Source organism: Bacillus salacetis (genome assembly GCF_003581585.1).
Lineage (GTDB): Bacteria > Bacillota > Bacilli > Bacillales > Bacillaceae_B > Rossellomorea > Rossellomorea salacetis.
On record NZ_QXIR01000011.1, the window covers coordinates 57,672 to 115,342 of the forward strand.

At 41.5% G+C, this 57,671-nt stretch carries 49 protein-coding genes and 2 pseudogenes (1 of these 51 only partly in view); 12 read left to right on the plus strand and 39 right to left on the minus strand.

Annotated elements, in window-relative coordinates:
• From D3H55_RS09815 to D3H55_RS09825, 3 genes are all read right to left on the minus strand, one after another.
• Positions 1-4: the beginning of an alpha-amylase family glycosyl hydrolase gene (locus tag D3H55_RS09815; RefSeq protein ID WP_240628540.1), read on the minus strand. It extends 1,688 nt beyond the left edge of the window; the window shows 4 of its 1,692 coding nt (coding positions 1-4); the start codon lies at positions 2-4; its stop codon lies off the left edge, out of view.
• Between the two features lie 12 nt (positions 5-16).
• Positions 17-2,650 carry a glycoside hydrolase family 38 N-terminal domain-containing protein gene (locus D3H55_RS09820; protein WP_240628541.1) on the minus strand — a complete coding sequence of 878 codons (2,634 nt, stop codon included), beginning with the start codon at positions 2,648-2,650 and terminating at the stop codon, positions 17-19.
• Positions 2,651-2,716: 66 nt separating this feature from the next.
• Positions 2,717-4,678, minus strand: a complete 1,962-nt coding sequence (locus tag D3H55_RS09825; RefSeq protein ID WP_119546736.1) for a fructose-specific PTS transporter subunit EIIC — start codon at positions 4,676-4,678, stop codon at positions 2,717-2,719.
• Between the two features lie 562 nt (positions 4,679-5,240).
• Here D3H55_RS09825 and D3H55_RS09830 point away from each other — a divergent pair.
• From D3H55_RS09830 to D3H55_RS09855, 5 genes are all read left to right on the plus strand, one after another.
• Positions 5,241-5,984, plus strand: a complete 744-nt coding sequence (locus D3H55_RS09830; protein ID WP_119546737.1) for a MurR/RpiR family transcriptional regulator — start codon at positions 5,241-5,243, stop codon at positions 5,982-5,984.
• A 127-nt stretch (positions 5,985-6,111) separates the two neighbouring features.
• Entirely contained in the window at positions 6,112-6,906 is a 795-nt protein-coding gene (locus D3H55_RS09835; protein WP_168413027.1) for a sporulation protein, read from the plus strand.
• Positions 6,907-7,309: 403 nt separating this feature from the next.
• A complete protein-coding gene (locus tag D3H55_RS09840) occupies positions 7,310-8,941 on the plus strand; it encodes a M4 family metallopeptidase (protein ID WP_119546739.1) in 1,632 nt (543 codons plus the stop codon).
• 443 nt (positions 8,942-9,384) lie between these two features.
• Entirely contained in the window at positions 9,385-9,603 is a 219-nt protein-coding gene (locus D3H55_RS09850; RefSeq protein ID WP_119546741.1) for a DUF1659 domain-containing protein, read from the plus strand.
• A 39-nt stretch (positions 9,604-9,642) separates the two neighbouring features.
• On the plus strand, positions 9,643-9,858 hold the full coding sequence (locus D3H55_RS09855) for a DUF2922 domain-containing protein (protein WP_119546742.1): 216 nt from the start codon (positions 9,643-9,645) through the stop codon (positions 9,856-9,858).
• A 371-nt stretch (positions 9,859-10,229) separates the two neighbouring features.
• Here D3H55_RS09855 and D3H55_RS09860 read toward each other — a convergent pair whose 3' ends face one another.
• The 6 genes from D3H55_RS09860 to D3H55_RS09885 form a co-directional block, all read right to left on the minus strand.
• Complete coding sequence (locus D3H55_RS09860; protein ID WP_119546743.1) at positions 10,230-11,513, minus strand: SLC13 family permease; 1,284 nt, start codon at positions 11,511-11,513, stop codon at positions 10,230-10,232.
• A gap of 84 nt (positions 11,514-11,597) precedes the next feature.
• Positions 11,598-12,896, minus strand: coding sequence for a sialidase family protein (locus D3H55_RS09865; RefSeq protein ID WP_240628542.1), 1,299 nt, complete (start codon positions 12,894-12,896; stop codon positions 11,598-11,600).
• The gene (gene pdxA / locus D3H55_RS09870) at positions 12,893-13,921 is read right to left on the minus strand and encodes a 4-hydroxythreonine-4-phosphate dehydrogenase PdxA (protein ID WP_119546744.1); all 1,029 of its coding nucleotides are present in this window, start codon (positions 13,919-13,921) and stop codon (positions 12,893-12,895) included. The genes D3H55_RS09865 and pdxA overlap by 4 nt, the downstream gene beginning before the upstream one ends.
• 13 nt (positions 13,922-13,934) lie before the next feature.
• Positions 13,935-14,831, minus strand: a complete 897-nt coding sequence (gene dapA / locus D3H55_RS09875) for a 4-hydroxy-tetrahydrodipicolinate synthase (protein ID WP_119546745.1) — start codon at positions 14,829-14,831, stop codon at positions 13,935-13,937.
• Positions 14,832-14,842: 11 nt separating this feature from the next.
• Complete coding sequence (locus D3H55_RS09880) at positions 14,843-16,000, minus strand: iron-containing alcohol dehydrogenase (RefSeq protein WP_119546746.1); 1,158 nt, start codon at positions 15,998-16,000, stop codon at positions 14,843-14,845.
• On the minus strand, positions 15,984-17,231 hold the full coding sequence (locus D3H55_RS09885; protein WP_119546747.1) for a four-carbon acid sugar kinase family protein: 1,248 nt from the start codon (positions 17,229-17,231) through the stop codon (positions 15,984-15,986). The genes D3H55_RS09880 and D3H55_RS09885 overlap by 17 nt, the downstream gene beginning before the upstream one ends.
• Positions 17,232-17,402: 171 nt before the next feature.
• Here D3H55_RS09885 and D3H55_RS09890 point away from each other — a divergent pair, with 171 nt between their 5' ends.
• Complete coding sequence (locus tag D3H55_RS09890; RefSeq protein ID WP_119546748.1) at positions 17,403-19,190, plus strand: sigma-54-dependent transcriptional regulator; 1,788 nt, start codon at positions 17,403-17,405, stop codon at positions 19,188-19,190.
• A 408-nt stretch (positions 19,191-19,598) separates the two neighbouring features.
• Here D3H55_RS09890 and D3H55_RS09895 read toward each other — a convergent pair whose 3' ends face one another.
• The 9 genes from D3H55_RS09895 to D3H55_RS23830 form a co-directional block, all read right to left on the minus strand.
• Positions 19,599-20,795, minus strand: coding sequence for a M20 family metallopeptidase (locus D3H55_RS09895; RefSeq protein ID WP_119546749.1), 1,197 nt, complete (start codon positions 20,793-20,795; stop codon positions 19,599-19,601).
• A 101-nt stretch (positions 20,796-20,896) separates the two neighbouring features.
• Positions 20,897-22,105: a metal-dependent hydrolase family protein gene (locus D3H55_RS09900; protein WP_119546750.1), complete on the minus strand. Its 1,209-nt coding sequence runs from the start codon at positions 22,103-22,105 to the stop codon at positions 20,897-20,899.
• 91 nt (positions 22,106-22,196) lie between these two features.
• Positions 22,197-23,402, minus strand: a complete 1,206-nt coding sequence (locus D3H55_RS09905) for a hypothetical protein (protein WP_119546751.1) — start codon at positions 23,400-23,402, stop codon at positions 22,197-22,199.
• A gap of 823 nt (positions 23,403-24,225) precedes the next feature.
• On the minus strand, positions 24,226-24,819 hold the full coding sequence (locus tag D3H55_RS09910; protein WP_119546752.1) for a hypothetical protein: 594 nt from the start codon (positions 24,817-24,819) through the stop codon (positions 24,226-24,228).
• A gap of 3 nt (positions 24,820-24,822) precedes the next feature.
• On the minus strand, positions 24,823-25,947 hold the full coding sequence (locus D3H55_RS09915; protein ID WP_119546753.1) for an SPFH domain-containing protein: 1,125 nt from the start codon (positions 25,945-25,947) through the stop codon (positions 24,823-24,825).
• Positions 25,948-26,122: 175 nt separating this feature from the next.
• A complete protein-coding gene (locus tag D3H55_RS09920) occupies positions 26,123-26,647 on the minus strand; it encodes a hypothetical protein (RefSeq protein ID WP_119546754.1) in 525 nt (174 codons plus the stop codon).
• The gene (locus D3H55_RS09925) at positions 26,631-27,299 is read right to left on the minus strand and encodes a plasmid pRiA4b ORF-3 family protein (protein WP_240628543.1); all 669 of its coding nucleotides are present in this window, start codon (positions 27,297-27,299) and stop codon (positions 26,631-26,633) included. The genes D3H55_RS09920 and D3H55_RS09925 overlap by 17 nt, the downstream gene beginning before the upstream one ends.
• 380 nt (positions 27,300-27,679) lie before the next feature.
• Positions 27,680-28,318, minus strand: coding sequence for a hypothetical protein (locus D3H55_RS09930; RefSeq protein WP_119546756.1), 639 nt, complete (start codon positions 28,316-28,318; stop codon positions 27,680-27,682).
• 138 nt (positions 28,319-28,456) lie between these two features.
• Positions 28,457-28,984 (minus strand): hypothetical protein, encoded by a 528-nt coding sequence (locus D3H55_RS23830; protein WP_136035677.1) that lies wholly within the window; start codon positions 28,982-28,984, stop codon positions 28,457-28,459.
• Between the two features lie 328 nt (positions 28,985-29,312).
• Between D3H55_RS23830 and D3H55_RS09935 the strand changes: the two genes are divergently transcribed.
• Both D3H55_RS09935 and D3H55_RS09940 read left to right on the plus strand, forming a co-directional pair.
• Complete coding sequence (locus D3H55_RS09935; RefSeq protein WP_119546757.1) at positions 29,313-29,585, plus strand: hypothetical protein; 273 nt, start codon at positions 29,313-29,315, stop codon at positions 29,583-29,585.
• Between the two features lie 534 nt (positions 29,586-30,119).
• Positions 30,120-30,371 (plus strand): hypothetical protein, encoded by a 252-nt coding sequence (locus D3H55_RS09940; protein ID WP_119546758.1) that lies wholly within the window; start codon positions 30,120-30,122, stop codon positions 30,369-30,371.
• A 270-nt stretch (positions 30,372-30,641) separates the two neighbouring features.
• On the opposite strand, the gene D3H55_RS09945 is transcribed toward D3H55_RS09940, so the two are convergent.
• On the minus strand, positions 30,642-31,112 hold the full coding sequence (locus tag D3H55_RS09945) for a hypothetical protein (RefSeq protein WP_119546759.1): 471 nt from the start codon (positions 31,110-31,112) through the stop codon (positions 30,642-30,644).
• Positions 31,113-31,993: 881 nt separating this feature from the next.
• On the opposite strand from D3H55_RS09945, the gene D3H55_RS25235 reads away from it, so the two are divergent.
• Positions 31,994-32,128, plus strand: a complete 135-nt coding sequence (locus tag D3H55_RS25235; protein WP_276310228.1) for a hypothetical protein — start codon at positions 31,994-31,996, stop codon at positions 32,126-32,128.
• Positions 32,129-32,310: 182 nt separating this feature from the next.
• On the opposite strand, the gene D3H55_RS09950 is transcribed toward D3H55_RS25235, so the two are convergent.
• The 3 genes from D3H55_RS09950 to D3H55_RS09955 form a co-directional block, all read right to left on the minus strand.
• Positions 32,311-32,523 carry a hypothetical protein gene (locus tag D3H55_RS09950; RefSeq protein WP_119546760.1) on the minus strand — a complete coding sequence of 71 codons (213 nt, stop codon included), beginning with the start codon at positions 32,521-32,523 and terminating at the stop codon, positions 32,311-32,313.
• A gap of 71 nt (positions 32,524-32,594) precedes the next feature.
• Positions 32,595-32,786 (minus strand): hypothetical protein, encoded by a 192-nt coding sequence (locus D3H55_RS24185; RefSeq protein ID WP_168413028.1) that lies wholly within the window; start codon positions 32,784-32,786, stop codon positions 32,595-32,597.
• A gap of 400 nt (positions 32,787-33,186) precedes the next feature.
• On the minus strand, positions 33,187-34,407 hold the full coding sequence (locus D3H55_RS09955; protein ID WP_119546783.1) for a multidrug effflux MFS transporter: 1,221 nt from the start codon (positions 34,405-34,407) through the stop codon (positions 33,187-33,189).
• Between the two features lie 206 nt (positions 34,408-34,613).
• Between D3H55_RS09955 and D3H55_RS24190 the strand changes: the two genes are divergently transcribed.
• Complete coding sequence (locus D3H55_RS24190) at positions 34,614-34,823, plus strand: hypothetical protein (RefSeq protein WP_168413029.1); 210 nt, start codon at positions 34,614-34,616, stop codon at positions 34,821-34,823.
• A 208-nt stretch (positions 34,824-35,031) separates the two neighbouring features.
• Here D3H55_RS24190 and D3H55_RS09960 read toward each other — a convergent pair whose 3' ends face one another.
• From D3H55_RS09960 to D3H55_RS10025, 12 genes and pseudogenes are all read right to left on the minus strand, one after another.
• Positions 35,032-35,481 carry an SMI1/KNR4 family protein gene (locus D3H55_RS09960; RefSeq protein ID WP_119546761.1) on the minus strand — a complete coding sequence of 150 codons (450 nt, stop codon included), beginning with the start codon at positions 35,479-35,481 and terminating at the stop codon, positions 35,032-35,034.
• Positions 35,482-35,496: 15 nt separating this feature from the next.
• A complete protein-coding gene (locus D3H55_RS24905; protein ID WP_240628544.1) occupies positions 35,497-36,711 on the minus strand; it encodes an HNH/ENDO VII family nuclease in 1,215 nt (404 codons plus the stop codon).
• 230 nt (positions 36,712-36,941) lie between these two features.
• Entirely contained in the window at positions 36,942-37,316 is a 375-nt protein-coding gene (locus D3H55_RS09970) for an immunity 22 family protein (protein WP_119546762.1), read from the minus strand.
• A gap of 12 nt (positions 37,317-37,328) precedes the next feature.
• Positions 37,329-37,565: pseudogene (locus D3H55_RS25370) on the minus strand (T7SS effector LXG polymorphic toxin); the annotation flags it as partial.
• Between the two features lie 506 nt (positions 37,566-38,071).
• Entirely contained in the window at positions 38,072-38,467 is a 396-nt protein-coding gene (locus tag D3H55_RS09980) for an immunity 22 family protein (protein ID WP_119546764.1), read from the minus strand.
• A 19-nt stretch (positions 38,468-38,486) separates the two neighbouring features.
• The gene (locus D3H55_RS09985; protein WP_119546765.1) at positions 38,487-40,481 is read right to left on the minus strand and encodes an LXG domain-containing protein; all 1,995 of its coding nucleotides are present in this window, start codon (positions 40,479-40,481) and stop codon (positions 38,487-38,489) included.
• Between the two features lie 11 nt (positions 40,482-40,492).
• Positions 40,493-40,639: a DUF5344 family protein gene (locus D3H55_RS24195; protein WP_168413030.1), complete on the minus strand. Its 147-nt coding sequence runs from the start codon at positions 40,637-40,639 to the stop codon at positions 40,493-40,495.
• Between the two features lie 1,045 nt (positions 40,640-41,684).
• The gene (locus D3H55_RS24910) at positions 41,685-48,233 is read right to left on the minus strand and encodes a 5'-nucleotidase C-terminal domain-containing protein (protein ID WP_240628545.1); all 6,549 of its coding nucleotides are present in this window, start codon (positions 48,231-48,233) and stop codon (positions 41,685-41,687) included.
• Between the two features lie 1,026 nt (positions 48,234-49,259).
• The gene (locus D3H55_RS10010; protein ID WP_119546767.1) at positions 49,260-49,799 is read right to left on the minus strand and encodes a hypothetical protein; all 540 of its coding nucleotides are present in this window, start codon (positions 49,797-49,799) and stop codon (positions 49,260-49,262) included.
• Positions 49,800-50,413: 614 nt separating this feature from the next.
• On the minus strand, positions 50,414-51,250 hold the full coding sequence (locus tag D3H55_RS10015) for a hypothetical protein (protein WP_136035678.1): 837 nt from the start codon (positions 51,248-51,250) through the stop codon (positions 50,414-50,416).
• A 502-nt stretch (positions 51,251-51,752) separates the two neighbouring features.
• Positions 51,753-52,238, minus strand: a complete 486-nt coding sequence (locus tag D3H55_RS10020; protein WP_119546769.1) for a DUF6985 domain-containing protein — start codon at positions 52,236-52,238, stop codon at positions 51,753-51,755.
• Positions 52,239-52,243: 5 nt separating this feature from the next.
• Entirely contained in the window at positions 52,244-52,588 is a 345-nt protein-coding gene (locus tag D3H55_RS10025; RefSeq protein WP_276310229.1) for an HNH endonuclease, read from the minus strand.
• 277 nt (positions 52,589-52,865) lie between these two features.
• Between D3H55_RS10025 and D3H55_RS10035 the strand changes: the two genes are divergently transcribed.
• Positions 52,866-53,375: a hypothetical protein gene (locus D3H55_RS10035; RefSeq protein ID WP_119546771.1), complete on the plus strand. Its 510-nt coding sequence runs from the start codon at positions 52,866-52,868 to the stop codon at positions 53,373-53,375.
• Between the two features lie 247 nt (positions 53,376-53,622).
• Entirely contained in the window at positions 53,623-53,817 is a 195-nt protein-coding gene (locus D3H55_RS10040; protein ID WP_119546772.1) for a hypothetical protein, read from the plus strand.
• A gap of 197 nt (positions 53,818-54,014) precedes the next feature.
• On the opposite strand, the gene D3H55_RS10045 is transcribed toward D3H55_RS10040, so the two are convergent.
• The 5 genes and pseudogenes from D3H55_RS10045 to D3H55_RS10065 form a co-directional block, all read right to left on the minus strand.
• Positions 54,015-54,482: a DUF6985 domain-containing protein gene (locus D3H55_RS10045; protein ID WP_095322245.1), complete on the minus strand. Its 468-nt coding sequence runs from the start codon at positions 54,480-54,482 to the stop codon at positions 54,015-54,017.
• Between the two features lie 21 nt (positions 54,483-54,503).
• Positions 54,504-54,767 (minus strand): annotated as a pseudogene (locus D3H55_RS24915) (HNH endonuclease); the annotation flags it as partial.
• A gap of 226 nt (positions 54,768-54,993) precedes the next feature.
• On the minus strand, positions 54,994-55,419 hold the full coding sequence (locus D3H55_RS10055) for an SMI1/KNR4 family protein (protein ID WP_119546773.1): 426 nt from the start codon (positions 55,417-55,419) through the stop codon (positions 54,994-54,996).
• Between the two features lie 18 nt (positions 55,420-55,437).
• Positions 55,438-57,285, minus strand: a complete 1,848-nt coding sequence (locus tag D3H55_RS10060) for a T7SS effector LXG polymorphic toxin (RefSeq protein WP_119546774.1) — start codon at positions 57,283-57,285, stop codon at positions 55,438-55,440.
• A gap of 11 nt (positions 57,286-57,296) precedes the next feature.
• A complete protein-coding gene (locus D3H55_RS10065; RefSeq protein WP_119546775.1) occupies positions 57,297-57,578 on the minus strand; it encodes a YwqI/YxiC family protein in 282 nt (93 codons plus the stop codon).
• Between the last annotated feature and the right edge of the window lie 93 nt (positions 57,579-57,671).

Sequence of the window (57,671 nt, forward strand, 5' to 3'; positions counted from 1 at the left end):
TCATGCTGTCACCTTCTTATCCTAGTTTTAATGTGAGATGGCTCTTCGGTCTAATGATCAATTCCTGATTCTCTAAAACTTCTTCCCCAAGATTCGTCACGGTTACTTTTTTATATGGATGAACAAGATTTACCGACTGCTCCTTGTCCGTCGGGTTAAAATAACGAACAATCACAGAGTTATCATCATAAGCACGTTTGCAGCTACTCAAAATCAACGATGGGTTGTCCTGCTCAATTAATGAAGCAGCAGGCTCCAGCTCTTTCACCGGATACGGAATTTCGAACCGCTCCAATCTTTCCTCGAATGTGTTGAGGGATTGCAGCTGATAGGAAGTGAATCGGCCAATGTAGCTGTTGGACATTTGGAATAGCTGTTCCGGTTCCTTCTCTCCAAAGTAAAGAGCATATTCAAATATCATTTCTTGTTTCATTTGAGCATCCGGTGTTCGAACGACCTTATTGTTGATTCCAGAAGCTCGACCCGGACGCCATGCCAAATCGTCTTTTCCAAGCAGCCCGACACTTCTGAACAGTGTCAGGGCAAGCTCGCCGGATTCGCTCAGAACCTCATATTCCTTGATGCCTCTCGTGATTGCGACAAAAGTAACCTCTTCCTGGTTGATTCCGGCAAAGTTTTCAAGCGGATAGATGGAAACCGGGGCTTCCGCAAATCCTTTTTCCTTCCAACCTTGCAGGCGCGGATTCTCAGCACTTCGTTCAATCAAGCCAAATCCTTGATCAGCAAACGTCTTTTCAACATTCCGAACGCCTGTATTCAACAGCACCCTTACACGGTGATCTTCTGCTTCGTTTTGAATTTGGTGGCATACACGGACAACCTGTTCTCCGTTTCGGACCTCCAGAGTGGTGGTGATAACAAGCGGCTCACTCTGATGACCGGCTTTGCGCTCTTCCACCGCTGCAGGAATCAGTCCTTCATGCTTAAGAACCCACCGCTGTGCCAGTTCCCCTTTTTCTACTGATAATAGTTCAGCCTTCTCGATTACAATCGCTTCATCTTTGTCCAAGGGAGAGAAATCGTAAGAGTCTCCTGCATCGCCAACGTTCTCAAAGCGCAGCAGGTTCTCCACTGTTTCTCCTGTGGTCTTATTGGTTAAGGACACATTTTCATTCGTCCATGTCAAAGCCAGCAGTTCATTTTCAATTCGCTCATCAGCTTTGCCTATTCTTTGCTTCAGAGCCTTCTCTGTTTCATCGACGAGATAAGTCTGGTATCCCATCGCCGGAACCTCTTTCAATTCTGCCAGAACGACCGTCCGATAGTAACCGGCTACCTCGACTTCTTTTTCGCCTTCAGCTGTCACGACAATTTTCTTGCCTCCGCTGATGTACTCCTGAGCGGCCTTCTCAATGCTAACCTTTTCTCCGTCCAATGCTGTTAATGAGAAAGCTTTTTCTCTAGTGAATAGAACCAGCTCAGCCATGCCGGAGTATTCGGTTGTATCGGTATTAAAGAAGACAAAGATATTTTCTTTTCCAAGCTTGTTGCTGATCGCCTTGGAGATCTGTTTTTTCAAGATATTGATCAATCCATCAGCAGTCCGCTCGACCTTCTCCAGGCGCTGCATAATGTCACGGTTGGTGTCATCGGAATTACAGCCCCCGATGCTGTCGTGGGCATGGACATCAAATAGCATCTTCCACATCTGATCAAGCCACAACTGAGGATAGCGGAATCCAATGCTTTGGGCAGTGACGGCAAGAGGCTCAAGGATATTTAGAAGCTTATGTTCCACATCATAATTGCCTTTCTTGATATCATAGCGCTGGGAACGGATCGTATTATGGATCCGGGATTTTTGCGACGCAATCAGCTCGCCCTCGATGACATTGGTGAACTTGTTTCCATCTTCCCAGGTCTCCTTCATGAACGTCTCATAATCGGACAGAACAAACTCATATTCCTCACTGTCTTCGTTCAACTTTTTGATCGTCTCCGGAAAATGTTCCCGGACAAGAACCTGATCGCCGCCAGCAGGCAGGAGCAAGTTGTCACTACTCTGATTCATCTCTGCAAGCTTCTCAAGGATCGGATATAGACGCTCTTCCCTATATTCCTCGGAAGCCTCCAAAAACTTACCTGGACCATAGCCAAAATAAATATAGTTGGCGTTGACGCTTTCTCCATCAGGGGACTTCCAATTGAAATTCAAATCACCCTTCATTTCATCTGTATAAAGTCCGCGCTGCAGGACGCTGTTATCAATGCCGAATCCTTTAAAAATAGACGGAAGGTATTGATTCTGGCCAAAAATGTCCGGGAGGTAGCCGGAATTCATGCTGTGGCCGAAGCTCTTGGAAATCTTCGTTCCGTATAACAGATTGCGGATGATCGACTCCTTGTGAACAAGCAGGGAATCGGTCTGTGTATACCAGGGTCCGATGAACAATCTTCTGCTTTCAACCTGAGCCTTCAACCGTTCGCGATTTTCAGGGCGGACTTTGAGGTATTCCTCGACAATGCTCGCCTGGGCATCAAAGACATATCCTGTGTAATCCGGGTCGTTCTCCAGCACATCAAGCAAATGGTCGAGGTTTTCTGCCAGCAGTACGTTTGAATCTTCTATGGTAAAGTACCACTCACGATCCCAATGGGAATGCGGTACAACATACACACGTTTCTTCATAATGATCTCCTCCTGAAAACGGAAAGGGTGCCCCTGTCCATTTCTGCACCGGGCACCACGTTTCAATTATTGTTGTTCATTCTTTTTGATAAGAGCAAAACGGATAAAGATATTGGCGAATGCGATGAACGCCGCACCCACAGCAAGACCAATCAGATAAGCTGCAATGTTTTCAACGAGCGGCCAGCCCCAAACAGCAGGCAGCGGATACCATTGAACCGCACCAAGGAGGACAGCTGTAACTGCACCAAGTATCGCACCGATGATATTGATTGGAATCGTGATCAATGGATTCCGGAGCATGAATGGAATCGCCCCTTCACTGATGGCGATGAAACCAAGTAACAAGGATGTATTTCCGGCAACACGAAGGTTTTCGTCAAAGACTCGGCGTCCTACAACATATTTATCGATGACCGTTGCCAATCCAAGACCGATCGGCGGAATGACAATCGCCAGTACACGCGCCGTAAGCGGGAAGATCTGATCAGCCGCCAGACCGATGGCAATCGCACCGGCTGCCTTATTGATCGGCCCACCAAGGTCGAAGGCAGTCGCTGCCGCGATAATCGTTGATAGTACTACACTTCCGGAATCCTGCGCACCCTCGATCCAGTTGCGCAGAAGTGCATTTAATCCCCCGAATACAGGGTCGATGATATAAAAGTTCAAGAAGAAAATCGTCAGGACGGATATAGCCGGAATGATCAGCATCGGCTTCATCGCCTGAAGATTCTTGCTCAGTTTGATTTTTTCATTTAAAAACTTGGCCACATAACCAGCCGTCAGTCCAAGAATCAACGCACCAAAGAATCCAGATGGAATACCGTCTTCAATTCCCCAGAACGTATAGTGAAGGCCAGCTGCGAACACACCGCCGATAAAACCGGAAACAATCCCAGCCCTGTCAGCAATCGCATAGGCGACAAAAGCACCGAAGATCGGGTACATGAACTTAAAGATCAGTCCGCCGAATTTATCCAAGTGGTGCAGAATGACAAATAACTCATTGGAGTGTGTGGCATACTCAGGATTTTGAATACTGTCAACCAGTCCAAACGGCATTGCCGCAAGCTTGGCAATTCCCATCATCAGCCCTGCTGCGACAATGACCGGGATCATATAAGAAATCCCTGTCATGACCGCTTGTGCAACTTCAGCCAGGAAACCTTGCTTATTGCTGCTTCCCATACCAGCGGAATCTGCATCTGCATGGTCAGCCGTCACCGTCCCATCCGGATTATTCAACGCGCGGTTGATGATCTCTTTTGCACTTTTTAACGGCTCGGCCACACGTGTCTGCACATAAGGCTTGCCTCTGAAGCGGTCCTTATTCTTAGCAGCAACATCTGTTGCGAAGATTACTGCATCAGCTTCTTCAATGATGGAACCTTTATGTTCCCCTTCAATTCCATTGGCACCTTGCTTTTCAGTAAGAACACGGATACCCATTTCACGTCCGGCCTTTTCCAAAGCCTCCGCAGCCATATAGGTGTGGGCAATCCCTGTGGCACAGGCTGTTATCGCCAATACCGTTTTCGTATACTCCTGGCTGCTTTCTTCTTCCTGATCTTGCTGGTCAAGAGCTGTTAGGAATCCCGCAGGAGTGGAGGCACTCATCAACCCGTTGATATAGCTGCTGTCCATTAACCTTGTGCTGAGCTCGGAAAGAATATTGAGATGCGTCGTGCCCGCTTCCTGATCTGGAATCGCCAGCAGGAATACAAGTTGTACTTCATTGTTGGGATCGATGCTTTCCCATGTAGTGATCGGCTTTTGCAGTCTGGCTACCGCGAATGCAGCCTTTTTTACCGCACTGCTTTTCCCATGAGGTATAGCCAAGCCTGCTTCAAGTCCTGTTGGTGACATGTTCTCTCTGTCTAGTACTGCTTGTAAATAGTCTTCTTTTGAAGTTAAGATACCGTTTTCAAAAAGGGCGTCGACAAGTTGTTCGATGACGACCTGTTTAGATGTGGAATCTACATTGAATAAGACCAGGTTTTCGTTGGTCATTTTTCTAAGTTCCATTGAGGTTCACCTCTCTATGATAAGTTTGATAATTTTGTATGAAATCCCTTACAATTCAGTTATAACACAGAAGGTGAGGGTTCAATTGTACAGGCAGTGTACAATTGTACGGAATGTAATCCTTTTCATAAAATTAAGGATATTAATTGGTCCGTTGATTTCCGCTCCAGGATTCACGACTCCGCGGGGCGGACGCTAAGCTTCCTCGGCTTTGCCTGCGGGGTCTCATCTGCCCGCTAGTCCCGCAGGAGGTCGTGCCTTCTTCCGCTCCAATCAACTCTGTGCGTATTACAGTGCCACTACACTTCTCGGATTACACCGATTCATTAACAACGTACCGCTGCACCGTCCTTTTTGTATATAAAAAAGATTACTTTCTAGAACTACACTTAAATGGAAATGATCGATCTTTCATCTTTATGTATAAGCTTTCATCTATTATTAAAGTGCTCTGGTATTAAAAGTATCATCAACCTAATTACTTACCCTCTTTTCTTTTATTATGGTTTCTATTAGTGAATGCTATAATAGAGGAAATCATATGTGTAAAAGGGGCAGCGTTATGGGAAAGGTTTTGGATCGGTTTTCGAAGTTTGTTGGGGAGCTTACTTATTCTGAGAAGCATGTGCTGTATTATGTGGAGGAGCATCTGGAGAAGGCGAAGCAGGAGTCTTTGACGAAGATGGCAGAGAGCAATAATGTCAGCACGACGACGATTATCCGCATGTGCCACAAGCTTGGTCTTGAAGGGTTCTCTGAATTTAAATATCTATTGAAGGATATAGATGAGAATATCCGTCCTGCGGAAAATATGCTGGAGCGGTACAGCCAGGATATGGAGAAGACACTGAGTTCCCTGCGTGTGGAAGAGCTGGAAAAGATCAGCGGGCAGATTCAGCAGGCAGACCGCGTCATGATTGTGGCTGTAGGGTTGACAAAAATGATGGGGGAGTATTTCAGCAAGCTGTTCATGCAAGTTAATAAACCTACCTCCTATGTCTATGAATCTCATATCATTGACCTGCTGCCGAATATGGTTCAGCCTAAGGACTTGGTCGTTTTCATCTCTTCCAGCGGAGAAACCAAAACGATTGTGAATGCTGCCGAGAAAATCCGTTTCAAAAGTGCAGATACTTTAGCGATCACTAACTCAGCAGACAGCACACTTGCAAGGACCACAAGGAATTCAATCAGTGCCGATGTCCAGCGGGTCCAATTCGGCGGTTATGATTTGACAGCCCGGTCAACGATTGTGGTTCTTATTGATTTGATTTTTGAGTTTTATTTGAAGAAAGTGATGAAATAAAAAGGGGGAAACAAGGGGACCGTTCTTCCGGTGCGGAATGCACCAGGAGACAGAACCGTCCTTCTGTATCTTCCCCACCCCCAATCTATGCTACGATAAAATCAACAAACGAAAGAGGTGAATGGATTTGTCACTATTCAATAAAGTCGTTGCAAGCCTGGGAATCGGTTCAGCGAGAGTGGATACGAAGCTAAAGAACTCTTATATTCAACAAGGGGAAATGCTTGAAGGAGTGATTGAGGTAAAAGGCGGAAGTTCCGATCAGCGGGTAGATGCGATTTATCTCAAACTGATGAGCATGTACGGACACAAAGGCAGCGACCGCCTTTCGCCTGGTGTCGTGATGACCCACAAGCTCAATGAGCCGCTTACAATCTCGAAAGGACAGAGAATGGATATCCCGTTTTCGTTTCAAGTACCGCTGTACACACCTGTCACAATGGTTGACCCGGAAACTCAGAAAAACGTCCCGCAGGTCTGGATAGAAACGGGGATGGACATCAAAAATGCGGTAGATCCAAAAGACCGGGACGAACTATCTGTGGACCCTTCCCCTGTCCATGAAATCCTTATTGATGCCATCAAAGTCATCGGATTCAAGTTTCAGCAAATGGAGAGCCAAAGAACACCGGCCTGGGTCAAAACGAAACGTCCATTTGTGCAGCAATATGAGTTCAGACCGGTTCATAAATACAGCAGGCTGCTGGATGAACTTGAGATTTACATCCTCCAGAACGAAACCGAAACGACCGTCTACTTTGAAATTGAAGAGCGAGGCAAGGGTGCTATGGGAGCCTTGAAAGAAAGATTGAACCTGGATGAACACCGGGGAAGCCTGACATTCAAAAATGAGGATATCCTGGAGAACAGAAGCCGGATCAGCGACGCGTTTGAGGAGAAAATTGATGAGGTTGTTTCTTAGTTGAATATATGCATAATTATACAAAAAACCCTAAAGCGAAGGGGGCCGTTACTCGAGAAGAGCGGCTCCTTTGTTGTTTTTCATGGAATTTAAATAAGATACATTCCGTTCCCTCTTCCACACGTCTGCCTGCGCCTTCCCAACTCTACCTCTATTAATAGCAGGCTGTGAATTGCCCCCTTCCTCCATTCCTAGAAAACTAAAAAATGAGATTGAGTGAGATACGATTAGATAAGGATCCCATTTATTAAGAAATTGACACTTAAAGGGATTTTAGTAGTCTTAATTATCTGAATTTTTGTATATCTTTTTTAAGAAAAATCAACTAAACTACTCTTAATCGCGCGGGTTACTGAATTACTAGTTTTGAAAAATTTAGCCATTAAAAGGAGCTTGACTGTCCATGTCAAAAAAATTAGTAACGATTGCTCTTGGTACTTCACTGGTATTTGGTGCTGCCCTTCCCTCGGCTTTTGCCAGCTCGATCTCTGATCATTCTTCAGCGAAGATCGAAGCCGCAAAGACGATTATGGAAAAACAAAACGATAAACCTAAATTCTTCTCTGCCAACCTTTCAAAGTCTGCTGTAAAAACAGAAAAGGAAGTAAAGAAACTATTAAAAGCAAACAAGGCTGCCCTGGGGATCGACCCTTCTGCAGAATTGACTTTGCTTGAGACCACTACAGATGACCTTGGCATGACTCATTATAAATTCTCTCAATCTGTAAAAGGGATCCCTGTCGATGGAGCCATTTTTACCGTGCATACGGACAAAAACAATGTGATGGCGAATGTATCCGGCCAAGTCTATCCTTCTGCGGCTAAAAACCTGAAGAAGCAGAAAACCGAGATCAGCAAAGGGGAAGCTGTGAACCTGGCCTGGAAGCACATTGGGATCACTGAAGCCGACACACTCCCGAAAGCTGATATTGCCTTGGACTCTCCTAAGAAGAGCGAGGTGAAAAACACGACAGTCAAGAAGGACTTGGTCGTTCATGAAAATAACGGGCAATTCAATCTGGCCTACAAAGTCCAGCTTCAATTCATAGAGCCGTATGGTGCGAACTGGCAGGTGTATGTAGATGCGGTCAGCGGAGACATCCTTGAAGCTTACAACGCCGTAACGGATGCTGCAACCACTGGCTCAGGAACAGGGGTGCTGGGAGATTCCAAGCAGTTGAATACGTACTCTTCAAACGGAACGTACTATCTTTACGATGTCACAAAACCGATGAACGGGGTCATTGAGACACGTACGGCAAACAACGGGACAAGCCTTCCGGGGTCCTACTCTGTCGACAGCAATAACGCCTGGACTGCCACCTCACAAAGAGCGGATGTGGATGCCCACGCTTACGCCGGAGCTGTATATGACTATTATAAAAACACGCATAACCGAAACAGCTTTGATAACAACGGGGCCACCATCCGCTCGACGGTCCATTACGGTTCAAGATACAATAACGCTTTCTGGAATGGATCCCAAATGGTTTATGGTGACGGTGACGGGACGACATTCCGTTCGTTATCCGGCGCGAAAGACGTGGTCGCCCACGAAATCACGCATGCCGTGACCGAACGGACAGCTGGCCTGCAATATCAATACCAATCAGGCGCTCTGAATGAGTCGTTCTCAGATGTATTCGGCTACTTCCTTGACCCTAATGATTACCTGCTGGGTGAAGACGTCTATACGCCGAATATCTCCGGTGACGCCCTGCGCAGCCTTTCCAATCCAGCCAAGTATGGCCAGCCGGAGCACATGAACAATTATGTCAACACTTCTTCGGATAATGGCGGAGTCCACACAAACTCCGGTATCCCGAACAAGGCAGCCTACAACACCATCTCAAGCATAGGCAAAGCCAAAGCGGAAAAAATTTATTACCGAGCGCTGACCGTCTACCTGACACCGACAAGCAACTTCAGCTACGCACGTGCGGCCCTGCTTCAATCAGCTGCCGATCTTTACGGCAGCGGAAGCACTACCTACAATGCTGTTAAAACGGCTTGGGACAATGTGGGTGTGTATTAATCCGATTACTTGAATAATTACACAAACTTTAAAAAGGACTCGCCGATTGGCGGGTCCTTTTATATTTATCGATTTTAGCGGGCGGTAAAATGGCTTGTCTCTTTTCAGCATCCCAGTTAAAACATTAGATAGATTGCCGATCAACAGGGGATGTGACCATGGCCGTATATTTATCTCCCATTGAGGGTACTGCCCCCTCCTACCCTGGAACTGAAAAGGAACGGAGACGGAACGCAAAGAGAACAACAAGAAGAATGTAAAAGAATTAAAGAAAGAGAGAAAAAGAGAAAGATCCGCGGAGAGTCCCTCCTCCTTTCGTCCAAAAACAAATGGGCATCCTTCTTTTCAATGCACATTTCCGCATCCACTCTGAAAAAAATCAATTTCATGGTGTCCTTTTCTTCCCATCCTCCCTAAATAGAGGGTGAAAGGAGGTGAGGCACATGGCAACGTCAGATTTGAAAAGCATCAAACTCAGAATGGTTTTTGATAACGGCATGGACGAAAACGGCAAGCCGAAGTACTCCAACAAGACTTACTCCAATATCAACAACGCTTCGACACCTGATGAAATCCATCAGGCTGCCCAGGCACTAGCAGGACTTAGCAGCAAGCCGCTTATGAACATCGAGAAGAATGACAGTTACGACATCAATGCCTAATTAATTGTTCAAGATACCTAACGAAAGGGGGATGGAGAAATGGCTAAAGCATTGGAACTGCAATTCCTTACCCAGGCAGGAAAAACAGCCCGGATTTCAATTGACGAACCGGTTGAACCGGTAGATACCGATCAAGTGAAGCAGGTAATGGACACGTTAATCGCCACAAATGTTTTCCAAAGCACCAGCGGCGCGCTAGTATCAGCTGATGGCGCTCGTGTGGTCGAGCGGAACATCACGGAATACGAGGTTTAATGATGAAAAGGTGCCCGCAGCTTTGGCTGACGGGCACTTTATTATGATACTCTTTTTGAGTTATGCATTGAAATTAGGTGGTTATGCATCGAACTTTGGGAGTTATGCTTCTAAAATGAAAGTTATGCATCAAAACCGGTTGCTTTTGCATCTAAATGAACAAGTTATGCATCAAAGCAGCTTTTATGCCCATCCTCGGCGGGACAGGGCGGGACAGAGGGACAGGTTCATTGTCCCATAGAAACGCCCCGGAATTCGAAAAATCCCGGGGCGTTCCTGTTACATATTTATTGCTCCACAAGCAGCTGAGAATCTTTTTTCGCATATTCACTCTATCACAGCTTTTCCCACGCACCGGGGGACAGTCCTGATTACGGAAACATTATCATGGCACCTACACATATCATGACAATACGGACAAGGTACATAGGTATTGAGAAGACCCAGAACTGCGGAAGCTTGTATTTCCCCATTCCCAGAATCATGGCAGGCATCCCATCGATTGGCATGTAGCCCCCATTCCATCCGGATATGACAACTGCAATTGCAGCGGCAGCAGGGTTCATTCCCAAACTGATGCTGGTTGCAATGGCGATTGGTGCAAAGATGAATACAGAACCCATATTAGAACCAGTAAATGTAGCACAGGTACTAGTCAAAAGTGCGAAGATTAAGATAAATAAAAACGGATTGATATCATTACCCAGCGCGTTCGCTACAGAATCACCGATCATAGCAGTGAACCCAGAGTTGGCAAGAGCATCCGCAACGCCGATAACACCAGCCATCATAATGATGACAGGAGCACCCATATTATCCCGGACTTCCCTGAAGTCCAGCACATTGATCATGAGCAAGAATGCCCCTGCAATGCCGGGAATGACAAAGGCCGCATTGCCCAACACGTTCATAAGCATCATACCAACGACACTTATGAGAAACGCAGCAATAGTTGAGTATTCTTTCCATGCCGGCATGTAAAAAGGCTCAGCAGTCGCCGCCACCTCTTCATAGGCTGCGGCTTCTTCATCCATAAGAGGATGATCCGGCAGGAGACGGTAAGCAATCAGGCTCCAAGCCAAGAAACCAAGTGAAAGGATGAAATTCACCACTGCAAATCTCGTCATGGACAGCCCGCCGGTATAACCAGCCGTTTCCAGGACGCTGACAGTAACACCGTAAAGGAGTGCTACGTTGAAAGGAATCAAAGGATGGTTAGTAGCAAACCCCAGTGGCATCATCAATTTGGACGTAGGCATTTTTTTATTGTAAGGGATCGTAGAAATCAAAGATAAAATCAGGACATAGTAACCAGTGGAACCTGTGCCTGCTAAACTGGCACCAAGCATAACGACCACAAGTAAAAGAGCATAGCTTTTGTAACCGCCCTTATTGACTAAAGAGAGCATTGAGGACTGTACCTTGCCAATAAGGCTGGTCTTCATAAGTCCCGCCATCACAACCATAAAGCCGGCGACCATGACAACGCTCGGATTCACAAAACCAGCGAATGCCTCCTGAACAGTAGAAAGACCGGTGACTACGAGCAGCAGACAAGCCATTAGCGGCGGTGCGCCGAATGCAAATTTGTCTGTCATGATCGCTACAATCATCAAAATTAAGATACCCAGGGCAAGAATCATTTCGATTGTCATTTAACGTTTCCCCTTTATTGAAGATTTGTATAATGTCCGTTAATTATAGAGAATTTCATACAGAATGATGGGATTACGTGAAATCTAGCTTATTTCTCCAGATGTAGGATTGTAAACGCCTTCATTTTCGCGCTTCTTTCCATAAATATCTTCAACTGAAAAGCCGTTATACTTCACACATAATCGATTCTTATATGCATAAACCAAATGCAGGCGCCCTTCTGTATCTTGATAGATTGTAGGATATTCAAATTGTGAATTATTTGTTTTGTTCTCTGCACCAATGAAACCCTCTGCATGTTCAATGATCCGGCCGATCGGCCAAGTATTTCCACCATCTTCGGACACTGAGACCACTACCGGATTACGCAAACCAGGCCATGCTACTTTACCTTTTTCAGGGCTAGTGGCAGAGTTTGCATTATATGCAATGGCTATTGCGCCGTTATCCAGTTTAATGGCACTTATACTTGCATTATTATTTGGCAGGATTGTCGGCTCGGGCACTGTCCAAGTATCTCCATTATCCGTCGACTCGCTTCTATAAATATAATCCGCAAATCTACTTCTCATAAAGGCTGCTAAATGGCCATCTTTCAATTCAATAACATTGGCATGTACGCGTCCGTTACTCTCAGGCATTATTACTTCTTTCCATGTCTGTCCTTCATCATCTGATACTTGGAACACTGTAGGATCATTGGTAAGACCGAATTCCGAGTCTTCACAAACCCATGTACTGAAGATCCATCTGCCGCTGCTCAAAACCTGAATAGCCTGCCGGGCAAACGTACCAGGCCGGCTGAATAATACTTCTGGTTCCGTCCACGTTTCACCATTATCATAGGTTTTCTGATATTTTACTATTGAGGTAAACTGCATATTATCTTTATCAGGCTGGCGGCCTTCCTGGGAAGTGTAGATCAGCCATACTGAGTTATCAGGTGCGTGGAAAAAGGATGGATTTTGCTCACTTCGCGTATCGTCCTGCGAGACAATTTCCGGTACATTCCACTCTTGAGTTTCATGATTGAACTTTGATAAAACAATTGAAATATCGGGACTGCCTTCGAATGAACCGGCAAACCATGCGCATAATAAGTCCCCATTTTCCACCTTTGTGATTGCAGGGGCATGTGCGGTTGGGAAAGGTCCAGCTGGAATCAAGGAAAAATCAATATTTGTATAATCATCGTGATACAATTTACCGTTGTGTATCGACTGGTTAATGACCAATGTACTCAAGCTTATCACCCTATCCTTCAAGTTGAATTTCGTTGTAATTTCGGAGCTCTGAACAATTGTGGATAGTTGATTCCAATGAGTTATACCTTCAACATTCTCTATCAAATCAACTATCACACTGTTCTCTTTATTTCTCAATCAACATTATTTGCCAGTTTCACCGCGTAATCTATTGCATTCTCCAGACTGAGTTCACTCGCAGTCATCTTACCTGCTTGATCGAATGCTGTTCCATGGTCAACCGAGGTCCGGATAATCGGTAATCCCAATGTGATGTTAACCCCGGAAACCTCTTTCCATTTATTTTCTTCTTTATCAAATACAAACCCTAGTAGTTTTAAAGGGATATGCCCCTGGTCATGATACATCACCACAACGATGTCATACATTCCTCCACGAGCTTTTGAGAAAACGGTATCTGCAGGTAATGGGCCGAATACATTCATCCCTACACTTTCAGCTGCCTCAATGGCAGGGATGATCTCATCAATTTCTTCCGTACCGAACAATCCATTTTCTCCACAATGTGGATTCAAACCCGCCACAGCAATCCTTGGATTTTCGATACCCAGGCTTACACAAGCATTATGGGCAATCTTTATGACATCGAACACTCTTTCTTTTTTCACCAAATCACAGGCTTGTCTTAAAGATACATGGGTTGAAACGTGGACCACTCTTAAATCGCCGTCAGCCAGCATCATTGAAAACTTGGAAGTGTTTGTAAGCTCTCCATAAATTTCAGTATGGCCGGCAAAGTGATGCCCCGCCAGGTTCAATGCTTCTTTATTGAGTGGATTTGTAACAGTTGCATCCACTTTCCCTTCAAGTGCCAATTCAATTACTTTTTCAACATAATGGTAAGCAGCATTTCCGGCTTCCTTGGACACTTCGCCAATTTGTAATGTCGATGCCTCTACGGAGGCTAAGTCCATGACATCCATTGTGCCCCGCTCATACAATGCTTCTTCAGGTGCAGAAACGGCATTTACTTTAAGATCAATCTCTGGGAATCTCTCTAAATAGCTCTCTATGACACTTTTATCTCCAATAAGTAAGGGATTACATTTTTCGTATAAGCTTTGATTTTGAAAAGCTTTGATTGAAATTTCAGGTCCGATACCTGCCGGATCTCCCATTGTGATTCCGATAACTTTTTTCATAATGCCCTCCTGATTACTTCATTCCTGCTTCAGTATTTTCTTTTAATACCGATTCCAATGCTGCAATTCCTTCTTCAGGTACTTGATTGAATGGTGCGCGGCAATTCCCCACCGGATAGCCCAGCAGTTCGACTGCAGCTTTCACCACCGTATTTGGATTCGCAAATTTAAAGCAGTCTCTGAAGCTTCTGATGGAATCTTGATAGCTGCGGGCTTCTTCTATATCGCCATTCACAAATTTTTCATAGATTTGAGCCATCGTAAACGGATATACATTCGAACATCCTGCAATACCGCCTGTTCCCCCGGCAAGCAACGTCCATAATATTAATGAATCATTACCTGACAGCACTGAAAAATCTTCCCTGTTTCTTGTTCTTTCAATGTATTGAAGAATATTATCAAAATTGCCGCTGCTATCTTTGACACCGACAATATTGTCGATGTGACTTAGTTTTTCAACAGTCGCAGGCTGGATGACATTACCTGTCCTGGCTGGAATGTTATATAAAACAATCGGCATATCAATCGCTTCCGCCACTGTTTTAAAATGGGTATAAATCTCTTCCTGGGTTGCTGCCGCAAAATACGGTGTAATGATTGACAGGTAGTCGACACCAATACGCTTTGCTTCCAGTGACAAGCGAATGGTATCTTGTGTCCCAACCAATCCTGTTGATGCATAAACCGATACCCTTCCCGCTACGGCCTCAACAACTGTTTCCATGACCCGGACTTTTTCTTCTTCATTTAAAATATACCCTTCTCCATTCGTGCCGAATGTGAAAATGCCATGGACACCATTTTCAATGACTCTGTTCACTTGATTGACGAGTTCTTCATAGTTCACTTCTTCATTGTCATACATTGGCGTGACAATTGGTGAGATGATTCCCTGCAATTTATTCATACTATTCACCCCTACATAATTTCCAGATACATTTTACGGGCATCTTCCGGTGTGACTTCTCTCATATTGTTCACTAGTAACCTTTGGACCTGCATTGCGGCCTCGACCAAACCATCCAGATCTTCCTCAGGCACATTGAACGTTTTTAAACTGGTTGGGATTTCAAGTGTTTTCACAATGTCCTCCAATAAATCGATGATGTACTTCGATTTTTCTTCTACACTCAATTCGTTATTAGGTTCTTTTACAACCCGGTCATACGCTTTAGCCAGGAGGACTTTGATAACCGGCTCATTGAATTTCATGACTGGTGTTAATAGAATTGCGTTCGAAACACCATGAGCAATGTGATATTTTCCGCCTAAAGGATAAGACAAGGGATGAACAGCAGTGGTCCCTGAGGAGGTGATTGCCACCCCCGCATAGAAAGAGCCTAATAGCATGTTATGCTTGGCTTCAAGCGCATTTGGATCGGTGCAGGCTTCAATAATATTATTCAGGATTAGATCCAGTGCCTCCAGTGCAAAAGTATCGCTGATCGGGTTTGCTTTCTTAGAAGTGAAACATTCTATAGCATGGGCCAGGGCATCGATTCCTGTTGCTGCAGCAATTGGCTTGGGCAGATTTTTGATCATGCTGCTATCCAAAATGACATGATCGGCAATCAATTCACTATTGACAATACCGACTTTCAAATCTTTTTCAGGTACACCTACAATGCTGTTGGGAGTCGCTTCAGAACCTGTACCTGCTGTGGTAGGAATCATCAAAGATGGTACCTGCTTTTTAGCCAGCAACGGATCATCCAGCAAATCCTTCACCGTATAATCATCCGTAGATAACACAGATGCCAACTTAGCTATATCCATGACACTTCCGCCGCCAACTCCAATGATCAAATCAGCGTTCAAAACTTTAAACTGGTCGATGACTTCTTGGGCTTGTATATAAGATGGCTCTGCTGGTATATCGGATATGATGTCGTACTCGATTCCATTGTTCTCTATAATCCTGATGACCTCGTCTAGCAATCCTAGTTTATAGATGTGTCCGCCTGTAAAGATTGCGATTTTTGCCGCACTGTCTTTTAGAATTACATTAAGATTATGCATGGCTTCCGGCCCTGCAAACACATTCGTGGGCATCTTTAAATTATATTGATTCAACATATTTTGCATCCCCTCTTTCGCTGTTCAATTCATCTAATTTCACAAATAAATCCGCATCACCAAATCCGCCTGACTTGGTAATGACATAATGTTTTTCATCCTGAAACTTAATTGTTCCAAGTACAACTCCAGGAAATAATTCTTTCAGCGGCGCAACTTCTGTAATCCCCAAAACTCTCATCGATTGATATAAAGTATCTCCCCCGGTAAATAACCAGGTTCTCTTAATGCCCTTGGACATAAGATTTTGTACTAAGTACCCGAGTGACTGTGCAATCCTGAATCTTAGTTCATTGCGATCAGACACCTGATTCACTTGATCTGCTGATACATTCCCAAAAGTTTCAAACATTAAAGGACTTTCATTTCTGGAATAGCGGCTAATATTTTCTTGACCATTCACAGTGTCCCAATAGTGCTTATCCCAAAGCTGATCCATCGTGAGGGATACCCTTTCAAATCCATTCAATTCCGCAAAGGCAATTTGTTTTTTGGTTACCGGATTAACACTTCCACTTACAATCAATAATGGAAGGTGCCCATCGACTTCCGGTGTATCCCTTTTTTGATAGATAATATGGGCCAGTGCTTTAGCAAACCCCGCACAGCCCACCGTTATATTCAATGCGCCATTCAGTAACAGGTCATTTCCTTGTGAGACCATTTCCTCATCAGAGCGGCTTTCCATTAACAAAATTTCTTCTCCCTTTGCCGGGATTGTATATCTTTTTGTTATAAACGTTGTTAGATCTGCTTCTTTTAAAAGAAGTGACGGGATATGGCTTTCCGTCACTGGTTCGTACGGGTCCATTCCAAAAACGCTTTCATTTACTGGTACAGAATCTATAAGTAATATTCCTTCCCGGCTGTAGCGGTTCTGTTCCGGATACGCCGGAATAAAAGGAATGGTTACACCTTTGAACACATCACTCAGAGCTTTTAATTCGGAAGCGACATTTCCTCTTAAGGCTGAATCCACTTTTTTAAAGATATATGGAATATTTTCTTTCTTTGCTTTTAAGGCTATCTTTTTAATCACTTCATATGCTTCGATTTTATTTAAATACCTTGATTCCGTATTGAATACAAGCACTTCTATTCCAGCTGTTGTTTCACCAAATTCAAACTCTAAATCAGAGGTCACTACAGTGTGAACACCGTAATTAGAGAACTGGACGCCGGTATCAAGTGCGCCCGTGAAATCGTCGGCAATTACTAGTGTCTTTACCATCTGTCCACCACCTTAGTACCTTATAATTTGATTATAGGATGTTGATTTGTCTAAAAAAACAAAAAATTAACGTTTATCGTTACAATTTGAAACTCCCAAAAGGAAAGCGCTACCAAAACTCAAAAATTTATGGTAAAGTGTTAAAAAAAGAAACACTTGAGGGGAATATACATGCAAAAAATCATTAAAATCCTCGGTATCGCACCTTATGAAGAATTACGATACTCAATGGAAAATGTAGGTTCTACTTTCACAAACCTTTTGCTGAATACATATACTGGTGATTTAGAAGAAGGGAAGGATCTGGCCCTGAAGGAAATCCATAACGATTACGATATTGTCATATCAAGGGGAGGGACAGCTGACTTAATCAGGAAAAATATATCCATCCCGGTTATCGATGTTTCAATATCTGTTTATGACATTATAGGAGCCATCAAATTAGCGGAGAATTACACTTCTAAATTTGCCATTGTAGGCTATTCAAGCATTACTGAAGCTGCGCATTTGATTTGTGACATATTGGATTACTCTGTAGAAATCTATACGATAGATGATACAAGTGATACGTTAAGTTTATTGAAATCACTGGAAGATAACGGAATTGAATTAGTTCTTTGTGATGCCATAACGAACAAACTGGCTCTGGAAAATTCTCTGAATACAATCCTTATTACATCCGGAAGTGAAAGTATTAAACAAACGTTTGAACAAGCAATAAAGCTGAATACACATCTTCAAAAATATAAATTACAAAACAGCTTACTAATAGAAGCGATTGAAAAATCCAAAACAGACTGCTTGATTTTATCCAGTCAGTTTGACTTGATTTATTCAAGTTTGGATTCACAAATAAATGCCTCAATCTATCAGTATTTGCTGAATAAAAAAGAAATCACTCCATTCCATGAACCACATACTTTTTACCATACAATAAACAACACTCTATATAACTTAAAAGTAACGATTTCAAATAAGACAGATGATATTTTCTATATTGTCACTGTCCAAAAATCAGTAACACCGATCATGAATTCCAGATTCGGAGTGACATATGAAGATAAGGCGGAAGTGGAACAAAAATTAAAGAAAAACTTATACAAGAATCCTATTATCACATACGAGATCAGCGAGAAAATGAAACAAATCAATTCAAGTAATTCGCCAATTATCGTTCTGGGGGAACGAGGTACAGGAAAAGAGATCGTTTCTCAAAGTTTATTCACCAGCCAAAACACAAACAACCATACATTAATAACGATCAATTCCAACTTGCTGAATGATACGATGTGGAAACACCTTTTAAACACAAGTAACGGCCCTTTCCTTAAAGTTGATAATACATTTCAATTTAACTACTTTGATAAAATTTCAACTGAAAATTTCGAGAGGCTAATCACGGTTATGGAATCAACCAACTTCCACGCCAATAATCGCCTGATCTTTTTTTGCGAAAAAACCTCTGAAGGGACTACATCAGAATCCTATAAAGAATTAATCAAACGAGTCAACTGTATAAGCCTGCATCTGCCGGCATTAAGAGAACGGAAAAATGAAATATCTGCAATACTCACGATATTTCTAAACAAGGTAAATATTGAAAACAACACCGATATTCTCGGGTACGAACCCAAGGCTCTTGCTGCCCTTTCACAATTTCCGTGGCCAGGGAATTTCCAACAACTAAAACAAGTGCTGACCGAATTAGTATTCTTATCGAAATCCCTATATATATCGAGTAATAACGTCAATAGTATACTGGGTAAACAAAAAATTGTTGGAAGCATCCCTCATTCAGAAGAAGGAATGAATATTTCAGTGAACAGCGGCAAAACATTACATGAATTTAATATGGAACTGATCAAGCTGGTCATTGACCAGCATAATGGCAACCAGACGCTAGCAGCCGAGCAGCTCGGTATCAGCCGGACAACCTTGTGGAGGTATTTGAATAAGTAGCCTGGGCAAAGGGACAGGTCCTTATTCCAATACTGTTTCGCCTTTATATAGCCAAAAGACATGTCACGATGACATGTCTTCTTTGCATGAAGAACAGATATTAATGACGAATGAACAGCTTTGGTGCAGTAATAACGTGGCGGGGGACAGTCCCCGAGATTAGTGATAAGCAGCTTTGGCTGCAGAGCAACTTATTATGATACTCTTTTTGAGTTATACATTGAATTTAGGTGGTTATGCATCGAACTTTGGGAGTTATGCTTCTAAAATGAAAGTTATGCATCAAAACCGGTTGCTTTTGCATCTAAATGAACAAGTTATGCATCAAAGTGGGACAGAGGGACAGGTTCATTGTCCCAAAGAAAAGCCCCGGAATTCGACAACTCCCGGGGCGTTCCTGGTACATACTTATTGCTCCACAAGCAGCTGAGAATCTTTCTTCGCATATTCTATAACAGCTTTTCCCATTGTTTTTGCCGCTACAAGCATCGCTTTTTCACTGATCTTAAACTTGGGATGATGGTGAGGATAGGTTTCTTTCCAATCCGGATCGCCTGCTCCTGTGAAGAAGAAGGTTCCTTTTACGTGCTGCAGATAATAGGAGAAATCTTCCCCGCCCATTTGAGGAGCCGGTTCATAAACATTTTTCACTCCTGGGACAGATCCAGCGAGCTCTGCTAAGAACTCGGTTTCTTTCTGATGATTGACACAGGCAGGGTACCCTTTGACGAACTGGTATGTATAGTCTGCATCAGCTGAAAGACATGCGCCTTTTACGACGCGCTCGATTTCACCTTCCACTAAACTCCTCACATCTTCATTGAAGGTCCTTACTGTTCCTGTCAGCTCCACTGTATCAGCAATAACATTGAACGCATTCTTCGCCACAAAGTTGCCGACGGATACAACAGCGGATTCAAGCGGGTCGACACGGCGGGCAACAATCTGCTGCAGGCTTGTCACGACCTGGGATGCAATGACAACAGAGTCTTTGGTCAGGTGAGGCTGGGCACCATGGCCGCCTTTACCTTGAATGGTGATATGAAATCGATCTGCTGCAGCCATCACCGGGCCGGAACGGAAGCCCACTTCCCCGACATGGGCATTGGCCCACAAGTGAGTACCGAAAATCACATCCACCCCTTCAAGACAGCCGTCCTCGATCATGGCAATCGCACCGCCAGGCTGGTATTCTTCGGCGTGCTGATGGATGAAGACAATAGTGCCCTCTAAATCGTCCTTCATTTTGTTAAGCGCTTTTGCCAGAATCAGCAGTTCCGCAGTATGGCCGTCATGGCCGCAGGCATGCATCACACCATCGACTTTGGATTTGTGAGGAAGATCGGTTTCTTCCTGGATCGGCAAGGCATCAAAGTCGGCACGCGGGGCGATAGTCGGACCCGGCTTCCCCCCTTTAAGCTTGGCGACAACCCCGCGGCCGCCTACTCCTGTCCGAACCTCGTGCCCCAGCTTAGTATGGTAGTCCTCGATAAATTTCGGCGTTTCCACTTCTTCAAAAGAAAGTTCAGGATGCATATGAAGGTGGCGGAAAACCTCCACCATTTCATCGTACAAATGATCGAGCTGCTGATATAATTTCTCCATTACATAACACCATCCTCTTTTATTTTTGGCGGGACAGAGGGACAGGTTCATTGTCCCTGGGACGCGGGACCTGTCCCCGTGTCCCGTTTCCCCTTGTCCCGTTAGACAACTGCAGCTTTTTCTTTTATCTCTTTTGAAAAATAGCATTCTCCCTCTTTGAAAACTTTTACGACCTTGCGCAAAGCTGATATGTTTTCTAATGGGTTTCCCTGGACAAGCAGCAGATCTGCGGACTTTCCTACTTCCACTGTTCCGGTTTTGTTGTCAATCCTCATGGCTTCCGAAGCTGTTTTCGTTGCGGAACGCAGTACGTCATCATGCTTCATTCCGTTCTTTACCATCAGCTCCAGCTCGGTCACAAAGTCACCGTGCCTGTTAAAAGGTGTCCCGGCATCTGTACCGGCCGCGATTTTCACACCTTTTTGATACGCTTGATAGAAGCTCTTTTGGTGGTCCTCCATTACACTTTCCGCTTTCTGCACGGCATGTGCCGGTATCCCGGATTCGAGGCCGTATTCAACGATATTAAATGGAGCGGCCAGGGTCGGGACGAGGAACGTGCCCCGCTCCAGCATCATGCCGATTGCCTCATCATCCAGGTAAATGCCATGTTCCACCGTGGTGATGCCGGCACGGATTGCATTTTTGATTCCCTCGACTCCCTGTGCATGTGCTGCCGTGGTTTTTCCGGCATTAGCTGCTTCTGTACAGGCGCATCGCAGTTCATCTTCACCAAGCTGGGGCGAGTTTGGATCCACGCCAGGTGTCATGACCCCTCCGGTTGCCATCAGTTTAAGAAGATCTGCCCCTTTCTTCAACTGAGTACGGGCCGCTTTCCGAACCTCATCGACACCATCAGCTTCGATGGCCATCGTATGTCCGTGGCCCCCTGTCATCACGATCGGTTCTCCGGAAGCAACGATCCTCGGTCCTTTGACGACCCCTTTTTCGATTGCATTACGGAGCGCAATATCAACATTGGCTTTGGAGCCGACATTACGGACCGTCACCACACCGCTCTCAATCTGCTTTTGAGCATTGCGATAAGCTTTAAAAGCATCGTCCGCTTCGGTGTTTCCGAGGCTGTCGACAAAAGGATCTGCGTTTCCGTCCATTGTCAGGTGAACGTGGCAGTCAATCAATCCGGGCACACAGGTCAAGCCTTCTCCATCGATAACCTGATCTGCTTCGGCATCTCTAGCCTTGTCACCGATTTCCAGGATCATTTTTTCATCAAATATCATCGTCGTTTTGGTCATTTCAGAGTTTTTCCCATCAAATAATTGGATGTTGGTTATTTTCGTTTTCATATAAGATCCTCCATTAGGTAAAATTTGGTGGGACAGAGGGACAGGTTCATTGTCCCTGGGACACGGAACCTGTCCCCTTGTCCCACCCAAGTTATGACAAAGTCCCCATCAGGACACTTGCGATGACAATCGACGCGATCGTAACGGTGGTGAATCCACCTACTAGCATCGGGGAAAGGATTTCGTTGAAAATATGCTCCTGCTCTTCTTTCGTCTCCCCCACACTGCGGCTGACTTCCTCGCATACAAGGTAATCGCCGGGAAATCCGTACATCGCTGTCAACGCGACTGGAATCCCCTTCGTAACATCCCATTTCACCAGCTTTGCTCCAAGGAACCCTCCAAGGATGATGCCAGCAGAACCGATTACCAGGATTGCAGCCACAGCCGGCAGGTTCTGTAAAAACAACCCGAACGTTACTTGGTTCATAGAAGGAATGATGACGAAGATGACACCGACCATCCCTACCCCGAAGGAATTGGCCCGTTCCATCATCTTGTCGCGATAGAAACCGCTAAGCGTTCCAGCCAAACCAATGACAAGTGCCCAGATACTGTAGTGAATCCCTGTAAGGTTGCCGGCAACCACCGCAATCGAGCCGCCAAGGAACAATTGAAACAGCAGAATGGAAGAAGTTGCGTAACGATCAGGAATCCAGCTTTTCTTCACAGCTTCTTCTTCCACCTCTTCAGCTTCACCAATTGATTCCTGTCGAACGGCCGCTTCACTCGCTGCTGCAACATACAGCTTGCTTCCCATTTGTGCTTTGACTCTTTCGGCGTAACGACGCAGGAAGTACGTCGTCAACGGAAGGCCGATCAAGCTTTGAAGAGAAAGGACAAGGACCGGGATCGTGATAAGAGCTGTCAAACCCATGGCCTGTAATTTTTCAGATGTTACAACAAAGGCAATGATTCCCCCGGTAAGCGGCCCGGTTCCTGCCGCCGCTGTGTTATAGCCGAAGATTGGCGAAACCGTCAACAGGATCGTGCCGGCAGCAATAACGATTCCGAGCAAAGCGATGATGACTGATTTATACTGCTGCCTGATGATTTTCATAGGGATCAGCGTACCCATATGGACGATCAATGGCGCGATCAACACAGCCCCAACCGTTGAAAACGTGGAATTCGCAACAAGGTCTTTCGGAATGACACCGACCCACATTAAGACAAGATAGCCTAACAGCACAACTAACAGCATCGGCACCCTTGCCCTGGTCTTAATGGAGATGACTTCCCCGACCGCAATCAAAGCAAGGATGAGCATCGTGGCTACTACTGGTTCATTTAACAATTAAATCGCCTCCATTAATTTAGTTGGTTTGTCATTCCTTCTGGATACACTTAGACTAGTTCTACTTTTTTTACATCCACATCGTAAGCTTAGGTAAAATCTTCAAAGCTCGTCCTATCTGAACTTCTGCCAGTTTAAAGATTTTTACTTCCAGGCCGTCTGCGGTAATCATTTCACCACCTATGTATAACACCTGCATCCGCTCCATTCCCTACGTCATTCCCATCGATCAGGAAACCGCCTATCAAGAAATCTGCTCCGTCATCCAACACCTTCTTTCTGAATTATTTAAATTGTTTGTAAGTTTATCCTATAATGTTAGAGCTGGTCAATGGGTTTTTGAAAAAATTTTAGAATTATATTATGAAAGCGTTTTCTGATAGAAACGGGACAGAGGGACAGGTACATCGTCCCGCCCAGGTGAAAAAATCCATGAAAAATGTCGAAACAGTTCTTTTGATTCATACAGGTTTTTCCCTTTGAGGAAGCGGGTGAGGGGCAGGTTGGGATTAGTGACAGCCAAACCTTTAAATAGGGCGATTACTTAAAATTCAATTTAAAAGACCAATCGCAATAATTATTCTAGAATAGTAAATTCGGCAGCGCTTGACAGAGGGACAGGTTCATTGTCTCTTCATGAAAATAAAAAAAGCATCAGCACATATACTGATACTTCAACGGGACGAAGGGACAGGTCCCTTGTCCCGCTTAATACTCAGAAGTCGGGGAGTACGCTTCCCCGCTCCCTGGTAGTAGAACTCAAAGGATAAGAGATTGGCGGTGTACATAAAGATGGTGGGACAAGGAACCTGTCCCCTTGTCCCTAAACCATCAAGCTGTCACAGTATTGACAGTAATTAGATTGTCCGGTTACCATTTCATTACTTGCACCACACGTTTGGCACTTAACTGCCTTCTTAACAAACTTTTCTGGAATATGATTTTTATCTACTAATATTCCATTCTTATAATCAATATAATACCCATTAATGTAATTTGAATCGATCATGTTCTGAAGGTCATTCATAACTCGGCGATAATCTGAATGAGTAATATCCGCGACTTGTTGTATTAATAGTTGGTCATGCCCTTTGATAATAGGTAAGTATTTTTTATATTGTCCAAATCGCAGTGTCAACCTTAAAGCGGTAACAAGACAAACAACTGCCACTACTATTAACACGATAGCGGCTATTAGATTTGGCATCCTCTCACTTAAATCATGATGAATGGTGGTTTCTGTGGTTTTTTTCCAGAAAAGGTGTCCTGTTTCTTTTGTAATCGTCTCTGTTTTTTCGGTAAAAGCCCCATAGGATAACATACCGAAAATAAAGGCGAAAAATGCTGCAAACAACAATCCGTTTCTAAGACCATCATGATATTTCGCAGGCACTTTACTTAATGCATTTATTAACATAATTTACAGCCCCATTATCACTTTCTTCTTAGCGTCAAATTCATCTTGCGATAAGATTCCCGCATCGAGCAAGTCTTTAAGCTTCTTGAGAGCTTCGATTTGCTCATCGAACGACATTTCTATATTCGTTCCACTTTGTGAGGCGTTCTGATGATTTAACCCTTGAGACATATTCATTCCAAAGACCATACCTCCTGCATTCCCTAAACCATTATCTTGGATACCCTGGGCAATTTTTTGTTGAGCGGCTATGTTGGATGACCTTTGAGAAATATCTTCGAAGGCTTTCACGCCCATTTTATTTGAAGAGTATTGTTTAACTAACTCTCTTGATTCAGGTGAGAATTCAATATTTTCAATACCAACTTTAACAATTTCGAAACCAAAGCGGTCTTTCCATGTCCCAGCGTTTGAGTTGGCATCAGAAATAATAGCAGCAATTTCATTGGATTGTGATGGTAATTGTGATATTCGATACTTTATAGAGAGGGAATTTAGTGCATCAACAAAAGATTGAATAAATTCAGATAAGATCTGGGCTCTCGCTTTTTGACTATCAAATGAATAGAAATTCACATTTGCAGGCACATAATTTTTAATGAATTTTTCCGCATCCACAATCTTTAGTGAAAATGAACCAAATGCCAATATTTCAAGGTCAGTACCATAGAATAAATCATTGTAAACAAGCGGTCCCTTTGTACCGAATTTAATACCGCGAATTTCACGTAAATTGACAAAGGCGATTTGTTTTTGGTCAGATGAGTGCCCGCGATACCCAACTCTATCTTTTACTTGCTTCAGAATAGAGCTTGTAATTCCGTCACCATTAAAAATACTTTTCCGGCCATTTTGATACTCATAGCCACCCGGAGTTGTAATGATTTCTTCAATGCCGGATTGACTAAAAATGAAAGCAGCTGTATTTTCAGGGATATAGATTTTCGAACCATTTGAAATAAGCCGGTTTGAACGATTATAGTTCGATCCATGTCTTTTGTTTACTTGTTTCAATACACCCGGCGATAACACAGTGTACTCATCAAAATGATTCGCAGTGATAATTTCTTTCCATTGGTCAGCAAATGTTCCTCCAATTGCACCTGTAAACGCTTGCACAATACCCATTCTACTTTCACCTCTTATATTTCCTTAAGATTGGCCGAGGGAAGGGACAAGGGGACAGGTCCACTGTCCCACAAAACAGCTTCTTTGTTTATAGTGTACTCTAATCCTGCTATACACATGTTAAATAATAAGGACCTCCCAGTCAGGGGACGAGGAAACTGTTTCTATGTACCAGTCACCATCCAAGCTCATAAAAAGAATCTTTCCCAAGGTGCTGAGTGTATTCTTGAACCAATGTCTCTAGATCCTCTGATCCATCTATAGGAATCCAGTCGTCGATACTTCCTGAATAACAAAACCTTTCCACTTCAAAAGTCCGTTCGTTCTCATCTATCAGAGCAAAACGCAATTGGGTGTCATACTGTTGAAAGCCTGGCGGGGTGTCCATATCTTGATCGGCAGTATATACATAAATCATGTTCTTTTTAATAACCAATTTAAAATCTTTTATTTCAGAATACCTTTCCATTCCTTTTTGAATGATTTGTATCTCCTTATCATGGATGTACTCTTTTGTTTTCTTTCTCAAATACACCTTTCCATTGGGTTCTTCATAGATTTCATATCCAACTGGGATCTCCCTTATGTCTGCAGCTCCTTCTTCTTTTTTTGAGAAATGATAGGACGTATTGCCCTTCTTGGTTAACTTACTGTGCAAATAATAGGTATCTCCTCTAAAGTTTTTATACGATACCGTCATGTCGCACCCTCTTTTCTTCGGGACGAAGGGACAGGTCCCTTGTCCCTGGGATGGATAAATGTGCATGGTGGGACAAGGAACCTGTCCCTATGTCCCACGTGTGCTTCTCATTACGATAAGCCTCCAGGAACTCATAGAACCCATGCAGCCCGCCGATATCTTCAGGGGGTGCAGTCTCTGCTCCATCAAGGAGGGTCGGATAACCAAAGTAGTAATCATCGACAACCTGCTCAAGCTTTACGATGAATCGCCAATCGTCACCAAAATCATAGACATAGCTGATTTCCTTATGCTTTTCCAGGTACTCATCAATTTTCAGACTGGCAGGTTTGCGCACTTCAGTTTTCAATCTTTCCTGATAACGCTTTTCAAATTTCTGCATTTCCGGCGGCATTGTTCTCAAGCGTTCTTCAAACAAGCCTTTGTTCTTCTGATAATGCTGATGCTCCAGGTAAGCCTCTTCATTATCGGTAACAATCCGCTGATCTTCAGGCAGGTCGAACTCAAAGAAGTGGTAACTTCCATGAGGATAACCACTTTTAAAATTGGTCACTGTCTGGATGGCATCATGAAGCCTGTTAAATGTCGCTCCTGCCGGCATGATGACTCTTCTCCAGATTAATGGATTGGACCCTTCTAATTCAATTTTCATGATATAGGCTTTCAATTCGAATCCCCTTCCATTTACGATTTGACAGCCTGTATTAACAGCAGGCAGCATTGTCTCTATGCCACCATTATAAAGGATTGGCGGGACGGAGGGACAGGCATATTGTCATTTTCATCTAAAGATACAGAAAAGAGTCATGCCGAAATGAATGCCTCATTTCTCTTTTGGTTACTCGATTCAGCTTCAAAATCAAGGACGGAAACCCTGCCGCCCCTTTAACTGCGATACTTATCCTCAATGATCTAATATCCTTTTTTCAGCATTAATCCAACGTTTTATTAATAGGACGCAAAGGGACGGTTCTCTTGATGCAAAAACGCACCAGTAGAACCGTCCCCCTGTTTACCCCTTGCCCTTGTATCTTATTCTGTGTCATCCACATGCTCAGACTTTGAAACTCCCGGTTCATAATCCAGAAAACCGATGATGTCATCAAATATCGCTATTGTGTCTTTATCTTTATCTGCAATATGAAGATTATATTTTTCTAAGTTATTCGTAATTTGTTTTATTTGTTGAGTACTAATATCAGATGCAGTCTTTTGCGTAATAGTTACTTGATAGTTCATTTTATTGTTGGCAGGTTCTTCTGATTTTACTAATTGGGAAAAGGGTGTTTCATAAAGTTTGTGTATATCCTCTGGGTATTCTAAAGAAAAATACATTTCTTGCTTCCCCTTTGTTAGACTTTCATAAATATCCAAATCTATTAAATAATCTACTAGATATGACACTTCCTTTTTCGAATCATCATAAGCAATCTCAAAATTTGTAATTACAAATTTAGGTGGCAATAGTTTTTTTTCAAGTGTGTACCTTTGATCCAAATTAAATTGTTCTAAATCCTCTGTAGGTTGTTTTACTTGTTGACTGATATCTATAACTGGTTGCTTGGCTGATATTTCATTTTCAGAAGATGAAGGTTTTTCTACAGTTGTACATCCTAGCAACGACAACATGACCATAATAATAGCTGCAAAGGTTTTAATATTTTTTAGCATTGTAATGTGCCCCCCCTTTTTATAAAGTTGTATGTATTTAATTTACCTTTCTACTAGTAAAACCTAAATGTAATAATTTACTTTATAAAGAAAACTCAATGAAAGATTTTCTTCATCGAGTTTTCTTAATTTATTTTCTTATTGCGCAGTTTTAGAAGACCATGTTGCATAAGTATAGTTTGCCGTCGTAGTTTGAGGGTTTGTTAAATTACATGGTGGAGCGATGTAATACCGCGTCCCTGAAGATTTCACCCATTTACTTCCAGCGGTTAATTTCCAATTCCCTTTCGGAATGGACCAAGATTTTGTTAATGTTTTTGTGTTGTTATATCCATATCCAACATTTGCACTGATTTCAGCTCCTGCTACCAAAGCATCAAATGATGCCTTTCCACCTAATGAAACTGTTGCTTGATGAGATATCGCAACTGAATGACTGACTGTATCATTACTGGAGCTACCATTATACGCATAATGTGTGAACTCTGTTTTGCTTGATGTAGTTTTACTTCTATATGAAGTAGTATATGAACCTACTTCAGGACAAGCGTTAGGTCGATCAGAAATCTTTAAGTCAGGATTCTTTTGTGCACTTACCGAACTTAATGAAAAAGTTGAAAGTGATAATGCAAGGCCAATTGATAATAATACTTTCGAAGATTTCAATCCAAACACCCTTTCACTGATAAACTTAATTTTCTTGATTCAAATAAATTACCTTATTTACTTCATATATGAAATAAAACTAATATCGTCAAACTAACCACAAGGTGAAACAGGGAGGTATTTAGGCCTAAATAGTCTCTAAAGTGATTATAATCCAACAGTCTTCCATATTGTGCAAATATTCCCAAAAGAATAAATATTCTTATGAGAATAGTTATTGTAATACTAAAAAAAATAATGTAATATTTAGGAAATTAGCACTTTGATAATAATTCTTATCCTTTTATTAAATTGCTTTTTTTTACAACATATTTTTTGGGAGGCAGTCATGAATAAAAATCGAACGTATTTTTCTGTCTGTTTTTTAGGAATCTGTATACTTTTAAGTTCCTGGCTAATTGCAAACTCATTACAGAAGGACTCTGTAGCAAAAGCACATTCACAAGACGGATCCAGATATGAATTAGTTCCTGTGAATGACCAAAACATAATTCTATTTGATAAACAAACTGGGGAGTATTGGAGAAAATTTATCGAGCCAAATGAGGGACCAACCAATTGGGAAAAACAGCCATCCCCTTTCGCCTCTGAAAATGAATAATAATTAAGGGGATTTTTTCCCAATGTTAAGATAACCAAAAAACCTTGAGGCTGGGACATAACTATTTTATTAGCGTCTATAGCCGAATGCTAATTTCACTTAAGATCTAATTGAATTCAAAAAGCCGAACTAATCTAGAATGCTAAGATAGCATTTCTAAAATAGTTCGGCTTTTTTAGTTACTGAAAAGCTTTTGTCCCAGCCTCTTTTTAGCATAATTAATATTAATGGTTTGTTTTTCACAATATAATTGAAATCAATCAGAAGTACGTCATTCCCTTGAGTAATTTTTAAAAAATTCAAAAAAGTATTGGGGGGCATTTTAAAGTAGATGGCCAATTATAAGAAAATAGCTCATCCATCCGTTTATGATTTTATTACTCCTATCGGGTTGAGATAGATAAAATGGCTGACTTCAAGAAAATAGTGATTCAATTCAATCAAATTCGACCCGATCTCCCCTGAAAAAGGCGGCCGTCCGTTTTCAAATGTCAATTAAGGTAAATGGCATATCGTTAGTGGAGTTCTTTCTTGATGTCTTTCCGTAATGCTGGATGGTTTCAATTTAAACATGCAGGTGGTTGGTCATCAAACAGTAGGAATGCAAAACAAAAGGGAACATTGCGCGGACATCCTAGAGGATTGCTAAATACATTAGATGATCTTCTTTTCTCTGAAAAAGGGCAATATGACGATTCCCACGTGCGGTTATATGATACATCGCACCAAGATACCAAACTCTCTTCTTTTGTCAAAATTCCTCCTTATCATCTTATCTTACATTAATGTACTGGGGATCCTGGGAATCAGACCCCGATAGCCAGCCTCATACATGACACTGGTATATACGCAAAGGGACGGTTCTCTTGATACAAAAACGCACCAGTAGAACCGTCCCCCTGTTTACTTCTTATTATAAAACCGCGAAAGTACAATCCCCACACCGCCCAGAGCGATGAATAACACAGCGCGAACCAGTATGGAATTATAGGCGATACCAATAAAAATAACTTTTATAAGAGTCAAGAAGATTCTGGGCGTCACTGTGACCATCTTTTAATGGCCTATAGCCTTTATCCCTCTAATCACAACGACAATACCGGTCCGGCTGGCCGCAATCGTCACAGCACTCACACGGGTACGAGTCACACCTTGAACAGCACCTGCAAGGATAGTCATCACATGTCCTGCAGCACTGGCAAGGGTATGAATCGCACGTCCGGCAGCAACGGCAATTCGCTTCTCCACATTCATCGCAGCATTCACATGGATACGAATCACAACGGCTGCAGCAGCGGCAGTAACGATCCGGCTGACCGCACTCATCACAACATTCACAAGGGTATGCCTCACATCTGGAACAACAACGGCACCTTGCCTCTCCGCACTCTTCACAGCATTCGCAGGGATATTCTTTACATTTGTAGCAGCATTTACATGGATAATCGTCACACGTGTTGCAGCAGCGGCATTGGGAGTCCCAGTGGTTGCATGTATTGCATACGGGCTGGTAAGCTTGTTTTTCATTTTCCCAGTCCCGCTCTCTTTGCGTGCGTCCTAAGGCATCATCGGCTGCTTTTACTTTCCAGTGATCAGCATTATGCTTACGAAGAAGATAAGCCTCTTCTTCTAATGCCTTTCGCTTCGCCCTTTCGTCTTCCTTTTTTGCAGAATAACCATCTGTAAAGGAGTCAGCACCCTTCCTCCTTCTTCGCTCCTCCTGCCTGTCTATCTCCTGCAGGTGAAGGTTTTCCGGGTCCTCGTAATACCCTTCTATGTCACCGGGAATGTATTCTTCCTTTCTATACTCTTTATTCTTTCTTGCTTTTTTTGTGTTGGCAGATTTAGTGCTGGATGTTGATACACCAACGGACTGACCTATTCCCCTGTATTCACGCGCAGTTTCATTCTGAGACAGTTTTGCCTTTTTGGACATCCATAATGTACAGATAGGAAAACCGATAAGTGCCACTATAGCTCCGACTAAATGATGGCCTCCATTAAATAACACATATAACGCAGCTAGATAAAGAACCCAAATCATACCCCAGCCCCCATGATTTCCAGATTATATCCAATCATATGATTCATTAATCCTGGTCATGATTCAAATAACTCCTTATTAGAATTGTATTATAAAAAAAGACCCATCAGACGTCTCTTGATTTTACTATTGCCCGTTATCTTCATGCAGCCATTGGATAAGAAATTTACCAGCCGACGACGAGGGACTAAGATATCCCGTCCAAGCTGCATACCTTAGGCCAAAACAGCGGTGCTGTTACTGACAGTCAGGGGCGGATTCGATAAGAATCCTCTTCGTTCCCACTGACTGAAAAGCAATAAAGATCAATAAAGCATAATCTAAACAAACAGCAGCGCAAGATTATGGAGGGAGGAGTTTATATATGCCAAAAAATAAAAGCCTATTTGATTCTGAAAAAGAAAAGAATCAAGCATTTGATAAAAAGATGGCCGAATATGATAAGAAAATAGAGGAATTGAAGAAAAAGTTAATAAAAAGACCTGATAGGAGTGAGTGAGACTAAGGCGGGACGGAGGGACAGGTACATTGTCCCTTTCAAATAAAGATACAAAAAAGAGACATGCCGAAATAATGACACGCCTCTCTTCATTGATTAAAATTCTGCATTAATGGATGGAAAAACGAGCGGGGTGAGGAACCCGTCCCTGGGGATAAAAAAGGGGAAATAAATGAAAAACATTAATTTTTCTGTTTCACTATCCGGGCAATCTCTCTTTCATTCCGTACTGCATTCTCCCCGATATAGTCTTGATCCAATTCAATATTCTCCAATTTAGCAACCACCTCTTTATGGCGCTGGTCATTCTCAGTTTTCATTTGCCCGACCATTACATTTAAATTGCCAACACTTGAGATTAATTGAGAAAGCATGCCTTCCATTCTTTTTTCCATTATCAACACCTGTTTCTTTAATAACATAACAACGTGCCATTGCCTTCCAAATGTTCTTATTCAAAATTCCTTCACAAAGCTGCACTTCTGCAATTCGTCCGGCCAAGTCTAAGTGTTGATTTGCGCCGGTTGCGTAAGTGATTCTTGAAGAACAGCTGCCAGGTCAATAACGGAAACACCAGATGCAATATGGCAGGGAATGTAAAAAGCGGCTGCCGAGAATAAGCTGCACTGTTGGTGGACAGCTGCAAAACATTAGGCATACCTCGACTCTCATAGAACAAAGATTTTACTTATTCTTGCCACTGAGTTCCAATATTAAAATTTTTCTTGAAGATACGCTTGACTTTGCAAATTTAACAGATTTTAATTAATTATCACATAAAAAAGGAGTGCTCTGTATATGAATAAAGAGCAATTTTTGCAATGTCCCACTTGCAATTCGATTAACTTGGCTGAACCGGATTATTCAAAAACAATAACTAAACCTGAACATCCAAAGCCTTTTGCCAGCTATTGCACTAACTGTGACGAACGTTATGAAGGCCGGCTATTTACTAATTAATATGTGACAAGGGGGACAAGTCCACTATCCCACAAAAACTGTTTATTTGATGATAGTGGACCCTTATCCTCCCATGCATATTTCAAACAAAGGGCCCCTCAGTCGCGGGACAAGGAACCTGTCCCTATGTCCCAATGGGCTTTCCGGACTAATAAGAAGTAAGACAAGAAGGCCAAAAAGCTTGCAGCCAATATAATGATCCCCATCGGAAGCGCGGAGTACTCACCCGCTACCCCCACAAGCGGAGCTGTTAAGGAACCAAGCAGGAACGGCAGCACCCCTAATAACGCAGATGCACTTCCTGCCACATGCCCTTTTGTCTCCATTGCCAGAGAAAATGACGCTGTTCCGATAATACTGATGCACATGACTAAGAAGAAAATAGGAATCGCCACAAATAGAAGAGATGCCTTTAGAATAATGGCTGTCAGCAATAATACAGCAGCTGTATTGGAAAGCCCTAAACCAATTTTCAAGAATGTCTTTTCCGGTATATAATCTGACAGCCGCCCAACCAGTTGAGTCCCTATAATCAAGCCCACTCCATTTACTCCGAATAAGAAGCTGAACGTTTGAGGTGAAACGCCGTAAATGTTTTGGTAGACAAAAGAAATACCTGAAACATAAGCGAAGATCCCTGCTGTTATAAAGCCTTGAGTAAAGGCATACCCAGCAAATTCACGGTCCTTTAATAACATCCCAAAGTTCTTGATGACCTGCTTAAAATTTCCCTGTACCCGTTTTTCAGTAGGCAACGTCTCTTCAAGTTTCAAGGTAACAGTGAATGTGAAGAACACGCCGATACATGCCAGGACAATAAAAACCCCTTTCCAGCTCGTAAACGTTAGAATACCACCACCTATAATCGGCGCTATAATCGGACCAAGATTTCCAACCAACATTAAAGAAGCAAAAAATTTCGTTAGTTCCCGCCCGCTAAACAGATCCCGTGCAATGGCTCTTGAAATAACCAGTCCGCCTGCAGCTGCAAAGCCTTGAATAAACCGGGAAACGATCAATGTATAAATATTTGGCGCGATGGCACAAGTGACAGAGGATAAAAAATACAAAGTGAGGAAGCTGACCAATGGTTTACGACGGCCATGTACATCACTCATAGGCCCTATAATTAATTGGCCTACTCCGAGTCCTAATAAACAAGTGGTTAAACTGATTTGGACCAACGAAGCATTTGTGTGAAAATCGTCAACAATCGTAGGAAACGAAGGCAAATACGTGTCAATCGTGAATGGCCCTAAGATGGCAAGTGACCCCAGAAGAAATACCAGCTGTACTCTTTTAGTCTTTGATAAGTTCAATTTTCTATCGCCTTTCTCAAGAAGTAGATTAATGGTTTGATAGCATCTTTGCAATTGTATAACTTCCTGCAGGGTTTTTCACTTAATATGCAACGTTATTATTTGGATTTTTCAGGAGTGAAGGAAGGGATGAGGAGGCCGGCCCCTCGTCCCTCTCTTACTGTGCACATATACAGAAAAAAGACATGTCGTGATAACATGTCACTGTGCTAAAGAACTTGCGGGTACCAACGGATGGAGTAAACCCTTTCCCTACTTCAACTAGTAATTTTCCAGCTAAAGAATATTCCAAATTTTATTTTGGCGGTGCTCAAGAGGTTGTAAGGGACGTCCGGTTTGGCATTCATTTTGCCGGCTTTGCTCATTTTATTGACTCTGTCTACGCCCTTGCTGCCGAAATGGATGCGGCGATGTAGGTCACTGCATAGGAAAGTTACCTAATAGGCAATCAAGTGCTTTATAGTTAGCTATATAAAATACTTCATAGGATTAAAATGCATTTCGCATAATTATATGGAAATCTTTTGTGAACAAAATATCATTATAAAAACTCTTGATGGTACAACCATCAAGAGTTTTTGATTTTCAGCAATCTCATTTATAATTTCTTACAATTTATCTATCTTAATAATCTTCTTCCCATGCTTCTTTTGCATCCAACAACCTTTGTGATAAAAACTCATAAAAATCCTTTGCTGTATTGTAGTCATCAAGTCCCCCTGGTCTATTCCACGCTATTACCGGGCACTCATTATTCTCCATTTCACTGATATATAGACAATAAGCATATTCTCCAGCACCTTCAATAACTACTAAATCCTTGTCCATTCCTAAATCTCTATATCTCATTGTATTAACAACAACCGGAGCCCTATTTGACTTAGCCACTCCTAAAATATTAACTCCAAATAACCCCCCAGAACCATAGGTAGTTAAAAACCACTTATAACTTTCTGGTAATTCCACCCCTAGCTCATTTTGGATTGATTTAATTTGACTTTCATCTACTCCACCTGTAAAGTCATCTGATTCCTTGTGTTCGTTAATAAAGTTTATTAATTCCTCTTTATCCAATCAAGGTTCCTCCTTTCACAATTCACTTTTATCTATTTGCTTAGCTCTCCATCTCCAATATTTACTTCTAAAGTTGTCATATTGCTTTTTTAATACAGGGTCATTCCTAAAGCTCCCGCCATTCTCCACCAAACCATGCAAAATTTTATTATATTCATCATGCATACTTGCAGGAATTTCCACCATTGATCCTGGCTCTCTTTGGATTAAATGATGAAGCTCTATAACCGTTCCATCTTTCCAAATTGGTGCTCTTCCTTTTTTCATTAATTGAAAATTTGTCATGCCAGTATCAGGATCGATTCTCTTATAATCGATATCAATCCTTTGAAAAACCCTTCTGCTAATATCTCTTTCTTCTCCATTAATCTTCGTTATTCCAGTATATTCCACATATTTATAGTTTTTATACTCTTTACCCACACCCTTAGTCCCAACACCAACCCTCTCACCCTGTGAAACCTTCCCCTTCCCAGGAATCACCACATGCCCATCTTCATTCAACAAAACCCTGCCCATCCTGGAAAAAACACCAAATTGAACAGCCTTGGAGATCGGTCCAGCCGACACTTTCTGATAGGTCTTGTCGATGGCGGTTTTGATTTTATCAGGGTTCAGGACGTTTCTGGTTTTTCTGAAAAGGTCCTGTAAGTGCGAGGAAAGCCTGTCCAATTCCATTGCCCGTTTTCCGCTGCGGGAAGAAAGCAGGTTATGAACGGTGTCTTCCACTTTTCCGAAGGTGCTTTTGACTCCGTTCTTGATGAAGGTCTTTATTTTTGCGGTGGTCAAGACGTTGTAAGGGACGTCAGGTTTGGAATTCATTTTCCCGGCTTTGCTCATTTTATTGACTCTGTCTACGCCCTTGGTTCCGAAAATGGATGCGGCGATGTAGGTCACTGCATAGGAAAAGTACCTCGATCCGCTTCGGACATCCCCATTGACGACTTCCTCTTCATAGGATTGCTTCAGGTCATTCCAAATGTACTTGGCGGTGTCAATCGGATGCAGAACAGTATTGATAGCTCCCTTGAAGAATCCGATTGGATCCGTGAACAGTGCAATGAGCGAGTCGGCAAGACCGGCTACGATATCGACGATGGCAAAGAAACTTCCTTCCAGTGTACCAAGGAACTGGGAAAATTTCTGCGACAGCCATACAGAGGCAAGCTCTGATAATTTTGTTGGAAACGATAATTCCTTAGTGCTGATCTTTATATCCTTCTCAAACATCCAAAAAAATTCGCAACAAAAACAGAAAAACGCCTCAAAATCTTCGACAATTTCGGGGCGTCACAGTGACCATCTTTTAATTTTCTGCAAAGTTATGGAGTAATAAAGAGTTATCTAAATTCTTTAACAGTCTTATTAAACTATTTTTATCTGTAATATATAGTAATCTTACCAGATAAGTAATCTATGAGTTAACACTTAATCAGATTTTCAAATCTTAAGGGTTTCTCTTACTCATATCTTGCAGCACCAATAAAATCAAAAGCACCTGATGAACTAATTTCATTGTTGTATTCAAAATTATATATTAAAATCACTGCATTATATGATTTCTTTAGGTTTATACTTTTTTGGATTTTTGGGATGACAATTTCTTCATAAGAACACCCCTCTAATAATAATGATATATCACTACTATTATTTTTATAGACCGCTTTTTCTATAGTATCCTCATCTGTTTCATCCATATCAATATTAAACTCGATAAAGAATTGGGAAGGGACAGACTCGCCATCCTCATCATACGTTAAATCAACATATTCTCCTATAGAGTCCTCATCGTTAATATTTCCTAACCAAATCGAAACCCATCCTTGTTTTTCCATTATAAAATCCTCCTACCTTAATCTTAGACCTGGTGGTAGAGACCAAACCCCACCCTCTAATCTATAATTAGCCCAGTTATTAAGTCGTCTAACAAATGTATTATAGTCGCTAGAAGTATCTATTATTGCTAACAATTCATTATGTGCTCTAGTTGAACCTAATCCTCCATGAACACCCCTTGGATTGACAAATTTGACATCGGATATTGCTGTTCTTAACTCTTTAATCTCTTCAGCACCAATATTCCATTTGGAATGGGACGAGGATCCCTCTGTCCCCTTATTTTTGGTGGATTAAGGAACCTCTGTCACTACAACCAGTGGCTCAATCTGTAGAGGGTAGCAGTGCAGTGTAAATATTTGGTGGGACGAGGAACCTGTCCCTGTGTCCATTGTCCCTATGTCCCACATGTCGGTACAACCATCATGTGCTTTCGATTCTCACACAAAATTTTTATTATTCACTATCTTTATGTATCCGTGTCGATAATTTAGCATTGCGAGCTTTGACATTCTCTTTAGTTTAAGTACTTGAAGTATCTTAAGTATCCCTACCTTATAAACATCAGCTCGTTCGGTTCTCGTACTTTTCTCGTTAGACAAAATATTACAAGATACTCCAGGAGGTCTCTATTTTACATAAATTATACTTTACTGTGTTCAACCAAACTTATTACATGCAAAAAGCACCTTTTGTCAGCTAACAAAAAGTGCTTCGCGGCTTCAAGTACTAAATTATTTTTCATATTCAGTTACTAATCTTCATAAATAACAGACCCCATATATTTAAGGCTCCTACCATCAAGTTTTGCATCCTCAACAAGTTCCTCATATTCAAAATCATATAACCGAATAACAATATTGTACTTTTCTTCTAAACTGTCACCATAAAAGTTTTTAAGTTCACTTATAAGTGCATCAGAATAAGAAGCATTCTTTAGTAATTCAGACAAAGAAGAAGTAGGATAATCATTGTAAGTACATTCTAGTAAATCTTGGTTGTACTCAGGGAAGTCTATTTTAAAGTCATTCATAAAGCTTGAAGGAATTCTGTTTTCCTCATTATCATATTTTATTTCTACATACTTGCTTAGCAAATCCTCATTACTACAATTTCCAAACCAAAGAGAAACAGCTCCTGGGTTTTCCATCTTAATCCCCCATTTCTAATTATCTAAGCCCTTCAGGTAAAGAATCAATTCCGCCTTTCAACCTATAATGTGCCCAATTTCTTAATTTCCTTTTAAATGTTTCATAATCAAGTGAGTAGTCAATCAGATCAAGAAGCTCTCTATGAGCTTTTCCAGAACCATCAAACCCATGTCTTCCTGCTGGGTTTACAAACTCAACGTCTTTCGTTAACGTTCTCATTTCTGCTATATCTTCAGCCGTTACGCCCCACCGTTTAAAAATTGGTGCTCGAGATACTAGATGCCATTCATGGTAGCCACCAGGATAACGAATCCTACTCTCAATTATAATCCTTAATTTTGGAGTAGACCAGGCTAGTTCAAATTCATCTATGCTCAATTCATTAAACCATTTTGCAAAATCTTTACTTCCTGGCATAGTTTCTGGTGTGAAGGTTCTAGTCCTAGAGGTTTCTTTAACAAAGTTGCCTTTTACAAGATTATTTAAATGCTCATTTGACAATCTTTTTTCCTTCTGTTTTATACTAGCAGAAGGTTTCTCTCTTACCCCTGGTTTCACACTACTTGCTTTAGGTCTTGCTGGCTTAGATATACTAGTTTCAGCCGTACCCTTAGAACCACCATCAACCCTATCACCCTCCGAAACCTTCCCCTTCCCGGGAATCACCACATGCCCCTTTTCATTCAACAAAACCCTGCCCATCCTGGAAAAAACATCAGATTGAACAGCCTTGGAGATCGGTCCCTCCGCCACTTTCTGATAGGTCTTGTCGATGGCGGTTTTAATTTTATCCGGGTTCAGGACGTTTCTGGTTTTTTTGAAAAGGTCCTGTAAGTGCGAGGAAAGCCTGTCCAGTTCCATTGCCCGCTTTCCGCTGCGGGAAGAAAGCAGGTTATGAACGGAGTCTTCCACTTTTCCGAAGGTGTTCCTGACTCCGTTCTTGATGGAATTCTTAATTTTGGCGGTGGTCATGACGTTGTAAGGAACGTCTGGCTTGGAGTTCATCTTGCCGGCTTTGCTCATTTTATTGACTCTGTCTGCGCCCTTGGTGCCGAAGATGGATGCGGCGATGTAGGTCACTGCATAGGAGAAATACCTGGCGCTGCTTCGGGCATCTCCGTTGATGACATCCTCTTCAAAGGATTGTTTGAGACTATTCCAAATGTATTGGGCGGTGTCGATGGGATGCAGGACGGTATTGATGATGCCCTTGAAGAATCCGATGGGATCCGTGAACAGGGCGATGAGTGAGTCGGCGAGGCCGTCTACGATATCGACGATGGCAAAGAAGCTTCCTTCCAATGTTCCAAGGAACTGAGAGGATTTCTGCGACAGCCATACAGAGGCAAGCTCAGATAATTTTGTTAGAAACGACGATTCATCGATAATTATTTTTTTATTATTCTCTATTATACCAAGCTTTCCTTTTTGAAAAACAGTTTGAAGCTGTGTGATTTCCTGGGTCATGGAGTGGACTTGCTTTTCTAAAGAAGAGAGGGAAGATGTCTGTATATGGTCAAATTCGAGCAGTTTTTCGATGCTTCGTTCTTTTTCCCGCTGGGCGAAGGCCGCCTGCTGCAGAAACGGTCCATCCTGTATCCTTGGAACGGAAACGATATCCGATACGCTCCGCAGTGCAGCGTTTGCCTCACTCGTCAGGTCCATCGTCGTCTGCCGGGCGCGTTGAATACCTTGCTCGACATCGCCTTCCAGGAAGCTCTGCCTGATGAACCCGGCAGGCGAAGGCTCAAGGGAATAAAGGGCTTCTGTCGTCTGCCTTAGGACGGACTGGTAGTCTGATAGGAACAGCTGGTACTTTTCCAGCATGGGAAGATGCTTGCTTCGGTAAAAATCACGGATCGCATCTCCACCTTCTCCCTTGAAAGCCTCATCCAGATTAACCACGTCTGTGACAGCCTTTTTAATCTGTTCCACCTGATCTTTCTGGGAGGACAAGGTTTCCTCAATCTCTTCCAATCCACTATGAAAGGCTTCCACATTTAGTATTTTCATAGAGTGCCTCCCTACCGGCTCAAGGTGATCATAGAAGAAAGGGAATGATCGGTTTCTTCCATGGTTTCTACGGACTGTTTGGCAGCCGCTTGATTTTCCAAGAGAAGCTGTTTATAGCTCTCAAGCATTTGCTGACATTGTTCGTTCAATTCATTCATCTTGTCGATGACCTATGCAGAGTTCCAGGAATCGACTGCCTGTCTAAGCGTCGAAAGAGCTCTTTCCGTCTCATTGTACTGAATCTTGATTTCAGCGGCCATTTGATCGATCCTTTCTTATTAAATACAAAAATTAATTTCATAAAACACCTATAAAATTCCAATTCATAAATATAGTACCATCCTTTCCCAGGGCATTCTATTTTCAACTTAAAATTTGGCAAAAACAGGAAAACACACCCTGGACTTTAGTAATGACATAGACAATAAATAGCCGCACTTTTTGATACTTCATGATGTACCAAAACAAACCAGTGCTGCTTTTCTTTCGGGCCTTCCTCGGCAAATGAGCATCATCTCTTTATCGATTTGATAATTGGTTTAAAAAAGTTAATGGGGTATTCGAAAAGAGATTACAGGAAAGAAGGCTTTCAGGCGAAGGATTGGGCAGGAAAGGAAACTACCACTTCTACTCCCACACATGTTCATCGCAAAATCCTTCTAGATAAATCATTATCTAATGAATCACCAATCACATCCGCTTGTCGCAGAACATTATACCAACCTTCTACTGAGGCAAAAAATTGGTGGTACGAGGACCCTTTGAACTGCCCTTCTTTCCCATGCTAAAAAAGGATTAAATGGGGTAAGATTGCTGCCTGTTTGGACACAAAGGGACAGGGGAAGAAGGGATAGGTCCCTTGTCTTGCTTTTGTGAAGGAAGTTGGAACTTTTATGATAAAGGCTTTCATTTGCAATCCCCTCCATTTAGAAAATAGATCTTCTATATGGTCAATTTTAATGATTGCCGGAAGGAGGGACAGGCACCCAACCTAACCACAAAACACCTTAAATATAGCAGTAGATTCCAGCGTAGTCTAAAAGGTGCACAAGAATATCCAATAAAAGGGATTGTACAAAATAGTGATTAGCGGTGTTCCAATGGATGATATGGCCCTATGAAAATGTAAAAAAGAGACATGTTCCATGACATGTCTCTTCTTCATAAGGGAGAGAGGAACAGACCCCTCTCTCCCCTCAGTATTTAAGCAGTTCTTCTCTTATAAAGGAAGATAGAACCGCCGCCAACCAGAATTAATAGTAATCCTGCAAATAAAACAATGAAAGTATTTGTTCCTGTATTTGGAAGTTTACCACCTGGTGTTTTGCCTGGATTCTCTCCCGGCTTATTTCCTGGATTATCTCCTGGATTTTCTCCCGGTTTGTTCCCAGGATCATCTCCTGGGTTATCCCCAGAGCCTTCTCCCGGATTATCTCCTGGGTTTTCTCCCGGGTTATCCCCTGGGTCTTCTCCTGGATTTTCTCCCGGGTCTTCTCCAGGCATTGAACTAATATCTACAATTCGGCCTTCCACTTCAGTTGGAATTCCTTCACTGCCTATAGTGACCAAATGATCACGGAAGTTTTCCCAGTCAGATAGACCCAGGTCGGTTACACGGCCTTCTGCATAAGCTTTTGCAAAGACGTCATATCCATCTCCGCCTTTTGCTGTGAAAGCATTTGTTGCGATGGTGTATGTTTCTTGATCAGAAATCTCTACATATTGACCATCTTCATTCAGATATTTAATTGATACTACACGTTCGCCTGCAGGCTTGGCAGAATCAAATTCTACTTTCCCTCCGGCTACATGCAGGAAGCCTCCATTTTCACCTGGGTATTGACTGAAGCTGATTTCGAATGCTTCTTTAAGTTCAGCACCGGTCAAATCCATTGTTGCCAATGTATTGGCAAATGGAAGAACTGTAATGATCTCTCCTACAGTAATCGGACCTGCATCGATTGCTGCGCGGATTCCACCACCGTTTTGCAATGACATGATAATATTTTCACCTGTAAAGTTCTTAGCTTTTGAAAGCATTCCATCGGTAATCAGGTTACCCAGGATTGTCTCGTTTTTACGTACACTTGGATTCGTATTGTCACCGTTCGTTCTAGGGTTTTCCAGTGCAATTGGAGTTGAAACGCCGATTTCTTGTTTTGCTACCGCATCAACCTGTGCTTTAAATGGTGCCAATACATCCACTGCTTCTTGGTCAGCTGTTTTGTCACTGATTTTTATTAAGTTTCCGTCATTGTCTATAACAACACCATTTTCATCGAAACTTACATCAAGAAGACCTAGATTGCTGTTAGAATTTCCTGTTTGCACGAGTACAGTTGGAGTGGCATCCTCAGCTACAACAACTGGTTTAGATAACGCTGTATGGCTATGTCCGCCTACGATAATATCAATGCCCTCTACTTGCTCTGCAAGAACAAGGTCATTATCAACTGCTGCATTGTCATCATAACCAATATGGGTCAATGCAATAATTTTGTTAACGCCTTGCGACTCGAAGTACTCTACTGATTTTTCAGCCTCTTCAAGATAATTTTCAAATGTAATGGAGCCCGGACTGGAAATATCGGCAGTTTCTTCTGTCGTCAAACCGAAGATCCCAACTCTCTCACCGTTCACTTCTTTAATGATGCCATTATAGATCTCGCCATTGTCATATGCGGATTCAATAAAGTCATTGAATAGTCCGTCAAATTTGGCATCTTTTGAAAAGTCAACGTTCGCACTTACAAATGGGAAGTTAGCTCCCTTAACAAAGTCAGCCAACGCCTGATGGCCTTCTGGTGAAGAACCTAAGTCGAATTCATGGTTACCGAACGTCATGGCGTCATAACCCATAAGTTTCATTAAGGCAAGTTCAGCTTCACCTTTGAATTCGTTGAAATATAAGGTCCCGGTGAATGCATCCCCAGCGTCAAGAAGGAGTGCATCAGGATTTGCTTCTCTAACTTCTTTTACAGCAGTAACTGTCTTCGGCATGTTCTCTAAAGCTGAATGAGTATCATTTGTATGCATGACAGTCAGATTATATTGTCCTTTTACATCAGTGATTCTGCCTTCTACATCCGTTGGAATTCCCTCACTGCCGATGCTGATCAAGTGATTCCGGAAGTTTTCCCAATCAGACAGGCCTAAATCAGTTACACGGCCTTCTTCATAAGCTTTCGCAAAGACGTCATATCCATCTCCGCCTTTTGCTGTGAACGCATTGGTTGCGATAGTATAAGTTTCTTCATCTGAAATTTCGATATATTTATCATTCTCATTCAGATATTTAATTGATACTACACGTTCACCTTCTGGTTTGCTGGAATCGAATTTCACTTTTCCTCCGGCTACATGCAGGAACCCGCCATTTTCCACAGGATATTGACCAAAGCTGGTTTCAAATGCCTCTTTCAGTTCTGCGCCGGTCAGATCCATCGTTGCCAGAGTATTGGCAAACGGGAGAACAGTGATGATTTCTCCTACAGTGATTGGGCCTTCATTGATGCCCGCACGGATTCCCCCGCCGTTTTGCAAAGCCATGATGATGTTCTTGCCCGTGAAATCTTCAGCCTTAGCAAGCATACCATCTGTAATCAAGTTGCCAAGGATTGTTTCATTTTTACGTACACTTGGCTTGGTATTATCGCCGTTTGTACGCGGACTTTCCAATGCAGAATCAGTTGTGACTCCGATTTCTTCATTAGCGACAGCATCGACACGTGCTTTAAATGGTGCAAGCACTTCCACCGCTTCTTGATCAGCAGCAATCTCTTTTGTGATTGGTATTACGCGCCCATCATACGTTGCGATTACATCATTTTCATCAAAATTAACATTCAAAACACCAAGGTTGTTGTTTGAATTGCCGGTTTGTACGATGATGGTCGGTGTCTCATCTTTTGCAACAATCACAGGTTCACTTAATTTTGTATGGCTGTGTCCACCTACGATAACGTCAATACCTTCTACTAATTCTGCAAGCAAAAGGTCATTATCTATTGCTGCATTATCGTCATACCCGATATGTGTCAATGCCACAATCCGGTTGACTCCTTGTTCTTCTAACGAAGCAACAGCTTTTTCAGCTTCATCAATGTAATTCTTAAAAGTTATAGAGCCCGGACTTGAAATATCAGCCGTTTCCTCTGTAGTCAAACCGAAGATACCGACTTTCTCGCCGTTCACTTCTTTGATGATGCCATTATAGATTTCACCATTTTCATAAGAAGCTTCAATGGAGTCGTTGACAAGTCCATCAAATTTCGCATCTTTTGAAAAATCCACGTTCGAGCTTACAAATGGGAAGTCTGCTCCTTTGATAAAGTCAGCCAGAGCTTGATGGCCTTCCGGTGAAGAGCCTAAATCAAATTCATGGTTACCAAAAGTCATAGCATCATAGTCCATCAGATTCATCATGGCGAGATCAGCTTCACCTTGGAACTCATTGAAGTATAAAGTTCCAGTAAATGCATCGCCTGCATGAAGAAGCAATCCATCCGGAGAAACGGCTCTAAGATCTTTTAGTGCTGTTATTGTCCTAGGCATCAAGTCCAATGCTGAATGGGTGTCATTGGTATGGAAAAGAGTTAGGTCCGGTCCTCCCAGATCAAGTTGAATCAATACAGGATCATGGTCAGATGCACGGCCCTGCTCTTCTGTAAAATTCGCATTGATATGGATCATATCAACTGAAGTATTGGACACAAGATTATTAGAAACCAGTATATGGTCCAGAACTTGGTTGTTTCCTTGGAAGAAGTATGAGAAACGATCCTTGACAGGAACTGAATCTACCATATTCGTCAAAACTCCGCCTTTTAGCGTATCAAGTGCCGGGGTGAATTCAAAATCATTCATATCTCCCGCAACAATCACATTCAAAGCGGGATTTTTTGCAAGTCCGGCATCAATAAAGTTGTTGACTTCTTGCGCTAATTTCAATCGCTCTGCTTCAGAACCCAATTTAGGCGGTTGGCTTGCACCCCATAGGGATTCATCTCCGCCCTTGGAATTAAGATGAGCGCCGATGACTACAACGCGTTCGCCTTTAAACTCGAATTCTGCGGCAATCGGCTTACGGGTGTCAACGAATTGGTCTGGATTGATCACTCCGGGATTAAGCGTTAAGTTTCCTTCTTCGGACCAAGCATTTGCTTGTGTGGCAGCACCTTTTGTACCTTCCACTAGAGTTACTCGATCTGGATTATACAAATATCCCACCCGGATATTCCCGCCAGGTGCACCACCATTTGTATTGTTTACAGGTGCAACATCTGTCCAGTCATACACGGGACCTCCTGCAGCCACAATGGCATCAATCAAACGCTGGTAGCTCTCGGATGCATCTGCATTGCCGGAATTAGTCTGTCCATCATTATCTTGAACCTCTACAAGCGTAATGACATCGGGGGATTTCATATTATCCACAAAGGATTCTGCAATCTTCGCCACTTTTTCATTGGGTGTATTGTCAGCGTTGTTTGAGAAGTTTTCGACATTGTAACTTGCCACAGTCAATTTGTCGTCTGCAGGTACGATGTCTGTAACTTCAGGTGTAACATTCGATGGGATGACACCCGGCAATGTGCTCTTATCAGTCACTATTCGGTAGCCTGAACTTGAATAAGAAAGAATACCAACTACATCTCCATCAAATTGGTCTCCTGCATTATAAGTAGTACCCACACCAGATAGCATGATTTTCTCAGGATTATAATCGTCTGCTGCGATATTCAACCCGCCATTAACATTTACCTCGTTATTTGTTGTGCTTTCCACAATAATTGGAACCTCGCCGGAATATGGCGGTCCGACAACAAGAGCATCTGGGAACGAAAGGCGCATATATTCAACCGATTCCCAGAAGTCGATACCATCCTCTTCAGGATCGAAAGACTCCAATTTATCGTTATCGATGATTTTGTTCGGAGGTACAATATCTTTCCCCACTACAAGAGGGGCAGGAAGGTCAGCAGTACCTGTCTTGGTTACTGCAGTTCCAGTAATTTGCGTTCTGGAAAGGTTTGTGCCTCCACCATATTCTGTCACTGTCCCGTCTACAGAAACTGTATCCCCAACAGAGACTCCATGGTTTCTTTGGTATACTTCTATAGCTTCAGAAGTTGCGGTATCCTCATCTGCATTCTCAACATCTTGCATAACAAAACTATTTGCATTGAAGATATGAGTCACAACACCAGTAACATCTGTCACTGAAGATCCATCATATTCAGAAGCATGGCCTTTCCCTTGGATGTCATGGATATAGATACCTTCAGTATTCAGAATTCTATAAGAAAAACTGAATATATCACTCTCATTACCCTCAGCAACCGCGATTGCTTTAATGGTTGTTTCTCCAGTTTCCAGAGCAATTGGCTGAGTATACTTTTCACTTTCCGGATTTGGAGCTGAACCATCAATAGTGTAATAGATTTCAGCACCTTCAATATCGGATTTCAATTCAATTTTCGTACCTGCTTCTACAACTCCTTGTGCCTGAGTTGAATATACCGCCGGCTTGTTGACTAGATCGTAGCTTTCCAGACCAAGCGTTTTCAAGTGATAGCCAGCACTGTTAACAGATCCAATTCCTGTAAGATGAACCATATCCCCTTCTTTGTAGTGCTTGATTAGATCATCATAAGTGGTACCTGTGCGGTTATCGTGAACGACAGTAACACTTCCTCCGCCCTCAAATACCGCTTCAAAAGTAGCCGTTCCATAATTATCTTTTTTCAAGTCGGTAATCTCGACATTTTCCAGCTTTAACCATTCCCCTTGCATACTTTCGTCCACTTTTGTCACAGACTGTGCTGCAGGAAGACTGTTGTCTGACGAAAGAATTTCCTGCTCGGTAGGTTTGATCTCCAACTCATTATTATAAGTTAGCAATTCACCGGTGATTTTGACTTTATCTCCCGGTTTAACACCCTGAAGACTATTAAAAACAAGAATCCCAGCTGTTTCATCTTGTACGTAGAAGGTGTCATAACCCCACAGTCCTGTATTCGTTGTAGCAATTCCTTCGAACGTCACCGTGCTGCCAGCACCTTGTCCACGTGCTTCCGCAATGGAAATTGCCGGAACAACTGGTTCTGGTTCTGGTTCTGGATCTACAGGATCGGAAGTTCCAAAGGTGTGTTTGCCGATATCAGAGAAAATATCTTTTCCTTTATTCGTCCATTCCGTATTCCTATCAAAGACATCATCAATAATTGTATCCCCGGCTGAAACATCGCTGTTCCTGACAAGAGAAACATCTGCCAGTACACTTTCCACTGAACCGACCTGACCAATTGAATCCACTGCCTGGCCATTCTTTCTCAGTACAATCTGGTCATTTCCATTAAAATTAATGACTTGCTTGCTTGTGTCGAGCATATCACCCACAGCTAGAATGGCAGCATCTGCATCAGGCCGGGTAATAACATAAGTATCACCACTTGCAAGCTTCCCCTCTAATGGCAAAGAACTGCCTGGTGCAGTGGTTCCTGTAGTGGCACTGTTACTATTATTGTAATGTTCCAGGGTATAGCCGTTCAGATCGACTTCTCCTCCCGTACCATTATATATTTCAATAGCTTTATTGAAGCTCGATCCCTCAATATATTCAGAGATAATGAGATCAGCAGCCACAGCAGCTTCAGCTCTTACATTAGTATTAGCAACGGGTGCAAATAAACTTGTAACCAAAAAAATCAATGTGACGATACTTACACTTCTCTTATGGCGTCTTTTCAATTTTCTTCCTCCCATTTTTGAAAACTAATTATCCTTTTAGTAGAATCATGCTGTTTTGGCGTTTCTTTCGTAATGGCTGCCAATACTGAAATATCCAGTTGAATCAGACGCAGTAGACTTTACTTTTCAGGGGAGCTTACTTTTTTGTTGCTGCTTTTGCACACATGAAAAAACGACAACATTTGTACGTTTCAATCTCCTTCTATTTTTATATTTTCAAAGCTTCCAAGGCTGGTGTCTATTAGATGTGACTGGCATATAAACCGGTTCCACTTAACCTATCAAAACTAATGACCATTTCATCTGTAAGCAACAAACCCTTCCCCGTGCATATTTCGTTTTAATATCTGCAAAAGTGACAATTTTCTAAAAATATAATCCAGACTTAGAACCAAATATAGAAAAACAGGGAAGAAGACAAACAACCTCCTGAAACTTTTTTCGACTTTTAATACCATAATCCCCCATTACAATTATAGATGGGGAAGAATAACGTGTAAATACAATTTGTGTAGATTTACATTTCTTTTACTTCCCTTACATAGATTGAAGACTTGTCACTATATTCCTTTCATATTTTAAATAGGCTGTTTTCGCATATATTGTTGCTTTCGGAAAGATCCCAGGTGCCGATTCCCCCCCTGTATACAAAGGTTTTACTCTCGGAAAAGAAAGAGCAGCTCTTTTCTTTCCTTCTCACCGGGGGTGTTACGACGATTTACCAGGATATTAGTTGAAATTTATATTGAATAGCAACAGAGTTTACGAAAAGAGCCTTTAAATAAGATTGGAACCTTTTCAATATGTAGGGTTTCCTGCCAGTTCCTATAAAGGCCAATGTAATAGACCCTGCTTTTTCTTTCTGGTAACTCTATCATTACCAAGTTAGTTTTAAATGATTTATGCAGATGAAGGTGGGCTCCCTTGACCAGGACTTCAAATAAGATAGGGTCTAAGTTCTTAACAAAAACAATTTTTAGAATTCAAAATAAAGGAGTATTGATCAGACCATTAATGCTCTTTCGACTATTCTTTAATTCTGAAGATAGGGTCTTGGCCGTGAAAGGCGATACACACAGCGATTGAATTTTCATGAGAGATTGATATATAAGCTCTTGTGAATGCAATAACCGTCCTCGCCACTAAATAGATTGTCGAACCTATTGCTATGTCGTTTCCATCAAATCCATCTACTTCATAAATGGTGCCAAAACCCTCTAAACTTGGCGCTTCAACATTCTCTGACCAATCACTCGCCCAGTCATCATCTTCATCTTCTAATGGAGTGTATTCTTCGCATATAAAAAAAGCACTATCCCATTTATTATCTAAATCGTATTCAAAGTAGATTGCTCTGGCTGTTTGTTTTTCAGCTATTTTTATAGATTGTTCAAGACCTTGCCTTAATTCTTTTTCATATTGATTTAAAGCTATTTGATTAATCGTATTGGCTCTATCAGGGCCAGCTAATCGGGAACAGATATTGAAATACTTCTCTTCGATTTCGTCAGGGCTTTTTCTTCTCAAATCCACTTGTAGTTCATCTAAATGCTCGAAAATATTCAATTTCCTGCCTCCTCTACAGATAATTTCATTAGATAAATTATATCATTTTCTTCATTAACCTAATGAGTAATCTATAGGCAATAAGTGAGTGTTAGTTGTTAGATATTTAATCTTAAAGTGGATAAAACAGCAATGATTTACCACTTTAAATCGCCAATAAAATAGCACCTCAATGAACAAAGGTCCATTGTATTTTATGTGATAAATCCCGCTATTTTCATTGATATTTCAAAACAAACCTAACTTTAACAAAAAAAGAGAGACCCATAATATGCTAATTGGTCTCTCTTATTACTAAATAATTTATAGTTTTCTCTCCCAAAGGATAACCCGTAATAATGACAGTTCTCCACAGTGTAGGAATATAAGATAAGGCGCGAATACCCAATTTCATATGGGGGTGATCGAAGTATCCGCTTACTTTTTCAAAGCGAATACAAGTGATAATAAACTAAAACTTAAAACGATTGAAAGCGGTATTCCATAAGCTAATAAATACTCTGCAATCAAATTAGAACTCAGTACATAGAGCAAGCTGCCTAAACTGATCAGGAATATAGCCAAGCATAATATGGACTGCCAATTCAGCTTCATGTTTTTTCTCCTTAATATCTCTACTTAGTGTCTACAGAATAGTGTTTGACCGCTGGTTTCCCAACATATCCATAGTAAGTGGAACTGGAAAGAACTTTTCCGCTTTTGTTCTTTTTAGACTTAACCGTTTTAACCTTATAGGTATGTCTGCCTTTTTTGTAGTAAAAATCCCTTGAGTTGTAGTTTCCTGAAGGTCCGGAAAGGCTGACTTCAAATTTAATCGTTTTTGATCCTGACGCAGTAAGTCCAAAGGTTTGGTTCACCGCTGATTTTGAGGGAATACTCCCCGAGTAACTTGCCGAGATGGTAGTCGTTCTCTCAATAGATGACTTATAGGTTGCACCTCTTGCAATACTAATGATGAAATAGGGGTTTGATAGATAAGACCAGGATTTGGTAATACCCTGATTATACACTTTATAAGTGTAATACGTAAAGTCGCCAACACAAGCTATACAGTTTAACTGGTCTCCTTTTTGATTATTAATGGTTTCTAGTTCTCTAATCAATTCCGGAGAATAGGGTTCTGTTACTGTTTCACCTAGTTCATTTGTAAATTCTACGAATTCACCAAGAAATACTTCTTCCCCGACAGGTAAATCTTCACCGGTTCCTGGATCTTCACCTGTATCATCACCGGTTCCTGTGCCAGGGTCTAAATCCCCCCCTGTGCCTGGAGGGTCTGTACAACCACCTTCTCGTGGATCAATAGTAATGGTTCCTTTTTTTGTTGTTCCCGCCAATGAATAATCGGCATCATCACAACCAAATGACGCATCGGCGTAATTTTGCTCAACCGCAGTAAATGTAACAAACAATAACATAACTGAACATATTATCCTAACTATATTCTTCATACATATTCCATCCATTCACATTATATTTTTTTGAATGACAAAATAAACTACATTCAGCAACATGAATAATTCTTTTACCCTGTTAAATTACTTTTCGGTTGAGCTCTAACCTGAGATTATAGTACAACACTCCTGGTAAAATAGCCACATTTAATTTGAATATTCTAACAATTATACTCAAAAGAATAATTTTCTTACTAGCTACCTTTCGTGTAACTTAAAACAGAGATATGCTTACTTTGTCTACACCTCTGGTTCCGAAAATGGATGCTGCGATATATAAGTCTTCCTGCCACTTAAAATGTCATCTCGACTGTTTATCGTACTTCTCACAAAATACAAATATATAAATAAATAATACCCCATGATGGTACTTCCTTCATGAGCTATGAATTTCATACAGTCTTTTTATATCACCTCTCATCTATTAAATTATAAGAAAAAACCTGAAGGAACTCACTTCCATTCAAGGTCAACTTTATCATCCATAATATTTCGAAAGCTATAATACAATATCTTGATAACCCACTTCTTCTACCATTTCATCTTCGATTTTTATTCCCATTCCATTGTCTATATCCCAGGAAACATCACAAAGTAAACCTAATCTTCTTTTTCCATTCTTTCTTACTCTTCTTACAATTAATTCAACTGGTTTTACTATTCCTTTTAAATCTGAGATAGAATCAATCTTTGGTGCAAATTGATCTGCTTCTGATTCATTACCTAACATCTCTCTATACTCTTCATAGTTCTCAATATAGTAATCGTAGACTTGCTTTTCAGCCTCATGTATTATGTTTTTCATTTCTTGATTAAAGTTAATAAATGCTTCTCTTTGCACATTTGAAAAATCAGCATTTTCATGTGCATCAACACTTAAAAGTATTTCTCTTTCCAAATCAAACATTCTAATGGTTGTTTTCCCTCTCCAAATATTGTTTTTATATTCAAGCTTTCCAAATAATTCATCATTAATCATAGCCATCCTAATTACTCTCCTAACTTAACTTTTATATTATATTCTCCAACTCCACCCAAATGTTTAAAAACTCTATTGATTTTACTTGGCACCAATTGTATTGTTTCCAAGTCATTAAGTTCATGCCAAGTATATTTATTATCTTCTCGCCAATCAGCTATATCTTCTGCTGTCCATTTTTGTTCTGGTGCACTCCACTTTTTAGCCAATTCTTCATCAGCAGTCGAAAAGTTTGATTTTCTATCATTCGTCATATTTTCTAATTTAATTTCACCTTTTGAAAATGGAGAAAAGTCTGGCATTCCGTTTTTATACTCAACTCCATCAACACCAGCTTCATCAAGATATTTTTTTATTTCACCGGTCTTAACCTGTCCCTCTGTCCCTCATATTGGACCGTCTCCTTCACCGGAGCGAAATTTTGACTTTCAGCGAAGGACAGGATCAGAATGAAATACAGAAAAGCTTATTTGATAATCAGAGTGTTGAATCTTAATTGACGAAAACTGTTTAATTTTATTTCCGAAAAACTGTTGATTTCTACTTGACGGTTGCACCCAAGCGGAACGAGGACCTGTCCTTTGTAACTTACGGTATAATACTTACATTATATGAAAAAGGTGGAAAGTATCTATGACTGAAGTCGGTTACGTATCATTACTCAGAACAATTGGCTTAAATAATGATGACACTTTTTCTATTGAAGATATGGGTAAAAAACTAGACGTTTTTTATGAAATAGCACAAACTATGGAGAATTTCAATCAAGAAGCTAAATTGGAAGTAGTGTCTTTAATAAGAAGCTTTGTTTCATGTGCGTGTCATTACTACCAACAACAAGGGAAATATTATTGGTCAGAAGAAAGAAATATAGACGAACTGTTTAAATTTCTAACTCTCCTGGGTGATACATTGTTTATATATGCTGCAATACAAAAGGATGCTGGAAAAAGAATTGCTGCTCCAATGGCTGCCAAAGATGGATACGCTATATTTCCTCCAGAGCATAGACAAGTAAATGAATTTAGAAAAAAGATTTTAAACTTTCTTGGGGCTGCATTTTCATATAATATTCAAGAGACGAATACTATTTATGAAAGTAGTTCCTATATGTGGGGCATAACTAATTCCTATATGGACTAATAACCTATTTAACAAGTAATGGTAGACACAATTAACCCATTTAATTTCTAAAAATTTCGTGAGATGTGAAACTTGTGATTTAAACCTCAAATGAGTGTCTGTTGGGCATTTTGTTTAAAGTAACAAGCATAAAGGCAAGAGATGTACATTATTACTTGGCGGTTTTAGGTGGGAATATTGTGGAACGACGAACCTATTCCTCTGAAACTGGAATTTCTTGTTGATAACGGTGATTGGAGGATACAATATGTTTAAAATATTTATACCGGATGACGAATTAATAATTGTAAGAGCTAAAAAAGATTTTAGAACGAATGGTTTTAACGTTAATAAAGGGGAACTTTTCAATGCCTCAGTAAAAGAAGGGGTAATTGTAAATGGTAGTTTCGCATGTCAAATCGGCAGTCCTAGTTTCGTGGCTTGGTTTGAAATAATCGCCTAAAATACTTTTTAACTGAATTCTGAAAGCAGGGAGATATATTATGCCTTGCTTTTTTTATTTCTGTTATTACCGTTCAAATACTTAGGGGAACCAAAGTTACTCCCTTTGGGGACAGAGGGACAGTTCACTGTCCCTCTGTCCCTAAATTTCCCATTAAAATATGGTTAAAGATTGTTATGGTATAACAAATAGTATATTTAGATTGCTACATCTTGGTACCCTACTTCATTCACCTGTTCATTCAATAAACGGAGTCCCAACCCATTTTCTATATCCCATGTACAATCAAATGTTATTCCAATATCACGTTCATCATAAATATCCCCATACGGAACAACAATACCAACTAGGTTAATCATTTCAAGTATTTGATCAGTTGTTTCAATTTCCGGGTAATTCTCATTGTGGTCAATATCATAACCCAATTCATGTCGCGTTTGTTTATAATAGTTTAAAATTGGTTGCAATATACTGTATTGTATTTGTTCCCATTTTTGCATCAGTGAGTTATAAGCAATATATTGTTCTTCATCAAACTTACCATCCTCTTCACCTTTTATCATAAGTGCTACCTCTGCTTCTTTTCCACAAAATTCTATAGTAGTGTACCTAGACCAACCATATTCATATTCAAGTTCACCAAAAACTGTATCATTTATTTTCATATTAGAATCACCTTTCTACTATTATTTTTTAGCTAATCCCCCAGGTTCAAACGCGCCTGCATTTATCTCACCTATACCACCAAGATGTCCGAATGTCTTGTTTATCTTTGATGGCACAAGTTGTATAGTTTTGACATCGTTTAATTCATGTCATGTTAATTTATTTCTTTCTCGGTATCTTTCTATATCTCTAGCTTTTATTCCACCAGCTTCAATCCCGAAATTTCGAGCAAGATTTGGGGAACTATTAAGCTGATCTGCTAATTTTTGTGATGCTTGAGCGAATTTTGTTGTTGTACAAACAGAGACTCCCTACAAAAAAGCACTCGCTGCCTTTAGTTGACAATCAAGTGCTTTAAGTTCATATGTTTTTAAGTAGCATAAATTTGTAAGAATTATATTAACAGTATGACACCTTTGTAGGTCATCACTACTTCTGCATTAAACTTACGAGTTTGTACGGGTTCGTTAATTGATTCATAAGTATTCGCTGGATTAACCTCAATAGTTTTTAACAGTTATCAATTCCTTCTTGAAATATGTCTATTACATAATCATCGAATGTATTATACCTTGGGTTTAAATCTGTCCCTCCCCTTTCCCAACTAAATACTCTGTCATCATTAATATCTGCACAATACATACATCTAGCAAATTCTCCCGAGTCCTCTAAAACAATTAAGTTCCTACCCAAACCTAATTTTCTCCATCTCACTGTTGCATCAACTACAGATGCTCCTAAATTATCCTGAACACCTTCAAGCTCAACTCCACATATCCCCCCCGAACCATATTTCTTTATAAAATCGCGATAACTTCGAGGAAATTTAATTCTAAGTTTTTCTTCAGCCTTATTAATATATTCTTCTGATACTTCTCCAAAAAAGTCATCTTCTACACCATAATTTTCAATCATCTTAATAATTCTTTCATCCATAGATTAAACTCACTCCTATTATTCACTAGCACGCATTTTCCAATAGTTACTTCTAAAATTATTATACATTTTTTCAAGTTCTGGATTATTCCTAAAACTATTTCCATTTTCAATCAAACCATGTAGCATCGAATCATATTTATCATGAGTAAACTCCGCAATTTCAACCATTCCACCAGGTTCTTTTTGAATTAAATGGTGTAATTCAACTTTACTTTCCACCCCATCATTTACAATATATGGTGATTTCCCCTTTTTCATTAATTCTCCATTCGATTTTCCTAGTGCCTTCGGATTATTAGGTACATAATTCTTATCAATCTCAATTTGGTACACTCTTCTGGATACATCTACTTTCTTTCCACCAACTTTAACTGTTCCTTTTACTTCTACAGCAGTGTACTTATCAGCCAGCCAATCTAACTCAATCTGTTCAGAAGATAATCTTTTGGATTTAAGCCCATCAACTTTTTCCGTAACCCTCTCACCCTGCGAAACCTTCCCCTTCCCAGGAATCACAACATGCCCCTTTTCATTCAACAAAACCCTGCCCATCCTGGAAAAAACATCAGATTGAACAGCCTTGGAGATCGGTCCAGCTGCTACTTTCTGATAGGTCTTGTCGATGGCGGTTTTAATTTTATCCGGGTTCAGGACGTTTCTGGTTTTTCTGAAAAGGTCCTTCAGATGCGAGGAAAGCCTGTCCAGTTCCATTGCCCGCTTTCCGCTGCGGGAAGAAAGCAGGTTATGAACGGTGTCTTCCACTTTTCCGAAGGTGCTTTTGACTCCGTTCTTGATGGAACTCTTAATTTTGGCGGTGGTCAGGACGTTGTAAGGGACGTCCGGTTTGGAATTCATTTTGCCGGCTTTGCCCACTATGCTGACTTTGTCTACACCCCTGGTTCCGAAAATGGATGCGGCGATATAGGTTTCCGCATAGGAGGAGTACCTGGCTCTGCTTCGTATATCTCCATTGACGACATCCTCTTCATAGGATTGCTTCAGGTCATTCCAAATGTACTTGGCGGTGTCGATGGGATGCAGAACAGTATTGATAGCTCCCTTGAATAATCCGATCGGATCCGTGAACAGGGCGATGAGTGAGTCGGCCAGGCCGCTCACGATATCGACGATGGCAAAGAAACTTCCTTCCAACGTTCCAAGGAACTGAGAGGATTTCTGCGACAGCCATACAGAGGCAAGCTCTGATAATTTTGTTAGAAACGACGATTCATCGAGAATCATTTTTTTATTTTTCTCTATTATACCAATCTTTCCTTCTTGAAAAATAGTTTGAAGCTGTGTGATTTCCTGCGTCATGGAGTGGACTTGCTTTTCTAAAGAAGAGAGGGAAGATGTCTGTGTATGGTCGAATTCGAGCAGTTTTTCTATGCTTCGCTCTTTTTCCCGCTGGGCGAAGGCCGCTTGTTGCAGAAACGGTCCATCCTGTATCCTTGGAACGGAAACGATATCCGATACGCTCCGCAGTGCAGCGTTTGCCTCACTCGTCAGGTCCATCGTCGTCTGCCTAGCGCGTTGAATACCTTGCTCGACATCGCCTTCCAGGAAGCTCTGCCTGATGAACCCGGCAGGCGAAGGCTCAAGGGAATAAAGGGCTTCTGTCATCTGTCTTAGGACGGATTGGTAGTCTGATAGGAACAGCTGGTACTTTTCCAGCATGGGAAGATGCTTGCTTCGGTAAAAATCACGGATTGCCTCCCCGCCTTCTCCCTTGAAAGCCTCATCCAGATTAACCACGTCTGTGACAGCCTTTTCAATCTGTTCCACCTGATCTTTCTGGGAGGACAAGGTTTCCTCCATATCTTTCAACCCACTATGAAAGGCTTCCACATTTAGTATTTTCATAGAGTGCCTCCCTACCGGCTCAAGGTGATCATAGAAGAAAGGGAATGATCCGTCTCTTCCATGGTTTCTACGGACTGTTTGGCAGCCGCTTGATTTTCCAGTAGCAGCTGTTTATAGCTCTCAAGCATTTGCTGACATTGTTCGTTCAGTTCATTCATCTTATCAATTACCTGCAGTTGGTTATCTCCGCCAATCTGTCTTGGATAGTGCGAGTTCCAGGCATCCAACGTCTGTCTAAGCGTCGAAAGGGCTCTTTCCGTCTCATTGTACTGAATCTTGATTTCAGCGGCCATTTGATCGATCCTTTCTTATTAAATATAAAAATTAATTCCAAAAACACCTATAAAATTCCAATTTATAAATATAGTACCATCGTTTCCCAAGGC

What these genes read in the sequence shown, in the direction of transcription:
- D3H55_RS09890 (WP_119546748.1), top strand. Translation starts at nt 17,403, where the DNA reads ATGCAAAAAATCATTAAAATCCTCGGTATCGCACCTTATGAAGAATTA.
- D3H55_RS09885 (WP_119546747.1), bottom strand. Translation starts at nt 17,231, where the DNA reads ATGGTAAAGACACTAGTAATTGCCGACGATTTCACGGGCGCACTTGAT.
- D3H55_RS10060 (WP_119546774.1), bottom strand. Translation starts at nt 57,285, where the DNA reads ATGAAAATACTAAATGTGGAAGCCTTTCATAGTGGGTTGAAAGATATG.
- D3H55_RS09880 (WP_119546746.1), bottom strand. Translation starts at nt 16,000, where the DNA reads ATGTTGAATCAATATAATTTAAAGATGCCCACGAATGTGTTTGCAGGG.
- D3H55_RS09940 (WP_119546758.1), top strand. Translation starts at nt 30,120, where the DNA reads ATGTCTTTCCGTAATGCTGGATGGTTTCAATTTAAACATGCAGGTGGT.
- dapA (WP_119546745.1), bottom strand. Translation starts at nt 14,831, where the DNA reads ATGAATAAATTGCAGGGAATCATCTCACCAATTGTCACGCCAATGTAT.
- D3H55_RS25235 (WP_276310228.1), top strand. Translation starts at nt 31,994, where the DNA reads ATGCCAAAAAATAAAAGCCTATTTGATTCTGAAAAAGAAAAGAATCAA.
- D3H55_RS10045 (WP_095322245.1), bottom strand. Translation starts at nt 54,482, where the DNA reads ATGAAAATAAATGATACAGTTTTTGGTGAACTTGAATATGAATATGGT.
- D3H55_RS10020 (WP_119546769.1), bottom strand. Translation starts at nt 52,238, where the DNA reads ATGGCTATGATTAATGATGAATTATTTGGAAAGCTTGAATATAAAAAC.
- D3H55_RS09980 (WP_119546764.1), bottom strand. Translation starts at nt 38,467, where the DNA reads ATGGAAAACCCAGGAGCTGTTTCTCTTTGGTTTGGAAATTGTAGTAAT.
- D3H55_RS09935 (WP_119546757.1), top strand. Translation starts at nt 29,313, where the DNA reads ATGAATAAAAATCGAACGTATTTTTCTGTCTGTTTTTTAGGAATCTGT.
- D3H55_RS09820 (WP_240628541.1), bottom strand. Translation starts at nt 2,650, where the DNA reads ATGAAGAAACGTGTGTATGTTGTACCGCATTCCCATTGGGATCGTGAG.
- D3H55_RS09950 (WP_119546760.1), bottom strand. Translation starts at nt 32,523, where the DNA reads ATGGAAAAAAGAATGGAAGGCATGCTTTCTCAATTAATCTCAAGTGTT.
- D3H55_RS10035 (WP_119546771.1), top strand. Translation starts at nt 52,866, where the DNA reads ATGACTGAAGTCGGTTACGTATCATTACTCAGAACAATTGGCTTAAAT.
- D3H55_RS09910 (WP_119546752.1), bottom strand. Translation starts at nt 24,819, where the DNA reads ATGTTAATAAATGCATTAAGTAAAGTGCCTGCGAAATATCATGATGGT.
- D3H55_RS09985 (WP_119546765.1), bottom strand. Translation starts at nt 40,481, where the DNA reads ATGAAAATACTAAATGTGGAAGCCTTTCATAGTGGATTGGAAGAGATT.
- D3H55_RS10040 (WP_119546772.1), top strand. Translation starts at nt 53,623, where the DNA reads ATGTTTAAAATATTTATACCGGATGACGAATTAATAATTGTAAGAGCT.
- D3H55_RS10015 (WP_136035678.1), bottom strand. Translation starts at nt 51,250, where the DNA reads ATGAAGAATATAGTTAGGATAATATGTTCAGTTATGTTATTGTTTGTT.
- D3H55_RS24905 (WP_240628544.1), bottom strand. Translation starts at nt 36,711, where the DNA reads ATGTTTGAGAAGGATATAAAGATCAGCACTAAGGAATTATCGTTTCCA.
- D3H55_RS09860 (WP_119546743.1), bottom strand. Translation starts at nt 11,513, where the DNA reads ATGACAATCGAAATGATTCTTGCCCTGGGTATCTTAATTTTGATGATT.
- D3H55_RS09855 (WP_119546742.1), top strand. Translation starts at nt 9,643, where the DNA reads ATGGCTAAAGCATTGGAACTGCAATTCCTTACCCAGGCAGGAAAAACA.
- D3H55_RS09895 (WP_119546749.1), bottom strand. Translation starts at nt 20,795, where the DNA reads ATGGAGAAATTATATCAGCAGCTCGATCATTTGTACGATGAAATGGTG.
- D3H55_RS24195 (WP_168413030.1), bottom strand. Translation starts at nt 40,639, where the DNA reads ATGAATGAATTGAACGAACAATGTCAGCAAATGCTTGAGAGCTATAAA.
- D3H55_RS24185 (WP_168413028.1), bottom strand. Translation starts at nt 32,786, where the DNA reads ATGCCTAATGTTTTGCAGCTGTCCACCAACAGTGCAGCTTATTCTCGG.
- D3H55_RS09970 (WP_119546762.1), bottom strand. Translation starts at nt 37,316, where the DNA reads ATGGAAAAACAAGGATGGGTTTCGATTTGGTTAGGAAATATTAACGAT.
- D3H55_RS09925 (WP_240628543.1), bottom strand. Translation starts at nt 27,299, where the DNA reads ATGAAAATTGAATTAGAAGGGTCCAATCCATTAATCTGGAGAAGAGTC.
- pdxA (WP_119546744.1), bottom strand. Translation starts at nt 13,921, where the DNA reads ATGAAAAAAGTTATCGGAATCACAATGGGAGATCCGGCAGGTATCGGA.
- D3H55_RS10065 (WP_119546775.1), bottom strand. Translation starts at nt 57,578, where the DNA reads ATGGCCGCTGAAATCAAGATTCAGTACAATGAGACGGAAAGAGCCCTT.
- D3H55_RS10055 (WP_119546773.1), bottom strand. Translation starts at nt 55,419, where the DNA reads ATGGATGAAAGAATTATTAAGATGATTGAAAATTATGGTGTAGAAGAT.
- D3H55_RS09915 (WP_119546753.1), bottom strand. Translation starts at nt 25,947, where the DNA reads ATGGGTATTGTGCAAGCGTTTACAGGTGCAATTGGAGGAACATTTGCT.
- D3H55_RS09825 (WP_119546736.1), bottom strand. Translation starts at nt 4,678, where the DNA reads ATGGAACTTAGAAAAATGACCAACGAAAACCTGGTCTTATTCAATGTA.
- D3H55_RS09840 (WP_119546739.1), top strand. Translation starts at nt 7,310, where the DNA reads ATGTCAAAAAAATTAGTAACGATTGCTCTTGGTACTTCACTGGTATTT.
- D3H55_RS09930 (WP_119546756.1), bottom strand. Translation starts at nt 28,318, where the DNA reads ATGCTAAAAAATATTAAAACCTTTGCAGCTATTATTATGGTCATGTTG.
- D3H55_RS09850 (WP_119546741.1), top strand. Translation starts at nt 9,385, where the DNA reads ATGGCAACGTCAGATTTGAAAAGCATCAAACTCAGAATGGTTTTTGAT.
- D3H55_RS09830 (WP_119546737.1), top strand. Translation starts at nt 5,241, where the DNA reads ATGGGAAAGGTTTTGGATCGGTTTTCGAAGTTTGTTGGGGAGCTTACT.
- D3H55_RS09900 (WP_119546750.1), bottom strand. Translation starts at nt 22,105, where the DNA reads ATGAAAACGAAAATAACCAACATCCAATTATTTGATGGGAAAAACTCT.
- D3H55_RS09945 (WP_119546759.1), bottom strand. Translation starts at nt 31,112, where the DNA reads ATGAAAAACAAGCTTACCAGCCCGTATGCAATACATGCAACCACTGGG.
- D3H55_RS09920 (WP_119546754.1), bottom strand. Translation starts at nt 26,647, where the DNA reads ATGACGGTATCGTATAAAAACTTTAGAGGAGATACCTATTATTTGCAC.